The sequence below is a fragment of the Gilliamella sp. Pra-s60 genome (assembly GCF_009795755.1).
GTDB lineage: Bacteria > Pseudomonadota > Gammaproteobacteria > Enterobacterales > Orbaceae > Gilliamella.
This window is the reverse complement of sequence record NZ_WTFA01000018.1, coordinates 1-40,910: the sequence shown is the minus strand read 5'-3', so window position 1 is coordinate 40,910 and position 40,910 is coordinate 1. Positions and strand designations below refer to the sequence as shown.

40 protein-coding genes, 4 tRNA genes and 2 pseudogenes are annotated in these 40,910 nt (G+C 34.6%); 16 read left to right on the top strand and 30 right to left on the bottom strand.

Annotation, left to right across the window (positions count from 1 at the left end; all coding sequences use genetic code 11):
* The first annotated feature begins 179 nt into the window (after window positions 1-179).
* Window positions 180-1,187, top strand: coding sequence for a hypothetical protein (locus tag GQ596_RS10005; RefSeq protein WP_160401556.1), 1,008 nt, complete (start codon window positions 180-182; stop codon window positions 1,185-1,187).
* Between the two features lie 777 nt (window positions 1,188-1,964).
* Here the strand turns inward: GQ596_RS10005 and GQ596_RS10000 are convergent.
* Window positions 1,965-2,936, bottom strand: coding sequence for a YafY family protein (locus GQ596_RS10000; protein ID WP_160401554.1), 972 nt, complete (start codon window positions 2,934-2,936; stop codon window positions 1,965-1,967).
* Window positions 2,937-3,063: 127 nt separating this feature from the next.
* Between GQ596_RS10000 and GQ596_RS09995 the strand changes: the two genes are divergently transcribed.
* The 4 genes from GQ596_RS09995 to GQ596_RS09985 all read left to right on the top strand — a co-directional run bounded on the left by GQ596_RS09995 (window position 3,064) and on the right by GQ596_RS09985 (window position 6,315).
* Window positions 3,064-3,444 (top strand): VOC family protein, encoded by a 381-nt coding sequence (locus GQ596_RS09995; RefSeq protein WP_065580414.1) that lies wholly within the window; start codon window positions 3,064-3,066, stop codon window positions 3,442-3,444.
* 983 nt (window positions 3,445-4,427) lie between these two features.
* Window positions 4,428-5,615 carry an MFS transporter gene (locus GQ596_RS09990; RefSeq protein WP_160401552.1) on the top strand — a complete coding sequence of 396 codons (1,188 nt, stop codon included), beginning with the start codon at window positions 4,428-4,430 and terminating at the stop codon, window positions 5,613-5,615.
* Entirely contained in the window at window positions 5,572-5,754 is a 183-nt protein-coding gene (locus GQ596_RS11290; RefSeq protein WP_370516494.1) for a PHP domain-containing protein, read from the top strand. The genes GQ596_RS09990 and GQ596_RS11290 overlap by 44 nt, the downstream gene beginning before the upstream one ends.
* A gap of 12 nt (window positions 5,755-5,766) precedes the next feature.
* Complete coding sequence (locus GQ596_RS09985) at window positions 5,767-6,315, top strand: hydrolase (RefSeq protein WP_160401551.1); 549 nt, start codon at window positions 5,767-5,769, stop codon at window positions 6,313-6,315.
* A gap of 123 nt (window positions 6,316-6,438) precedes the next feature.
* Here GQ596_RS09985 and GQ596_RS09980 read toward each other — a convergent pair whose 3' ends face one another.
* From GQ596_RS09980 to GQ596_RS09940, 8 genes are all read right to left on the bottom strand, one after another.
* A complete protein-coding gene (locus GQ596_RS09980; protein ID WP_160401549.1) occupies window positions 6,439-7,320 on the bottom strand; it encodes a LysR family transcriptional regulator in 882 nt (293 codons plus the stop codon).
* A 639-nt stretch (window positions 7,321-7,959) separates the two neighbouring features.
* Window positions 7,960-8,118 carry a DDE-type integrase/transposase/recombinase gene (locus tag GQ596_RS11285; protein ID WP_370516496.1) on the bottom strand — a complete coding sequence of 53 codons (159 nt, stop codon included), beginning with the start codon at window positions 8,116-8,118 and terminating at the stop codon, window positions 7,960-7,962.
* A 6-nt stretch (window positions 8,119-8,124) separates the two neighbouring features.
* Window positions 8,125-8,526, bottom strand: a complete 402-nt coding sequence (locus tag GQ596_RS09965; RefSeq protein ID WP_255475408.1) for an IS3 family transposase — start codon at window positions 8,524-8,526, stop codon at window positions 8,125-8,127.
* Between the two features lie 5 nt (window positions 8,527-8,531).
* On the bottom strand, window positions 8,532-8,831 hold the full coding sequence (locus tag GQ596_RS09960; RefSeq protein ID WP_160401541.1) for a transposase: 300 nt from the start codon (window positions 8,829-8,831) through the stop codon (window positions 8,532-8,534).
* A gap of 266 nt (window positions 8,832-9,097) precedes the next feature.
* Window positions 9,098-9,173 (bottom strand) — tRNA-Gly (locus GQ596_RS09955).
* A gap of 72 nt (window positions 9,174-9,245) precedes the next feature.
* Window positions 9,246-9,503 (bottom strand): DUF1145 domain-containing protein, encoded by a 258-nt coding sequence (locus tag GQ596_RS09950; RefSeq protein ID WP_160401540.1) that lies wholly within the window; start codon window positions 9,501-9,503, stop codon window positions 9,246-9,248.
* Window positions 9,503-10,066, bottom strand: a complete 564-nt coding sequence (gene rsmD, locus GQ596_RS09945) for a 16S rRNA (guanine(966)-N(2))-methyltransferase RsmD (RefSeq protein WP_160401538.1) — start codon at window positions 10,064-10,066, stop codon at window positions 9,503-9,505. The genes GQ596_RS09950 and rsmD overlap by 1 nt, the downstream gene beginning before the upstream one ends.
* A gap of 13 nt (window positions 10,067-10,079) precedes the next feature.
* On the bottom strand, window positions 10,080-12,605 hold the full coding sequence (locus GQ596_RS09940) for a PBP1A family penicillin-binding protein (protein ID WP_160401566.1): 2,526 nt from the start codon (window positions 12,603-12,605) through the stop codon (window positions 10,080-10,082).
* A 269-nt stretch (window positions 12,606-12,874) separates the two neighbouring features.
* On the opposite strand from GQ596_RS09940, the gene GQ596_RS09935 reads away from it, so the two are divergent.
* Window positions 12,875-13,279: a protein YgfX gene (locus tag GQ596_RS09935; protein WP_160401536.1), complete on the top strand. Its 405-nt coding sequence runs from the start codon at window positions 12,875-12,877 to the stop codon at window positions 13,277-13,279.
* Window positions 13,280-13,325: 46 nt separating this feature from the next.
* On the opposite strand, the gene tusA is transcribed toward GQ596_RS09935, so the two are convergent.
* The 6 genes from tusA to GQ596_RS09905 form a co-directional block, all read right to left on the bottom strand.
* Window positions 13,326-13,562, bottom strand: a complete 237-nt coding sequence (gene tusA, locus GQ596_RS09930; RefSeq protein ID WP_160401535.1) for a sulfurtransferase TusA — start codon at window positions 13,560-13,562, stop codon at window positions 13,326-13,328.
* Window positions 13,563-13,580: 18 nt separating this feature from the next.
* Window positions 13,581-14,387 carry a Cof-type HAD-IIB family hydrolase gene (locus GQ596_RS09925; protein WP_160401564.1) on the bottom strand — a complete coding sequence of 269 codons (807 nt, stop codon included), beginning with the start codon at window positions 14,385-14,387 and terminating at the stop codon, window positions 13,581-13,583.
* Between the two features lie 115 nt (window positions 14,388-14,502).
* Window positions 14,503-15,828 carry a secretin N-terminal domain-containing protein gene (locus tag GQ596_RS09920; protein ID WP_202113789.1) on the bottom strand — a complete coding sequence of 442 codons (1,326 nt, stop codon included), beginning with the start codon at window positions 15,826-15,828 and terminating at the stop codon, window positions 14,503-14,505.
* Entirely contained in the window at window positions 15,821-16,189 is a 369-nt protein-coding gene (locus GQ596_RS09915; protein WP_160401533.1) for a hypothetical protein, read from the bottom strand. The genes GQ596_RS09920 and GQ596_RS09915 overlap by 8 nt, the downstream gene beginning before the upstream one ends.
* Window positions 16,189-16,662: a hypothetical protein gene (locus GQ596_RS09910; protein ID WP_160401531.1), complete on the bottom strand. Its 474-nt coding sequence runs from the start codon at window positions 16,660-16,662 to the stop codon at window positions 16,189-16,191. The genes GQ596_RS09915 and GQ596_RS09910 overlap by 1 nt, the downstream gene beginning before the upstream one ends.
* A complete protein-coding gene (locus tag GQ596_RS09905) occupies window positions 16,652-17,602 on the bottom strand; it encodes a PilN domain-containing protein (protein WP_160401529.1) in 951 nt (316 codons plus the stop codon). Before GQ596_RS09905 ends, GQ596_RS09910 begins: the two co-directional genes overlap by 11 nt.
* 203 nt (window positions 17,603-17,805) lie before the next feature.
* Between GQ596_RS09905 and GQ596_RS09900 the strand changes: the two genes are divergently transcribed.
* The 3 genes from GQ596_RS09900 to GQ596_RS09890 all read left to right on the top strand — a co-directional run bounded on the left by GQ596_RS09900 (window position 17,806) and on the right by GQ596_RS09890 (window position 18,078).
* Window positions 17,806-17,881 (top strand) — tRNA-Val (locus GQ596_RS09900).
* 36 nt (window positions 17,882-17,917) lie between these two features.
* Window positions 17,918-17,993: transfer RNA gene (locus tag GQ596_RS09895), tRNA-Val, on the top strand.
* Between the two features lie 9 nt (window positions 17,994-18,002).
* Window positions 18,003-18,078 (top strand) — tRNA-Lys (locus tag GQ596_RS09890).
* 210 nt (window positions 18,079-18,288) lie between these two features.
* On the opposite strand, the gene GQ596_RS09885 is transcribed toward GQ596_RS09890, so the two are convergent.
* Window positions 18,289-18,915: a LysE/ArgO family amino acid transporter gene (locus GQ596_RS09885; protein ID WP_160401527.1), complete on the bottom strand. Its 627-nt coding sequence runs from the start codon at window positions 18,913-18,915 to the stop codon at window positions 18,289-18,291.
* A 212-nt stretch (window positions 18,916-19,127) separates the two neighbouring features.
* Between GQ596_RS09885 and GQ596_RS09880 the strand changes: the two genes are divergently transcribed.
* On the top strand, window positions 19,128-19,934 hold the full coding sequence (locus tag GQ596_RS09880) for a sulfite exporter TauE/SafE family protein (protein ID WP_160401526.1): 807 nt from the start codon (window positions 19,128-19,130) through the stop codon (window positions 19,932-19,934).
* 84 nt (window positions 19,935-20,018) lie between these two features.
* On the opposite strand, the gene mltB is transcribed toward GQ596_RS09880, so the two are convergent.
* Window positions 20,019-21,092 (bottom strand): lytic murein transglycosylase B, encoded by a 1,074-nt coding sequence (gene mltB, locus GQ596_RS09875; RefSeq protein WP_160401524.1) that lies wholly within the window; start codon window positions 21,090-21,092, stop codon window positions 20,019-20,021.
* Window positions 21,093-21,148: 56 nt separating this feature from the next.
* On the bottom strand, window positions 21,149-22,138 hold the full coding sequence (locus GQ596_RS09870; protein WP_160401560.1) for a 2-hydroxyacid dehydrogenase: 990 nt from the start codon (window positions 22,136-22,138) through the stop codon (window positions 21,149-21,151).
* A 219-nt stretch (window positions 22,139-22,357) separates the two neighbouring features.
* On the opposite strand from GQ596_RS09870, the gene GQ596_RS09865 reads away from it, so the two are divergent.
* Window positions 22,358-23,620, top strand: coding sequence for an AmpG family muropeptide MFS transporter (locus tag GQ596_RS09865; protein ID WP_160401523.1), 1,263 nt, complete (start codon window positions 22,358-22,360; stop codon window positions 23,618-23,620).
* 8 nt (window positions 23,621-23,628) lie between these two features.
* Entirely contained in the window at window positions 23,629-24,291 is a 663-nt protein-coding gene (locus GQ596_RS09860) for an NAD(P)H-dependent oxidoreductase (RefSeq protein ID WP_160401522.1), read from the top strand.
* A gap of 84 nt (window positions 24,292-24,375) precedes the next feature.
* Here GQ596_RS09860 and GQ596_RS09855 read toward each other — a convergent pair whose 3' ends face one another.
* The gene (locus GQ596_RS09855; RefSeq protein WP_160401520.1) at window positions 24,376-24,561 is read right to left on the bottom strand and encodes a hypothetical protein; all 186 of its coding nucleotides are present in this window, start codon (window positions 24,559-24,561) and stop codon (window positions 24,376-24,378) included.
* A 358-nt stretch (window positions 24,562-24,919) separates the two neighbouring features.
* Between GQ596_RS09855 and trxB the strand changes: the two genes are divergently transcribed.
* The 4 genes from trxB (at window position 24,920) to GQ596_RS09835 (ending at window position 30,489) form a co-directional block, all read left to right on the top strand.
* The gene (gene trxB, locus GQ596_RS09850; RefSeq protein WP_160401518.1) at window positions 24,920-25,873 is read left to right on the top strand and encodes a thioredoxin-disulfide reductase; all 954 of its coding nucleotides are present in this window, start codon (window positions 24,920-24,922) and stop codon (window positions 25,871-25,873) included.
* A gap of 15 nt (window positions 25,874-25,888) precedes the next feature.
* Complete coding sequence (gene cydD / locus GQ596_RS09845) at window positions 25,889-27,604, top strand: cysteine/glutathione ABC transporter permease/ATP-binding protein CydD (protein WP_160401516.1); 1,716 nt, start codon at window positions 25,889-25,891, stop codon at window positions 27,602-27,604.
* Complete coding sequence (gene cydC / locus GQ596_RS09840; RefSeq protein WP_160401514.1) at window positions 27,598-29,232, top strand: cysteine/glutathione ABC transporter ATP-binding protein/permease CydC; 1,635 nt, start codon at window positions 27,598-27,600, stop codon at window positions 29,230-29,232. Before cydD ends, cydC begins: the two co-directional genes overlap by 7 nt.
* Before the next feature lie 690 nt (window positions 29,233-29,922).
* A complete protein-coding gene (locus GQ596_RS09835) occupies window positions 29,923-30,489 on the top strand; it encodes an NAD(P)H-dependent oxidoreductase (RefSeq protein ID WP_160401513.1) in 567 nt (188 codons plus the stop codon).
* A 928-nt stretch (window positions 30,490-31,417) separates the two neighbouring features.
* Here the strand turns inward: GQ596_RS09835 and GQ596_RS09830 are convergent.
* The 11 genes and pseudogenes from GQ596_RS09830 to GQ596_RS09790 form a co-directional block, all read right to left on the bottom strand.
* The gene (locus tag GQ596_RS09830) at window positions 31,418-31,897 is read right to left on the bottom strand and encodes a DUF2247 family protein (RefSeq protein WP_160401512.1); all 480 of its coding nucleotides are present in this window, start codon (window positions 31,895-31,897) and stop codon (window positions 31,418-31,420) included.
* Window positions 31,898-31,903: 6 nt separating this feature from the next.
* The gene (locus tag GQ596_RS09825; protein ID WP_160401510.1) at window positions 31,904-32,131 is read right to left on the bottom strand and encodes a hypothetical protein; all 228 of its coding nucleotides are present in this window, start codon (window positions 32,129-32,131) and stop codon (window positions 31,904-31,906) included.
* 552 nt (window positions 32,132-32,683) lie between these two features.
* Window positions 32,684-33,766, bottom strand: coding sequence for an IS481 family transposase (locus GQ596_RS09820; RefSeq protein WP_160401508.1), 1,083 nt, complete (start codon window positions 33,764-33,766; stop codon window positions 32,684-32,686).
* Between the two features lie 44 nt (window positions 33,767-33,810).
* Window positions 33,811-35,019 carry a VENN motif pre-toxin domain-containing protein gene (locus GQ596_RS11120; protein WP_160401507.1) on the bottom strand — a complete coding sequence of 403 codons (1,209 nt, stop codon included), beginning with the start codon at window positions 35,017-35,019 and terminating at the stop codon, window positions 33,811-33,813.
* A 1,102-nt stretch (window positions 35,020-36,121) separates the two neighbouring features.
* On the bottom strand, window positions 36,122-36,226 hold the full coding sequence (locus tag GQ596_RS11280; protein WP_370516495.1) for a polymorphic toxin type 50 domain-containing protein: 105 nt from the start codon (window positions 36,224-36,226) through the stop codon (window positions 36,122-36,124).
* A pseudogene (locus GQ596_RS09810) lies at window positions 36,207-37,310 on the bottom strand (VENN motif pre-toxin domain-containing protein); the annotation flags it as partial. The gene GQ596_RS11280 and the pseudogene GQ596_RS09810, both read right to left, overlap by 20 nt.
* A gap of 587 nt (window positions 37,311-37,897) precedes the next feature.
* On the bottom strand, window positions 37,898-38,578 hold the full coding sequence (locus tag GQ596_RS09805) for a hypothetical protein (protein ID WP_237398402.1): 681 nt from the start codon (window positions 38,576-38,578) through the stop codon (window positions 37,898-37,900).
* 6 nt (window positions 38,579-38,584) lie between these two features.
* Window positions 38,585-38,644 (bottom strand): annotated as a pseudogene (locus GQ596_RS11275) (hypothetical protein); the annotation flags it as partial.
* 20 nt (window positions 38,645-38,664) lie between these two features.
* Window positions 38,665-38,985, bottom strand: coding sequence for a hypothetical protein (locus GQ596_RS09800; RefSeq protein WP_160401503.1), 321 nt, complete (start codon window positions 38,983-38,985; stop codon window positions 38,665-38,667).
* Window positions 38,986-39,325: 340 nt separating this feature from the next.
* Window positions 39,326-39,673 (bottom strand): immunity 8 family protein, encoded by a 348-nt coding sequence (locus GQ596_RS09795; RefSeq protein WP_160401501.1) that lies wholly within the window; start codon window positions 39,671-39,673, stop codon window positions 39,326-39,328.
* A 2-nt stretch (window positions 39,674-39,675) separates the two neighbouring features.
* Window positions 39,676-40,910, bottom strand: a 1,235-nt coding sequence (locus GQ596_RS09790; protein WP_160401499.1) for a VENN motif pre-toxin domain-containing protein, incomplete at its 5' end; no start/stop codon positions are given.

Below are 40,910 nucleotides of genomic sequence, written 5' to 3'. Positions count from 1 at the left end.
CCTGCTTGAATAAGCCTTAAAATTATAGCTTGATGGCGAATAATCTGCCACTTTTTTTGTTAATTTATTGTAAAGATTTGTTATGAGGGAATAACGACCGATATTGGTTGGGAGGTTGTCGATTTGTTGTTAAATAGATGTTAGTATATTGTTATTTATTAATACAATGATAGGAATTAATGTTGATAGAATGGATATGCCGAAGTAGTCGTTTTACGTCAATGGATGGAAATCCGAAAAGTTTTGCTAGGATTATATTGCAACTCTTTATTTTCATTCTTGTTTTTGTTCCATTAACCCATTGCTTTGCGCAAGAAAGAGCCTACCGAAATAAAGGCGATTATCTCCTTTTTACGCCCAAAGTTGGGGATATCTATTTGTTTAATTTAGTAAATGTGGGAAGAAACAGTAACGATAATTACAACGATTTTATTTATGATCTATATCAAAAGAAGATCATTAAAATAGATGATTCTGATATTGATAACTTCAATACTGACGATATTGGTAGATATCAAGACCTTTATGTAGGAATGAAGTTGTTAAGCTATAATTCAAGCAATTATGTCTACTCTGTTGCACTTTCGAATGTGGCTTATACTTCATTAAGCCAAGCTAAATCGAATCTTATTTTGTCGTCTTCTTATAGTAATCAGCATAATTTTCTTGATGATCGGGAAATGGCCGACTTGCGTCAAAACGATATTATGACCGATGTCATTCGTCAATCTTTGGGTAAATCCTTTAAGAAGGATCTTTATTATTCTGTGTTTAAGCCGATGATACATGATGTGTATTTAATTGATTTAGCTAAATTTAATACCTTTAATGATAAATACAGTAATGAGTTTAGTCGGGATTATATTTATCAAAAAAAACTGGCTAATATAGATGGCGTAAGTACAGATGATTTTAATAAAGACGCGAAGAATAAGAGTAAGAAGATCTATGTTGGTATGAAGATGGTTTCTTACAGTTTAAGAAACGATGATTATCAGTTTGCTGTTTCAAACTCAGGTTATACATCGTTAAAAGAGGCTAAAATTAAGCTTCCGTCTTTTGATTATGATCGTTCTGATTTGTCAATAAGTGGCAAGGCGGTCAGGTATATGATTAATCATGGTATCTTTGTCGATAAAGTTCGCGAATCAGAATACCTGAGTAAAAGAAACAATGATAATGAGTAAGACGACAAATAAAACGGTGATCGATGACTTTAATATGAAAAGCCGTGTAAGGTGACTTTGATTTTGTTGTAGCTTGCTGTGCCCACGACGTGCCTTTGTGGGCACTAAAGCGTTGTTATGATTTGTTCTGCAAGCAAAAAAGAGTTCAGTTGCAATAGCTGAAATTTATACAGGTAATTTTTCTATTGATGATGATATCAAGCATTAATGGCGATGAATCAACAGTAAGTTGATTTGAGTTATTTTTTACTTTATCAAGTTCTTGTTCTGATAAAAAGCTTTTTAACAGGAATACCGGTTTCTGCTCATTTTAATATCGATACGATTTGGTGCTCTGTCATTTTTTCATATTCAAATTCTCTTTTACTTTTATCATAGAGAATTTTCTACTTTTTTGCTGTGCTACTTTAGGGGATTTACAACACGTTTTTGGGCTAAATTATTTTGGATGACTTAGGATTATTCGGCTCCATACTGAAAATTAAAACCGTTATATATCACTTGCAAACGCTAAGATTTGCGAACTTTAATGAAGTATACTGGATGTTATATTGGAGCGGGAAACGAGGTTCAAATCCATCTTTATAACTTGTTGTATATAAAAAAATTATCCAGATATCTATATTGCTTTCGCTAACCTTTTGGACTAATTTTTGGACTAGTGTTTTGTGGTACTTAATGGACTGTTATGGACTTCCACGGACTCAAATTACAATAACCACTTATTTACTAGACCTTGCCTTACCATTTTATGGTACGAGGCTATTTATTGACAAGTTATTTGATAGAATAATTTGACATAAATGAATTGGCAGATTTTTTATAAGATTTAACTAATTTTTCCGCTCGTTCAACCATTTCTTGACGTATATGCTCAGGCTCTAAACAAATACATTTATGACCTAAGCTCAGCAAAATTCCATAACTGTAGTCATCATCGATAAAGTTAAAATTTACAAGATATTGTTGTTCGTTTAATTTCTTAATATCTTTTTCGTCACAAAAATCTAAAATGCGAGTTAAAACAGATTCATCTATTAGTAATTTTATTTTAAAAATCTTTTTTTTCATATCCTTTTCGAATAAAGAAAATACTTCAGGAGTTGTCTGACTAATAAATTTAGTATTAGTTTCTCTAATGTTTGACATCTTTGACAATTTAAATAGACGAAAATCATTTCTATTTAGGCAAAAAGCTTGTAAATACCATTGTTTTTCCTTAAAAATAAGTTTATATGGCTCAACCAAACGCGATGCTTGTTTATTTTTAACACTCAAATAATCAAACGATAAAAGTAGTTGCTCATTCAGTGCCAGTCTTATAATGGAAATTTTATTATTAATATTTTGTTTGGAAAACCAAGGTGATATATCAACAATAAGTTGATTTAAGTTATTTGTAACTTCATCAAGTTCTTGTTCTGATAAAAAACTCTTAATTTTTTCAAGTGTTCTTAAATTTTCACTTTCTTTTAAAACCGGTGAGGATAATAAGTTGAGGCCTTTTAATAAAACAATGACATCTTCTTTAGTAAATAACCCTTTACTAACTTTATAATTTTTTAAAATACTTATTCCACCCGCACTCCCTTGATACGTAATAATAGGTATACCTGCACCCTCAATAACTTGTATATCTCGATAAATAGTACGCAATGATACATTTAATTTTTCTGCTAATTCTTTACCGCTTATTTTTTCTCTTTGAAGCAATACCATGATGATAGTAATTATACGATTAATTTTCATGCTTTATGTTTGCAAAATAATTTACATTAAATTTTAAATATGACATACAGATGTCATCAATGCAACATCATAATATAGATAACCAAAATTAAGTAAATTAATTTTTATCACCAAGAGGAAACAAAAAATGTTTAAACCTAATAGCGTTATTGTTTATGTCAAAGATGTCGATACTAGTACTGAATTTTACACAAAAATACTAGGGCGCCCACCTATTGAAACTTATCCTGGCTTCGCTGTATTTTTATTGAATGATAATTTTATTTTGGGGCTACAAGGGGCTGATGAAATAACTCCAAAGGCACCCAATCATTATGGTGGTTTTGAGTTGTCATTTAGTGATGTAACAAAAAATGATGTAGATGAGATTTATGCGACATGGAAGGAACTAAACGTCAAAATTGAACTTGAACCCCAAATGCTCGATTTTGGGTACACTTTCGTGGGTAATGATCCTGATGGACATCGTCTTCGAGTTTGTGCGACAGACACTTCAAAATTTGAATAGAAAATTATCATAAAAGCTGGTTATGGTCTTTTTAGCCCTGTAAAAATGGAAACAAGGCCGTGATTCTCACCATTTAGAAAAAGTCGAGTTGCTCACATACCCTATCTACGGCAAAGGCTTCTTTTAAAATAGCTACAATTTGATGTTCAGTCATTTTTTTATAATTAAATCCCCTTTACTTTTATCATAGAGAGTTTTCTACTTTTTTGCTGTGCTACTTTAGGGGATTTACAACACGTTTTTTGGACGGATTTTTGGACTAGTTCTTCGTGGCGCTTAATGGGGTTTTATGGACTGCCACGGACTGACTCAAAGTACAAAGAACCACTTTTTTACTAATCCTCGAACCCTCATTTTTTGGCACTAAACCATTTATTGACAAGTTATTTTCATTAGATTCTATTAATTTAATAAAATAGTCGTGTCAATTGAATCGAAAAACGTTGAAGTACTAGAAAGTTACAGTTAATTATTCTTTGATCTTTTCATATTTCGGTAAATATAAAATTTAAGTTTTAAATTAATTCTATCGAATTATCTGGCTTTTTAAACGACCACTTTCAACAAAACAGCCTTATTTACTTCATTTCTTTATTTTAAGTAACGTAGTCTTATCTATATCATTACTTATGGTATTGATTGTGATAAATAATTTCTATTATGCAATAAAGCATTGGAATTATACAGTTAGAAAGTTATTTGGTAGCATTATTTTACTCTAGATGGGTTAGCTCGTTTGTCTATTTTAAAAGAATATTATCGAGAAAAATTATGTGCATAGGTAATGAAAAAATTGAACCATTTACTTGAAAACATTGAAGCTTCCAATGTTAATTTAAGTCATGAGGGCTATGATCTTATAGAACAAAATATAGCTGCGTTTATTATTTATGGAGAACGTTATCCGAAGGAAGACATGAATACATATTGTCTTGATGAATAAACAATTTTAAAAATGACATTTATAATTATAGGTGAATTATATGGAAATAAAAAGTAATACTTTCCCAACATTTAATCTTCTTCTGTTATCTACAGCATTATTTATTTCAATAATGACAGAAGCACTACCAGCAGGATTTTTATTGCTAATAAGCAAAGATTTAGGTGTTACCGAGTCACAAGCTGGTCAATTAGTTACTCTTTATGCATTAGGGTCTTTGATATCCGCTATACCACTAACAATTGTAACGCAAGGTTGGAATAGGCGAAAATTGTTAATAACGATAATGCTAGGTTTTACAATCACCAATTTTATGACAGCTTATTTAGCATCTTTTATTTTAATATTAGTATCTAGATTTTTGGCCGGTGTTTTTGCTGGTCTTCTGTGGGCGATGGTGGCTGGCTATGCAATAAGAATGGTTAGTGATGAAAAAAAAGGAAGAGCAATAACTGTTGTTATGCTAGGAGTTCCTATAGCCTTATCAATTGGTATTCCATTGGGTACTTTTATTGGTAAACTGATTGGTTGGAGATTAACTTTTCAGTTAATTACAATAATATCTTTGGTCTTAGTATTTTTTATCTGGTTAAAACTACCTAACTTACCTGCGCTGAAAACTGAGAAAAAGAATCCAATTTTTTCTGTATTAGCTATTCCCTACGTAAAATCTGTCTTAATAATCAACTTTGTTTTTGCTTTTGGACATAATATTTTTTATACCTATATATCACCATATTTGCAACTTTCTGGTAATGAAAACAATGTAGATATTATTTTGTTAATTTTTGGTATTTCTTCAATTATAAGTATTACTATTGTTGGTATTTTTATTGATAAATATTTACGCCAATTAATTATTTCATCTTTATGTTTGTTTGCTATATCAGGAATATTGTTTTATGTGTTTGACAGTGCATATTCATTAATTCTCATCTCAATTATTCTTTGGGGATTAGCTTTTGGTGGTGGAGCGACTTTATTTCAAACAGCATCAGCAAAAATCACAGGAAATTCTGCTGATATAGCACAATCATTACTGGTTTCGCTTTGGAATCTAGCAATCGCGGGAGGTGGTTTCTTTGGTGGTGTATTACTAAATATCTCAAATGCTAGGGTGTTGCCTATTGTGATGTTCGTTTTATTAACATTAGCGCTTTTAATAGTTTTAGCTTCCGGTAAGAATGGCGTTGGATACTCAAAAGGAGATGATAGTGTTTCTAATTGATTTGCATGTACATACAATGTCAAGTGCTCATGCATATAGTTCCGTATATGAAAATATAATGATTGCTAAGCAAAAAAAACTTAAACTTATTGCTATAACCGATCATGGACCTAAACTTGATGACTCACCTCATAGATGACATTTTTTAAATATGAACTCAATACCTAACGAGGTAAATAATGTCATAGTTCTCAAAGGTATTGAGGCTAACATTTTAGATTTCAATGGGAACATCGATTATGATGGCGAGATGTTTCAGAATTTAGATTTTGTTATGGCTGGTTTCCATTATCCATTAATTGAAAGTACAGATATTTATAAAAATACCCAAGCAATGCTGAATGTAATTAAAAATCCAATTGTTAGTATTATTAGCCATCCTGACAATCCTAAATACCCTGTTGATTTTGATGAAGTTGCCAGAGCTGCTTATGAAAATAACGTTGCACTTGAATTTAATTCGGGGTCTGTATTGGCTCGGCCAGGTAGTGATATAAAATGTATTGATATGCTAAAATCTGTAGAAAAATTCGTAGGTTATATATCCTTGGGATCTGACGCTCATTTTTGTTCTAGGGTTGGGGATCTAGATTATTGTGAGTCAATAATTAGAAAAATGAATTTTAATAAGGAAATGGTTTTAAATAATAGTGTAAATAAAGTAGTCAATTTTTTTAAGTATAAAAAAATTAAAAATTAGTAGTATTTTCTATTCTTATTAAGAAATATTAGACTGAAAAAATAAATAATGAAGTGATAAGGCATTGGTTGTGTCCTAGTTAAATATTTAAGATTCAATTTAGTCTAGTTCAAAATGAAACAATTAGTCATTGTTTTCATTTTTTATCTCATTGATTAAAGTAAGAGCCTGTGTACTGGCTTTTACTTCATTCCAACACATTCCTATTTTCCACTTAGTTCCTCGCCCAGTAAGACGTTCATACTTAATTTGTGTTTTAATATTCTGGACTAAGCTATTGGCTAATATAGCTATATTGGAATGTAGTTCCGTCATAGATATAGTACTGTAAATATTATTTGTATAGTGTATATTCGAAGAATGTAGTGAATTTGTAGAAAGAAATTTTGAAATTTTTTGAAATAAATCAGAATGTAACTTATTGTTAGGTAAACAAAGAGTATTTTTATCTAAAATTGGAATTAAGTCAGCAAGCTGGTTGAGTTGGAAATTATTCTCTTTGTTCGAGATAATTAATAAATGGTCTGTCCCCATCTCTTCAAACATTAATTGTTTATTGCTTGGTTTTTCCATAAAAGCCACATCTAATTCACCTGATATTAATCCTTTTTCTAGCTCTCCTGAGTTTAAATCATATATTTTGATTCTAACCATTGGATGATGCTCAGTATATTTGTTTAGGAGTTTAGGTAATATGTTTATAAATGAGAATGTATGGCCAACATTCAAAATGCCTGTTCTGCCTGTCTTTATTTTTTTCGCGACACACAGAAATTTATCTAGTTCATTAGTTAAATTAATTGCATAATTATATATTATCTTTCCTTCATCGGTTAAATAACAACCTTGATTATCTCTAAGAAACAAGAGAAAACCTAATCTTTCTTCAAGAAGCTGAATTTGTTTCGTAAGTGTAGGTTGCGTGATATTTAATTTATCGGCTGCGTCTCGAAAACTAGTACTAGTAGCCAATACAATAAATGATTTGATTTTTTTTACATACATTAAGAAATCCTCTAATTTTACATTGTGTTATTTTATATCTCATTTCTTAGATTTTTCTGATCTAATGATTACGCCTGTTCTAACAAATGGAGGACAAAATAAATAATTAACTTTAATTAAAGATGGAAGTTTATATTTTTTTACTAATTCAGGATCAATTTTAAATAAAAGAATATTATATACATTATCGAGATCTGTTAATGCCGAAGATTTAAGGTGAATATTGCCATTAGTTTGATTAAATACGGCTTTAAATATGCTTTCTTTTGCTGAAAATATTAATGTTGTAGATTGACATTCTGAAAGTTCCTTTCGTTTAAGTATCCAGCTTTCTTGTGTAACAGTCAACAAAACTTGGAGACAATCTTAGGCCGTTTTTAGTAAATTGTATTCAAATTCTGCAGGTGAAATAAATTCCCGTTTATAATGTCTTCTTTTTTGATTATAAATAGATTAAATGTAATCAATAATATCAGCTATTGCTTGCTCTCTGGTTACATAATCTCGATAGTTGCTCCTTTCTGATTTTAATGATCTAAAAAATCGCTCAGTCACGGCATTGTCTAAGCAATTTCCTGCTCGGCTCATGCTAAAGGTAATTTGATAAGATGCTAATATCCGTTGGGACTGTTCACTGCGCTATTGAATTCTCTGATCGCAATGAAATAAAGTTGGGCTTTCTCCTTTACGCCGCTGTATTGCCATATTTAATGCTTTAACCGTAAGGTTACTATTAGGCTTGTCAGAAAAGGCCCATCCAATAATACGCCGAGAGCATAAATCCATGACAACAGCCAGATAGAGCTAGCCTTGCCTTGTTCGAATATAGGTAATATCACCAGTCCAATATCGATTAATTGTCGCAGGATTAAATTGTCGATTTAAATGGTTTGCTGCAAGTATCGACGATTTACCACCGCTAGGATAGACATGTTGTTTCGGTCTTTTTGCAACGAGACCTAATGTCTTCATTAAGCGTCTGACCTTATCTAAACCAAGCTTAAACCCTTTTTTAATCAGTTCAACGAGCATTCTTCTTTTTCCATATATGCCATCCATTTCGTTATGAATTGATTTCATGGCTATTTCAAGCCTAGTATTAATAAATTTAAATGCACGATGTTTAGTTCGATAATAAAAAGTACTGGGTGACACTAATAAACATCGGCAGATTTGAGATAGTTTATTTCCTGCCTTCTTCAACATTAACGCTATTTGTTGCCGTTTGTCATTTCCATTACGAAGAAGGCTGAAGCTTTTTTTAATAATTGATTATCACTTTGCAGCTGTTTAACTTGTTTCTCTAAAGCTTGTATTCGTTTTTGCTCAGGTGTCAGCGCACTACTTTTAGGCGTAATACCTTGTCGTTCTTTTCTATATTGCGTTACCCAACGCTGGATTGATGAAATACTAACATTCATTGTTTTTGCGGCATCTTCATGTGCATAACCATAATTCAGAACTAATTCTGCACACTCTCGTTTAAATTCACTACTTAGTTGTCTTGTCATCAGGTAATCTCCTTTGTTGAGGATTTATCATACCGCTAAGAATGTCTACAAGAAAAGTATACCGTTACATATCACAATCACACATTTTTTGGACTAATCCCAAAAAACTCATTCCGTTTTTGGACGGATTTTTGGACGGATTTTTGGACTAAATTATTTTGGATGACTCAGGATTATTCGGTTCCATACTGGAAAGTAAAACCGTTATATATCACTTGCAAACGCTAAAATTTGCGAACTTTAATGAAGTATACTGGATATTATATTGGAGCGGGAAACGAGGTTCGAACTCGCGACCCCGACCTTGGCAAGGTCGTGCTCTACCAACTGAGCTATTCCCGCTTATTGAGGTGCTTCAAAAGAAGTGGTGAGCATTATACAAAAATTTTTGTATCTAGCAACCACTTTTTATTATTATTTTTTATCTTTCCAACTAAGTGATTCAAAAACGCCAAATAAGAACAGGCGCAATACTTTGAACTTGTCTTGTTGTTTTTCCTGTTTGGTCATGGTTGAGTTTAACATCCATGCTTGTAAGCCATGAGTAACCGCAAAAGCGATTAAGCCGATAATAGCAACCACATTCGCCGGTTTTGGGTAAGGGTGGATTAAGTTAAATAATAAAAATAGCCACATTAATGAGTATAAAGTTTTGCCAATAAAGATGAACATTAATTATCTTCCCGTATAAAAAGGTAGCTGTGAACTTGGCCAGCGGTTTTTTCGCGATGTAAGCGCCAGTGAATGGGGATATAAGTTGTTAGGTCGTGCCCTATTTCTGTTTCAATATAGACATAAGCCGATGGTTTGAGCCAATTATTTTGCTCAAGTTGGCTAACTGTTTTGGCAACCAATGATTGGTGAAACGGCGGATCAATAAAGACCACATCAAACTGTTTTGAGGCTGGTTTGTTTAGCCACTTTAGAGTATCAGTATGATAAATATCAATAGCATCGCTAGCAATCAGTTGTTTGTTTTTGTTGAGTAGCATGGCAACTTGTTTGTCTTTTTCAAGCAGGGTAACGCTTTTTGCACCTCTTGATGCGGCTTCAAAGCCAAGTGATCCGCTACCTGAAAAACAATCCAAACAATAGCTACCTTGGATAACTGGCATTAACCAGTTATATAGGGTTTCTTTAATGCGATCAGTTGTTGGGCGTAGTCCTTGCTTGTCAAGCACCGCTAATTTTCGCCCACGCCACTTTCCGCCAATAATTCTTATTGAACCATTCATGTTAAGTCCTTTATCAGAATAGTTCTGATGTGTTGCCCTCTGAATCTGTTACTTTTGTACCCACTTCTTTTGTCGCATAACCTGTTGGTTCAGTACCTTTGATAAAATATTCTGACATGGTTTTAGAGCCAGAGCTAGGTAATAATCCTGTTTTTTGGTCAATAGTAACCGAAATCACATTGTCAGGTTTTACATCTTGTTTTACAGGAACATCTTTTAGAGCAACTTTCATATAATCAACCCATATAGGATTTGCTGTTACAGCGCCTGCTTCGGCTCGGAATGTTCGACCTAAATCACGACGGTGATCGTCAAATCCCATCCATACAGTGGTCACAATATTGCCACCAAAGCCCGAAAACCAAACATCTTTAGATGAGTTGGTTGTTCCTGTTTTACCACCAACGTCTTTACGACCGAGCGCTTTTACTCGCCATGCAGTACCTTGCCAATCTGAACCACCAAATACAATAGAGCGAAGGCCATCTTTCATAATAAATGCAATGCCACTATTTAGTGTATGTGGCGCATATTTTGGTGTGCCGTCTGTATTATTGTCATTCGGGTTGATATTAGGCAATACTAAATCATCATCAGCCTTAAGGTTAGCTTGTTCTGGCTCTTCGTTATCCGATTGGTTAGCTTCGTTTTCGACATTATCTAACGATACCACTGATTTGATATCCTCGTGGACAACATCGTCATTACAACTTGGACACGCAATCATTGGTTGATGTTGATAAATCATACCTGTGCCATTACTGTATTCTATCTTCTCAATCAAATATGGTGTAATTAAGTAACCACCATTAGCAATAACCGAATACGCTCTTGCTACTTGTAACGGGGTAAACGATGCCGAGCCTAATGCTAATGATTCATTATGCGAGATGTTTTCTTTAGGGAAGCCAAAACGCTCTAAATAATTTGCCGCATAATCTATACCAACAGCACGTAAGGCTCTTACCATCATGACGTTTTTAGACATTCCTAAACCAATTCTTAATCTTAATGGTCCAGCATAAGTTGGTGGTGAGTTTTTAGGACGCCAAGTAGCACTACCCGTTGAACGAACAATAGGTGCATCATTAAGAAGTGTCGCCATTGTTAGCCCTTGCTCTAAGGTTGAAGCATAAATAAATGGTTTAATGTTAGAACCTAATTGCCTTAGTGCTTGTGTGGCTCGATTAAATTTGCTTAAGTTAAAATCATAACCACCCACTATCGCTTTGATTGCACCATTATCTGAATCAAGTGACACCAGCGCAGAATTAACTTCAGGGATTTGTGCTAGCTCCCAGTCTTCAGCCGATTTTTTAACCCAAATAAGTTGTCCTGCTTTGAGCGTATCAGATACTTTTTTCGGAAATGCACCTTGTCTTGTATCGCTAATAAATGGGCGTGCCCATTTCATGTTTTGGTATGTAATGGTTATATTACTTTTATCAGATAGTATCGCTGTTGCTTCTTTATCTGATGATGTCATGACAACCGCAGGACACATGCCACTATAGCATATGTATTTGTTAAGCGTTTGTTGAATTTTATCTGTTTCCCATGCAGTTTCGTTAGGTTGCCATAGAACTTTTTCAGCACCACGATAGCCATGTCTGATGTCGTAATCAATAATATGTTTTTGTACTGTTTCTGTTGCTGCTATTTGATCGGTTTTTGAAATAGTTGTATAGACTTTATAGCCATCTGTGTAGGCGTTTTCACCAAATTTATCATACATAAATTGACGCGCCATTTCAGCAACATAAGGGGCAGAAAATTCAATTTGTGGCGAGTGATAACTTGCGTTAATTGGTTTTTTGATAGCTTCGTCGTATTGCGCTTGGGTGATATAAGATTGATCTAACATACGTCCTAATACCCAATTACGTCTAATTAATGCACGATCTGGATGAGAAATGGGATTATATGCCGATGGCGCATTAGGTAAGCCTGCCAATAAAGCCGCTTCATCAATTGTTAATTGATCGGGTGTTTTACCAAAGAAGGTGTAAGATGCTGCCGCAACGCCGTATGCTCTTGAACCAAAATTGATCATGTTAAGATATAGTGCCATGATCTCTTCTTTTGATAGTTCTTTTTCCATACGAATCGCAAGGATTATCTCTTTTGCTTTCCGTGCAATGCTTTTTTCAGGTGTTAGGAAGAAGTTTTTAGCAACTTGCTGAGTGATAGTACTACCACCTTGGGAGAACCCTTTTTGCTTTAAGCCAATATACATTGCTCGAACAATACCAATCGGGTCAATACCAAAATGTTCGTAAAAGCGTGAGTCTTCTGTTGCGATAACGGCATTAACGACTATTGGTGGGATCTCGTCATATTTTAACGGCGTTCTGCGTCGTTCACCAAAAATGGCAATTAATTCACCATCTTTGCTTAGCACTTGCATTGGTGTTTGTAAGCGAACATTTTTTAATGTAGCAACATCAGGAAGCTCTTTTGAATAATGAGCATAACCTGCAATACCAATAACTACAGCACAAAGAAATGCACCAATAAATAATTTTAGAAGTAATTTCAACACTCTAACTAATATCACAAATCTTTCCTATTTAGATTTTTTTAAGGCAAAAATAATGGCATCAGAATTTTCTGCGCCAATGTTCGTAACCTATCTTTAGGTAAGGATCTTCATTTTAGCATTTCAAAAAATGCAAATATTCGATCGCTCATTGATTAAATCACAAAAAATTGTGCGCATTATCTCCCATATTTAGTTTTATTTTAAGCTATTTTTATCAGAATTTTGAAATAATTCTATTTTTACTTAATCGAGGTTAAACAAGTATTATGTGGAGCACACAACTTAGCATATCAAAGCAACAATTATGCATTGCAACGCTGTTTTATACAGTGCTAATAACACTTTGTCTAGTTTTGTTTGCTAACACGGCTTTCAACTGTTGTACTTCTGTTATCATTCCATTATTAATAATAGAATGGTGGCGTTGCCTGCATTATTTGAAAATAATTAAAGGTGAATTTGCACTATTTCATTATATTAATCAAATATATTGGCACAAACAACGCTGGCATCTAATGCATAAACCTTTGATATTCCGTTATGTTGTTATTTTAAATTTAAAATCTCGACGAAACGGAAAAAACGGTACACTTTGGCTAATGGTTGATAACCTCCAACCGAATGACTGGCGAACATTACGTTTTTACTTAAAACAGATTGAATTCACTTGATGCAACGACATACTTTTCTAAAATTTTTTATTAAGATGACTGTTAATCAATGCGATTTTTTAATCCAATATTGATATGGTTCTGATTCTATCTGTAATGAGAGTAATTCGTGATCCATGTGGCGGCAAAAACTAGGAACATCGCGCGTCGTAGCAAAATCATCGGCAATAACATAAAGAACTTGCCCTATAGCAAGTTCTCGAATGGTTTTTCTAATTAGCATAATAGGTTCAGGACAACGCAATCCAAGTGTATTGAGTTCTTTGTCTATAGTTATGTTCATTTTTTAATGTATTGATAATTATAAAAATAGCTTACTTAGATAATGAGGAACAGCATCTTGAGCGTTCGATCCAATGACTTCTAATTCTGGTAATAGTTTCTTTAATTCTGCACTACCATTTTGCATTATACATCCTTTACCTGCCACTTTTAGCATTTCGTAGTCGTTCATGCCATCACCAAAAGCGATGCTGTCTTTTAAACTGTAACCGAGTTTCTCAACAACTTTTTTTAATGCACTGCCTTTTGAAACATTTTCTGACATGACTTCAAGACAATTTAATGTTGAAAAGGCAACACTAATTTTATTGCCAAATTTAGCCTCTAGTCGATTTTTTAACTGAACAAGATGTGGATAAAGTGCATCATCGGTTGTTGTAAAATAAATTTTAGCAATATCATTAGTATCAAAATCAAGTGGATTGAATAATTGATAAGTAAACTGTGTATCACGATAAAATTCTAACGAGAAAGTATCCTCTTTATTAATCAACCAATGATCACCACGATATAAATGAGTATAAATTAATGGATCATCCATACTCATTTGAGCAATTTCACTCGCAAGCAAGGGGGAAATACTTTGGCTAAAGATTAAATTACCTTGACTATCATGCACCCTTGCGCCATTTGAGGTTATCATAAAAGCATCTATTTCCATATTTTCGCGCATTTGTGCGACATCAATATGGTGTCTGCCAGTTGCAAACACAAAATGAATTCCTTTATTACGGAGTGCTTGAAGAACTTGTTTGGTATAAGGTGATAAGCTATGTTCAGGCGTTAATAAAGTCCCGTCTAAATCAGAAGCAACAACATGCATAATATTCTCGACTTTTATAATAAATGATAATAATAACTAAGATAATATACTTTGAACTGTAATGAGGTATCAAAGTAAAACAAAAATAGGTCAAAGTATAATACAACTCCGTTAACATTTACTCAACTAATTGTGGTGTAATAAAAATAACTAACTCACGTTTTTGCTGTTTTTTGCTGTTGTGTTTAAATAAATTGCCAATTACAGGCACGTCACCAACACCTGGAACTTTACGTTTGTTATTAGTATTAACCTGTTGAAAGATTCCCCCTAATACAAGGGTTTCCCCATTTTTTATTTGCACTTGTGTTTTGATTTCTTGTGTATCAATTGCAAGCGCTTCGCCACCATCACTACGTTTTATTGAACGCCCTGCTGTATTTTGTGTAATATATAAATCTAAAATCATGCGATCATCAGACAGTATTTTAGGGGTCACTTCTAACCCCAATACCGCTGGTTTAAACTCAATCGATGTCGCGCCATTGCTACCACTAGACACTTCGTAAGGAATTTCGGTACCTTGTTTTATCGATGCCATGTTTTGATTAGAAGTAAGTAAATTTGGACTAGCAATAATTTCTAGTTGATTTTCAGATTCAAGCGCTGATAATTCCAAATTCAACAAACTTCCCGATAGTTTTGCTAAATTAAACCCCACCGTTGTAGTAGGATGTGCTACACCAAGACTAACATCAAACTTATCCAATAATTGCGATGACTTACCAGCATACCCCCATTTAATACCAAGCTGTGACATGCTTTCATCACTCATAGTGACAATATGAGCTGAAATATGAACTTGAGGCATGGGTTTATCAAGTGTTTTTACCAATTTTTTGATTTGAGTAAATTGTTTAGCTAAATCAGTAATAATCAGTGAATTGGTACGTTTATCGAGTGCTACCTTTCCCCTTTCTGAAAGTAGCCCTTGCTGTTGAATTGTCTCGATTAACGTTGTTGGATCTGCATGATTAATCGGTATTGATAATGAGCTAAGCGGTTGGTTAAACTCTTGTTCTTTTTGCGCTAATTGTTGTTTTTGTAACAATATTTCAGGATCTGGTGATTTAGAAACAAACAAAATATTGTCATCAATTTCTGCGTGTAAATTTGCTGAATCTAATACGATCTTTAATGCTTTATTCCAATCAACGTTATTTAGTTTAATGGTTTGCTTTATGGGTAAATCTTCTATCATAACCAAATTCATCTGTTTACTATCAGCTAGTGCCTGTAAAATGATGGCAATGTCGGTTTGATAAAATGTCATTGAGACATTTTTTTGCTGTTTGGCATTTAATGATTGATCGATATTGGCATAACAGGCTTTTATTCCAATGATAAAAAAAATAAAAATAATTGTTATTGCCAAATTGCTTTTAGTTTGAGTAATAAGGCTAATATAGTGATTTAGCCGTTGGTTCTTAACATTGTTATTCATTGATAGGCATTGTCCATGATACAGTGTTATGGCAATAATCAGGTAGATTTGCTTGCCAAATAATTTTATCGTTAAGTAAAGATTGCACATGCCAAGGAAATAAGACATTTGGCACAGCATCATCGGTTATTGCTAGCCATTGATTATCGGATACTAGCCAAATCTGTTGATAATTTTGATCTATTTGTTTCATTATTCCCCTAAAATGCCAAATTTGAATTTGTTCAAGCAGTTGTTCGGTTTGTTCACTACAAGAAATCGAATAATATGGTTGAAAAGGATCCCGTTCTAAAGGCTTGTCTGCTTTTAGGTCAAAACAGACAAAAAACAATAAACCGATGCATAAAAATAAATAACGCATCACTCATTATCCTTTTTAAACAATAATGTAAAGGTGATCTGTAACTGCTGATCTTGTTTACTAATTTTTAGGTTTTGAAAATCAAGAAAATAAAAATCATTGGTCAATGATGAAATTAAATTCATAAAATTAAAAAACTGACCATTTAGCTCTATATCCCAGTTCACTGTTTGGTCTGCTTGATAGCGCTTAAAGGCACTTAACACTAGCTGATGTTGTTCGATCGCCTGTGCTAGCTCTTGTTCTGATATCAAACTATATAAACTATTTTTACTAGTTTGATAACGATTCACTTTGTTCTGTAATAGCTGCGTTTCAGTGATTTTTTGTTGATATGCGTTGGCATTTAATCTAGCTTGTTGCTCAATATCGTGGATAAAAAATAGATAAACAACTGCAAAAACTGCCAAACAACAAAATATAGACAGCAGATATTGTTGCCAAATTGGGCGATTAAAAAAATCATTGTTCATTAAGGCACATTTCCATTTCAAAAACTAAGTTCGTTTTATTAGATAAGACGCTATTTATTTGACTGTTGTTGATATTTTTCATTGTTAACAGATTCTGATTAAAATTAGTTAATTCAACATAGCTAAAACTTTGCCCATCAATCCTAATTTTTTGGTGTTCATAATAAAAAGAATTCAACCAAATAACCGAAGGCAATTGTTCTGAAAACAACAATAATGCATTTTGGATCTGCTTTTGACTTAATGATGGGTTAGGTAAGTAACTAGATAATTCAGCCGTGAGTTTTTGTACTACCTGCTGTTGTTCTAGTAGTTTTTGCTCATAATATTGCTGTTCATTTCGCGCTTGAATCCACCAATAACAAAGCAAACAGCTAATTATGCCGATAAAACTAACAATTGTGTACGCTAATTGCCGTTGGTGTTTTATTTGCTTTTCTTGTCGCCAAGGTAAAAAATTAATTTCAGCATGGTCAAATCGACAACCAACAAATGTTAATCGTAGTTCATATTTTTTAAAAATATTTACCCAATTTTCAATGTTATTGCGCTCAGTTATCATCACGGTAACGTATTTATTTTGTTTGGTTGGATAAACAAAATCAAAAAATACATTTTTAGTGGGTAATTGAAATAATTTATAAATGTTAGCTTCAATATATAAAATTAATTCACTTAATTTTAACTTTATGTCTGGTAAAGTAAGTTGTTGTGTTTGGATTAAATTGACGTCCAAATTAAGTTCAAATTCAGTCCGTCCCACAAATTTCTTTTGTAAATCACTTAAAAATAAATCGATATCAGCTTCATTTTGATAATGAAATGCAACTAAATCATCGCTCATATCTAATGTAGTGACTTGCTTGGCAGAGCTCACTGTCTTATATCGTAAAATAGTGGGCTGAACATAAATAATGACACGTTCTTTATTAAAAACCATGATGGATTAACTTTTTATTTGTGATAACCGAATCGCTTCATCATAGTAATTCTTTACTAAATAAAAATAGAGAAAAGTAATTTTTGCGAACTATCACCCAAAAAATGTTTAAAATTAAATCGAACAAAGCCGATTTTAGAGAAATTTAAAAAAAAAGGTTGACTGAAATAAGACGTGCCTTATAATGCACATCCACACGGTAAGGGTGATTAGCTCAGTTGGGAGAGCACCTCCCTTACAAGGAGGGGGTCACTGGTTCGAACCCGGTATCACCCACCAATCTTTACCGTGACGTTTTAGAAATAAAAACATTTGGGGTGATTAGCTCAGTTGGGAGAGCACCTCCCTTACAAGGAGGGGGTCACTGGTTCGAACCCGGTATCACCCACCATCTTCAGATGGGTCGTTAGCTCAGTCGGTAGAGCAGCGGACTTTTAATCCGTTGGTCGAGCGTTCGAATCGCTCACGACCCACCATTTGATTATACTATTCCAAAACAAATCAGATTAATCTAATTAAACAAAAAATCGAAGATAACACTACGCTAACGTTAGAAAAATTTCCCCAAAACAACAAATAGTTACAAAAATCATAACAACCTTTTTAAGGTTTTCCATTCATGGTTAAATTTGTCTTTAAGATAAAAAGAAAAAACAGTTCTTTTTATCTTATAAAGTACCATAATATTAATAACTATCAAAAACATACCAAGCTAATTGATAAGCGATATAAAACATCGTACACCCAATCAAAAAGTCCAATATGATCCAAACCTTTTTTTGTTTAAATAGCGGTGTTAGCAGTCTTGCACTATAACCTATTCCAAAAAACCAAATGAACGAAACACAAACAGCACCAATTAAAAAAGCCAATTTTTGTTCATTTGTTAATGTACTAGCAATACCACCCACAATAACAACGGTATCTAAATAAACATGAGGATTGAGTAAAGTAACAGCCAAGGTTGCTAGTATCACTTTGGATAAACGACTATTTTGCAAATTTTGAGATTCTATTTGCAAATAACTATTACCTTGAACGGCACTTTTAAAAGCTGAAAAACCATACCAACTCAAAAAAATCACCCCTAAAGTGGCAAGAATACGAGTTATTAGCAGATTAGTACTAATAAATGTCCCCACTCCCAAAATACCTACTGACATTAGTGCAAAATCACAGACAAAGCAGATTACTACTACAAAAAAGATATAATTTTTTAATATCCCTTGTTTAAGCACAAATAAATTTTGAGCCCCAATGGCAATAATTAGACTTGCTGAAATTAATGCACCTCGTAATATTTCTGATAGCATTTTGTGATAATTGTTATGCAAATGTAAAACAGGGGGAGAATATATATCATCTCCTTTGTAAATCGTCAATAAACTACTAATCGACACATTGATATATCTTAAATAACTCAGGTAAAATAAAGAGAATTTTGCAACGAATATATCCTAGCTTCAATTTTCACTTAACGACCAATAAACTGGTTATTTGTTTAGCGTCGCCTTAAGGATTGAATATGATTTTTGAGTTTCTAATCTTTCTCTGTATTGGTGCAGCCGCAGGGTTATTAGCGGGTATGTTTGGTGTTGGGGGTGGCGCATTAATTGTGCCTGCTTTAATCTTCACTTTGAGTTATTTCAATCTGGGCGAGGCATGGATTAACCATATTGCTATTGCGACATCATTAGCCACAATTATTGGCACTAGTTTATCATCTAGCTATATACACAATAAAAACCACAATATTCAGTGGCCAATCCTAAAAAAAATGGTTTTAGGTTGTATAATTGGTACGTTATGTGGTTCGTATATGACGCCTTATATTCCAGGAAATTGGTTAAAATGGATTTTTATTCTATTTCTTATCTATGTAAGTGTTAAATTTATTTTACAGATAGACAAAAAACAAGAAAATCAATTCAGTAAAGATATTTCTTTTAATAATTACATTTTTGTATTTGCTGGCACTGTAATTGGTATTTTCTCCGCTCTTGTCGGCGTTGGTGGCGGTGTATTAGTTATTCCTTTTTTGAAAAGGTGTGGTGTAGATATGCGTAAAGCAATTGGGACATCGGCCGCATTTACCTTACCAGTTGCGATTGGTGGAACCATTGGTTATATAATAGCTGGTTGGAATAACTCACAATTGCCACAATATTGTTTAGGTTTTGTTTATTTACCTGCAGCATTAGTTATTATGTTAGCAAGTATACCGATGGCTAAAGTAGGTGTGCAAATTGCGCAAAAATTATCAATAAAAAAATTAATCCGATTTTTTGGTCTGTTTTTATTATTGCTAGCCATAAAGTTAACCATTTCTTAGTATTATTGCCACAAAAAAGGTCGCAATTGCGACCTTAAACCTATAACACAAGCCAATATTCGATTAGTACTAAGCAAAAAATCGTTATCTTGCGTCTTTTACTGCCAGCCCTAATTGCCAAACGGCCATGGCATAATGTGTACTGTGATTATAACGGGTGATAGTATAAAAGTTTGGTAATCCATACCAAAATTGATAACTATCCCCCACATCAAGCCGTAATAAGCTAACTTGCGTATGTCCATCTAAAGAGCTTCGAGGCTTTAATCCCGATTTTGCAAGCTCTTCAATTGAGTATTTGGTACTAAAACCAGTATTAAGAGATGGAGCTTGACCATCAGCAATAACCGCTACTTTTTTACCTCGTTGCCAACCATGTGATTTAAAATAATTAGCTACACTACCGATAGCATCAACAGGATCCCATAAATCAATATGCCCATCATGATTAAAATCGACAGCGTGACGTCTAAATGCTGAAGGCATAAATTGACCATATCCCATTGCTCCGGCAAACGATCCGCTTAAATCAAAAGGATCAACGCCTTCATCTCGACACATTACCAAAAAGTCTTCTAGCTCATTAGAAAAGTACTGTGCACGCCTTGGGTAATAAAAAGCCAGCGTTGATAGAGCATCAATAATTTTGGTTTTACCCATTACTCTGCCCCAACCGGTTTCGACACCAATAATACCAACAATAATTTCGGGTGGAACACCGTATTCATTATAAGCACGCTGTAGTTCTTTTTGGTATTGATTCCAAAATTCAACACCTCGAGGAAGGTTACTTGCAGTAATAAATTTATTTTTATATCGAATCCAAGCGCCATTTGGTACTGTTGATGAACCTGCTTTTGGCGCTTGTTTATCCATTAAATTAATGGCCCAATCAAGCTTATTGGCTTGTGCAAGCACATTACGTAACTGTTGGCGGTTAAAACCATGTTTACTAACCATTCTATCGATAAACTTTTCTTGATCGACCGCTAATGGGGCACTTGTGTTTTTTTCCTGATTGTGATCTTTTTCAAGATAAACCCCACCTTTGACATTGGTATGTCCACGGTGTTCTTTCATTGGTGATGTTGGCGATCGCTTATTACTACAAGCTGTAAGTAATAAAATTAAACTAACAAAAACGATAATGCGTTGCATAAAAAAACCATATTTTAAGTAGTTGAAAAATCGACAACATCATAAAATATTTATTGTTATTTAACAATATTTGGACATGGTTTACCTTCAGATATTTGCTTAATATTATTTAACGTGGTATCAGAAATATTCAATAACGCTTCTTGTGTTAAAAAGGCTTGATGACCAGTAAAAATAACGTTATGACAAGAAGACAAACGGCGGAAAACATCATCTAAAATAACATCATTAGATTTATCTTCAAAAAAGAGATCACGTTCATTTTCATAAACATCCATCCCCAAAGCACCTATTTTTGATTGTTTTAATGCATCAATTGCGGCTGTTGCGTCAAGTAATGCTCCACGACTGGTATTGATAATCATCACACCATCTTTCATCTTTTGAAAAGATTCTTTATTCAATAAATGATAATTTTCAGGCGTCATTGGGCAATGTAGCGTAATCACATCTGATTTTGCATATAACTCATCTAACTCAACATATTGCGCCCCTAACTCAACTGCAATATCATTTGGATAAGGATCATAAGCAAGAATATGCATACCAAAACCTTTCAAGATGCGGATAACAGCTTGACCAATTTTGCCAGTACCAATAACCCCAGCAGTACGATTGTGCATATTAAAGCCAGTCAAGCCATCTAACGAAAAGTTTGCATCACGAGTTCGTTGATAAGCCTTATGAGTTCTTCTGTTTAGTGTCATCATTAATGCCACTGCATGTTCCGCAACAGCTTCGGGAGAATAAGCAGGAACACGGACAATAGTAATGCCTAGTTTTTCAGCCTCGCCTAAATCAACATTATCAAACCCAGCACAGCGAAGTGCTAAAATTTTAATACCAAAACTGGCTAATTTTTGAAGTACTTTTTTATCTATTTCATCGTTCACAAATGCACAGACCGCATCATAACCTTGGGCAGTAACCACTGTTTTATGACTTAATTTATGCTCATAATATTCAATATCAAAACCAAATTTTTTATTTGTGATGTCTAAATGTTCTTTGTCATAATGCTTACTACTAAAGACAGCAACTTTGATTGAACTTTTCATATTACTGAACCCCTTTTGATGATAATTAGTTAATTTTTAACTGAATATTGGCATTAAATTTTATACTGAAACATATTTATTCAATACCACTCTTGGTTTTTTGAAAAATGACTTTAGGTAACGGTTTATCTTGGCTTGTAGAATTATTTTTTGGTGTTGTGTGATATGATAACACTTTGCAAAAAAACTAACCATTAAAGTTAAATAATGAATAATTCGCAAAATTCACTTTTAAAAACCATTTTTACTACCAAGATGATGATCTGCATTTTTACGGGTTTTGCTTCTGGTCTTCCTTTTTATTTATTATTACAACTATTACCTGCATGGCTAGAAAGTGATGGTATTAATATCAAAGCGATTAGTGCTTTCTCATTAACACAGATCCCCTATATTTTAAAATTCATGTGGTCACCATTGATGGATAACATTTCACTCTTTAATTTAGGGCGACGACGTGGTTGGATGCTTGGTTCACAAATAATACTTTTATTTTCGATCGCAATATTGGGATTTTTTTCACCTTCATTAAATATTTGGTTAATAGCTACTATTTGCTTTATTATTGCGCTGTTTTCAGCCACACAAGATATTGCACTGGATGCTTTTAGACGAGAGTTATTACTTGATAAAGAATTAGGACTTGGTAATAGTATTCATACTAATGCCTATCGTATTGCAGGTTTAGTACCAGGGTCATTATCTCTGATATTATCCAATACCTTACCATGGAATAGTGTTTTTATTATCACAGCACTTTTTATGTTACCTGCCATCATCATGACACTATTAGTGAAAGAGCCGATTAACCAATCACCCCAAAATCATACTTTTGAAGATATCATCATTAAGCCATTTAGTGAGTTTATTACTCGAAATGGACTTAAAACAGCCATATTAATTTTAACATTCATATTTTTATATAAACTAGGCGATAGCATGGCAACCGCTTTAGCTACAAATTTTTATTTACAAATGGGTTACAGTCGCCCCGATATTGGTTGGATTGCAAAAAATGCCTCGTTATGGCCAAGTGTGTTTGGTGCATTAATGGGCGGTATTTTGATGATCAAAATAGGCATAAACAGAGCACTATGGTCTTTTGGCGTTGTTCAAGTTATATCAATTTTAGGATTTGTTTGGCTTTCGATAGAAGGACCATTTACTACAATAGGAACATTTCAAAAAACATTATTAGCCATAGTAATTGGAGTTGAATCACTTGGCGTAGGTCTTGGTTCTGCTGCCTTTGTCGCATTTATTGCAAAAACAACTAACCCACTTTATACAGCAACCCAATTTGCTTTATTTACTAGTATTGCTTCAATACCTAGAACGTTAATTAATGCATCTACAGGTATTATGGTTGAATATTTAGGATGGACAAACTTTTTTTGTTTATGTTTTATTCTTGCCATTCCTGGTATGTTATTATTATTAAAAGTTGCCCCGTGGAATAGCCAATCTTAGGAGAAAATATGGACAAGCTAACCCAAGCATTCGACTTTAGACATGCATGTAAAAAATTTGACGACACAAAAAAGATCAACAATGATGATATTGAATATATATTAGAGGCAGGGCGACAATCTCCTTCATCATTTGGTATGGAACCTTGGCATTTTGTAGTGGTTGATAGCCACAAAATAAAAGTTGAATTACGCAATGTTTGCTACAACCAAGAGCAAGTCACAAGCTGTTCGCATTTTGTAATTGTGCTTTACCGCAAAGCGAATAATTTTACGTTACAGAGCGATTATTTACGACAAACAATTGCACGCACCTTACCCGATCCCAATAATCAAACCGATATTGATATTGCTTGCCAAGGCTTTATCAATTTTTGCGAACAAGGCTTAGCAGACGGCTTAACCATCAACCACTGGTCAGAAATGCAAGACTATATCGCTAGTGCCAATATGATGACGGCAGCAGCATTTCGTGGTATTGACTCGTGTGCTATTGGTGGATTTGATCATGATAAAGTCATAAAAATTCTAGAAAAACACATTCCCCAATTTGGCGGTGACTCATTTGGTGTTGGACTTTGTTTGGCTTTTGGTTACCGAATCAACGAACCTACTGCACATATCCGTTGGTCGCTTTCAGACTTAACTACGCATCTATCAGATAACAGTTAAATCAATTTAACCACTTACTACCTTCGTCCTTTATTACCAAACAACGAATGAAGGCAGTAAGTATAAATATTACTTTATTGAATATTACTTAATGGATTGATAAAGTGCCTCAGCATCCATTGAGGCCGAATCCATAATAAATGAAATACCCGATAAAATATTACCAATTTGAGGGTCACTAACATTTTGTTGTACTGAATTTAAAATCTCTTGTGCCCAATTAATTTTTCTAAGCACGGCTTCTGCATTATCCTTTGAAGGATTATCCATATCGTCTTCCCCTTACTTTTGTCAGGATATAAAATAAACCAATAATCAAAAAAGATTATCAGATAATGGAAAAATAAAGTTAAAAATAAAAGTGCATATTTTAAACACAGAAAATAAAAAACAAAAATAAACATAATTTAAAAAAATAACAAAGATATATAAAGCAATTGAAAATAAAAAGATAACCTTGCTCAATACAACCAATACAACAAAGTAAATCGTTCTTATTGTTACAGCCTATCACTACAATAATGAATTATTTTGCACCTTGAAGATTGATAATGTTAGACTTATCAGTCATAAATTAAGTTAATTTTGTTTAAAATAATCAAAATTAAAAATAAGTAAGGATTTAAACATGAAAACCAAACACGCACGCCTATTAATACTTGGTTCTGGTCCAGCGGGCTATACTGCTGCTGTTTATGCAGCTCGAGCTAACCTTTCACCCGTATTAATTACAGGAATGCAACAAGGTGGGCAACTCACTACCACCACCGACCTTGAAAACTGGCCAGCAGGTGCACCTGATCTAACAGGACCTGAATTAATGGTCAAAATGCAAGAACATGCCGAAAGATTTAATACTGAAATTATTTTAGATCAAATTGATCGTGTCGATTTTAGCACTAAGCCTTATAAGCTTTTTGGTAGTGAGACTGAATATAGCTGTGATGCACTCATTATTGCAACAGGTGCTTCGGCACAATATCTTGGTCTACCATCTGAAGAGGCGTTTAAAAGTAAAGGCGTATCTGCGTGTGCAACCTGCGACGGATTTTTTTACCGCAACCAAAAAGTTGCTGTCGTAGGCGGTGGTAATACAGCTGTTGAAGAAACACTTTACTTAGCCAATATTGCGAGTGAAGTACACTTAATTCACCGTCGAGACAGCTTTAGAGCTGAAAAAATATTAATGGATCGCTTGGCTGAAAAAGTCAAAGAAGGCAAAGTGATTTTACATACTCATCGCATCGTTGACGAAGTATTAGGTGATGATATGGGTGTAACAGGTGTTAGGATCCGTAGCACACAAGCCCCTAACATAACCGAAGACATCTCAGTTTTAGGTGTATTTATTGCCATTGGTCACAAACCCAATACCACTATATTTGAAGGTCAACTTGAACTAAATGGTGGTTATATCAAAGTACAATCAGGTACTCAAGGCAATGCCACACAAACTAGTGTCGAAGGTATTTTTGCTGCAGGTGATGTTATGGATCATGTTTATCGACAAGCCATTACATCAGCAGGAACTGGTTGCATGGCTGCTTTAGATGCGGAACATTATTTAGACAACTTAAAATAAAAAGTAACAATCTACATGTCATTAGATAAAAAACGCCAAACATATCTACTAGGCTGGCTAAAACAGCAGGCAAAAAAACATAAAAGTGATTTGCGTGCGTCAACATTAACGGGGTTTATGTTAACAATCTTGGTTATAACCCAAGCTGGATTGCTTGCTATTATCTTACAAAAACTCATTATTGAGCAGCACCATTTTGTGGACATTCTACCCTTTTTGGGTGCACTAATGGCTGTGCTGCTAATACGGGCGTGTTTTGTTTATCTACGCGAAAAAATTAACTTTGCTATAGGTAAAAAAGTTCGCCAACAAATTCGGCACCAATTAATTAATCAACTTGAACTGCATGGCCCTGCCTATTTAAATCAAAGCACCACTGGTGCATGGAGCACCTTGCTGATTGAACAAGTCGATAAATTACATGATTTTTTTGCTCGTTACTTACCACAAATGCGATTGGCAAGCATGACGCCCATTTTAATCAGTATTGCAATATTGCCATTTAATTGGGCTGCTGCAGCCATTTTGCTTTGTACTGCGCCACTCATTCCTATTTTTATGATATTAGTAGGCATGGGTGCTGCTGATATTAACCGCCGTCATTTTAAAGCACTTGCTTATTTAAGTGGTCACTTCTTAGATCGCCTTAAAGGTTTAAGCACTATTCGCCTATTCAACCAAGGTGATAAACAAACCAACGAAATTGCCAAAGCGTCAGAAGATTTTCGCATTAAAACCATGCAAGTATTAAAAATGGCTTTTTTATCATCAGCGGTATTAGAATTCTTTACTTCAATTTCGATCGCTGTGGTTGCCGTTTATTTTGGTTTTTCATATTTAGGCGAATTTAATTTTGGTGCTTATAACGGAACAGTTACCTTATTTGCGGGATTTTTTGCGCTGATCTTAGCACCCGAGTACTTTCAACCGTTACGAGATCTAGGAACTTATTATCACGCCAAAGCCGAAGCCATTGCCGCTGCCGACAATATCGAAGCATTCTTAACCCAAAAATCACCACAACAACACACTAACGTAACATTATCCAATATCCCATTTGCTCAATCCTTACAAACCATTCAGGCCGATAACTTAGTTGTAATATCAAACGAAGGTCACCCCCTTGTTGGACCGTTATCATTTTCGTTACGTGCGCCTTTTAAATTAGCACTCATTGGAAAAAGTGGTGAAGGTAAAACCTCGTTAATCCATGTTTTACTAGGATTTTTACCTTATCAAGGATCACTCAAAATTAACGGTATTGAATTTAACCAACTCGATATCAAAACTTGGCAACAACAAATTAGCTGGATTGGTCAAAGTCCGTATTTAATTAACAGCTCAGTGCGAGACAACATTTTACTTGGTAAACCAAATGCATCAGAACAGGAAATTGAAACAGTGATTCACAAATCGCAGTTAACCGAAGTCATCGCCAAATTACCTGCTGGTTTAGAGACACAAGTTGGAGAAGATGCCATTAGATTATCAGTCGGACAAGCACAGCGTATAGCATTAGCTCGAGCTATGTTAAAACCCTGCCAACTATTGATCCTTGATGAACCAACAGCTAGTTTAGATAAACAAACCATACAAAACTTAGATCAGCAAAATATCGCCACAAATAGCATCACCATCACCCATCAAAATGATGATATGCAATATTTTGATCAAATATGGCAATTATCAGAAGGAAAACTGCATTATCATAACAAGGAGAGTACATGCTAACTACTCTGCGCCCCTATATTGCACTTTACAAACACTATTTTGGGCAAATTTTATTGGGATTATCGCTGTCTATTCTAACCCTATTTGCTAGCGTATTTTTGCTATCATTATCGGGATGGTTTTTAGCCTCCACGGCTGTTGTTGGTGTAGCGGGCTTATATACCTTTAACTATATGCTACCTGCAGCAGGCGTACGTGCAGCAGCAATAACGCGAACCGCTGCCCGTTATATGCAGCGCTTAGTTGATCACAACACAACGTTTAAACTGCTTTCTTATTTAAGAGCCTTGGCGTTTAAAAAAATACTACCACTCAGTGCCAATCAACTTGCCCAATATCAAAAGGCGGACTTACTTAATCGCTTTATTGTCGATATTGATGCTCTTGATCACCTGTATCTAAAACTGTTTTCGCCTATTGTTACCGCACTTGTTACTATTGGTATTTTATTTATTGGGTTAGCAAATATAAACTTACCGATTGCTTTAACCATCAGTATTATTCTTACTACTACCTTACTGGTGGTGCCTGTTATCTTTTATCAAGCAGGTAAGCAATTAGGAATAACACTGGCAAAGCAACAAAGTGAATATCGGCTGCTATTAGTTAACTACCTACAAGGACAAGCCGAACTTACTTTATTTAATGCACAATCACGCTATCGTGCAAAACTTAATGAACTTGAATCGAGTTGGCTTTACAACCAACAACGCCAATCAACACTAATGGCACTATCAAGTGCACTTGTCTTATTAATTGCAGGATTTTTAACCTTATTAGTACTATGGCTAATCACACAATACACCCTATCGCCTTTAGTGGCGTTATTTGTCTTTGTCAGTCTTGCCAGTGCTGAAATACTCATGCCCATTCCTGGCGCTTTTATCTTTTTAGGGCAAGTACTCACATCGGCTACTCGCACTACCGCTATTTTCAATCAAAAACCTGATGTACAATTTACAACGCAAGGACAACTAATTGATCTAAAATCGGCTAAATTACAGTTAAACAACATCAACTTTAGCTATCCAAATCAACCTTTTGCGGTATTAACTGATTTTTCCTTAACAGTCAAAGCTGGCGAACATATTGGCTTAATTGGCAAAACGGGGGGTGGCAAATCCACTTTATTAAGTTTAATCACACGCAGTTGGGAACCCAATTCGGGGGAAATTTTTATTAACGACAAACCAATAAACCAACTCGATGAACCCACACTTCGCCAAGCCATTGCGGTTGTTCCGCAAGTAATTACTATTTTTAGTGATAGCCTACGGCACAATTTATTAATCGGAAACCAACGAGCAACTGATGAACAACTCATAGCGGTATTACATCAAGTCGAACTCGATAAACTGCTCACCACTGAACAAGGGTTAAACTTACTCCTTGGACAAGGTGGTCGCTCCCTATCAGGTGGCGAAATCCGCCGTATTGGTCTTGCAAGAGCATTGCTACATAATTCGCCATTAATTTTAATGGATGAACCAACAGAAAGCCTTGATCAACAAACAGAACAGCAAATGATTCAATTAATTAAAAAGACCTGTAACGGTAAAACGTTGCTAATGGTGACACATCGATTGACAGATAATCCGTTGTTTGATCGGGTGATTTCGATGGGATAGTTTTTTTGTATAATAGATAAATAGGATCGAAAGTGTAGTTATGGGCGTTTCCATCTTTGTGAAAAAATGCCCACCATTACACCTTTAAACCAAAAAAATTAACAAACAGCCCAAAAGTTGTTACCACTTTATTTGTTATATAAAAACTTAAATAAAATCAATATCTTTCTTGACCGATTTTTTGTAAGTAAAGTTTGACTGATTTATTGGAGCTTTTTAGCCAAGCATAATAACCCGACATACTGACACTAAGTAACGAGCATATCCTGATAATGGGATAGAAGGTTAAATAATTTTTTATATAAGCGTATTTCAGCGACTTGGGTTGTTGATGTAGTACACATGTGCCTTTTTAGTGTGTCATTGGCCATTTTCAGTTCTTTAATTTTTTCTAAGGTTATAATCCGCTGTTGCTCAACCGTTGACTCTCGACGGCTGGTTTTATTGGGGCAAGTTGCCTAATCCACTTATCTAGAGTTGAGTTGATTTACCTCACCTAGGTGGTTAAGTTCACTTATGGAAAGTGTGCCAGAAATAACACATAATCGACTGATTGTTGTTTGAATTCGATGTTAAACTTTTTCACCATAATATTTGTCTCCTATGAGTTTTGTTTATATCATAGAGGCAACTTTTGTCCATTTTTTGGCTAGGATCAAATTTATTTTTAAAAAACAATGAGATTTTACAATGAAAACATTAATAATTTATTCTCATCCCTATGAAAAGAGCTATAATCATGCTATTTTGGAAAGAACTGTATCTCTTTTAAAAGAAAGCGGAAAAGACTTTGATATTATTGATTTATATAAAGACGGTTTTAATCCAATATACACTCCCGAAGAATTAAGGTTATACAGTACAGGACAAACAACAGATCCTTTAGTAGAAAAATATCAGAAAATGATAACGGATGCATCTGATATCGTTTTTATATTTCCTATTTGGTGGTATGATTTACCAGCGATCTTAAAAGGTTTTATTGATAAAGTATTTAAAAAGAACTTTTCTTACATTGATACTCCAACGGGAATAAAGGGTAAGATTAATCATATCAACTCAACTACAGTTTTAACCACTTCTGATGCCCCTACTTGGTTTATCCGTTTCTTTGCAGGAAACAGCATTAAATCTGTTTTTATTAATTCAACTTTGAAACAATTAGGAATTAAGAATGTGACTTGGAAAAATATGGGACAAATTAAAAATGCTTCTCAAGAGAAGAGACAGCTATTTTTGAAAAAAATCAAATTTTAATTTGTCTTCTTAAATCCGTGATTGATCCTCACCAAAAAGTGTACAGAAGTCACCGCTATGATATAAATACAAATCATAAGAGAAAAATATCACGGTTAAAAAATTTAGCGTCGAATTCAAATAACAATCAGTTGATTATGCGTTTCATTGATCTGAAAAACAATATACTAAAGGACACTCAAATTGTTGTTATTCAAAAAGATTTTCGTGATTTATATTATTTTGATTACACAAAATTTGATAATAGAGAATGTCCAATATATATTATGTTTCCATCTACTAAATGTAAATTTTATACTACTAATTTTTATATAAAAGAATGAAAGAATATTTGTGAGTTATAACTTCTAACATTCCACTAAACTGGCAAGGGATACTCCAGCACCAGACTTTCCTTGTGCAAGGTTAAAGCAAAAAATAAAGTCCTATCATGTTGCCACCAATTAAGCCGTTGATGATGCTAACCACCATATCAATGCCTTGGCGACGGTCACTGCCCATCGCCGACATCCTTTCGTTCATGGGCTTGTTGTAGGCGTCTTCGTAGATTTTTTGTTACTACTTGTCGGTTAAGACTGGCCTTTGTTTGTTGCTTTTAATTCGGTGTTATTGCCAACCTTGCTATCAAAATCATCTTTGTCATTACAAAAAACTTAAATAAAATCAATACCTTTCCTGACTGATTTTTTGTAAGTAAAAATAGTGAGTTAATGTGTTTTTTATGTTTTGAATAGAGGGATATATGACACCATGAGCAATACAGTAAACGGGATTTATTAATCATGGCGCATGAAAATAATAATGGCTAAATAGTAGTGCTAAGCCAAAATTAGTAATTAAAAAATTAATTATCGAATTTAGTGACAGAATTAACTGTCACTTTTTACTGGTAAATATACAAAATTTAGGATAGGGATAGAATCATTTTTTATTTCCAAATATTTTCTTGGTTATCTAAATATTGTTTCCAATTAAAATATAACCGCTTTTCATTTTCCTCTTGAGTATGCTTAGAAGGATCATAATCATTAGATACAGGCATGTATCTCACGAAAGACTCTATTTCTTCAGGATAATCAAAATTTTCATAAATTGCTTCTACTTCACCTAATGGATCTTTAATGTCATTACGAATATTATATAATTGTAGTAACAAAATATATAACCATTTTGCGTTACTATAATTCTCTAAAGACCCAGCAATTTTATTCAATAAATTATCTAACTTAAAAATATTAGAGGAATTAACCATTGATAGTTCAAATACATCTTGATTACTACTACCATTAATAATCATATCATTTGCATAATTGATGACATCTTTCCAGCCAATAATATGATTTCGATATCCCCATGAAATATCTTTCCAATTTAGATAAATTCTATTTTTATTTAAATTAAAATTCATGATTATTTAACCTTCTGTTTGTAATAAGGTTCGCTTAACACCATCACCGCCTGTTATTGTAAATACCTTACCTTTTTTAAGTTGTTCTTTGGTAATGAAGCTTGCTGCTCTATGCGATGGATCAGCTTTTAAGCCACTACCAGATCTATTATAAGCAATAATTTTATCAGCTATTCCAGATAAGGTTTTTAATTGGGCTACCTTTTGAACAACTTTTGAAGCAGCATTTCCCAACACAAATCCACTAGTAGATAGAAGCTAGCACTAGCTAATATTTTGGCGAAGTTAAGAATTTAGTCACAGAATTAACTACTATCTTTAAATAACAAATATACAAAATTTTGGATAGGGTAAAATCCCAGCATTAAAGATGGGATAATATTATTTTCCGAAAATCTTAATACCTGAGCGACGGCATACTGAATACCAACAAGCAATTCCCATGATAAGACCTAAGCATGGAAAAAACAAAATTTGTTGTATATTACCCAGATCAAAATCTGCCTCTCCATAAAGAATAAAACCACATAAAAAAAATAATATGTTTGTTATTAGATAAAATAACAAAAAGCCTATAGGCATTATAGAGCAGAAATATATAAGTATTAAATATTTTCTATTCATTTTTATCTCTATTATTTTTAATTATTTCAGTTGTTTTTTTATTTAAATATTCACTTGAACTAGATGAAATGCCACTTCCAGTCCAAGCAGGAATTGAGCTTTCTGTATAATGCCCTGTTATTCCTAAATGTAGTAGCTCAAACTTAATCTGACAGACACGTATTACTCATCGGCCTTCATTTTAACAAAATGCGTGTCCGATGAGTAAAATAAATTCTCCAATTGCTTTTCCTTAACCAACCCTTTTGCATCATTCCATGTTTGCCAGGGTGTCTTCCCATAACAATATTTTCCAGAGTGTGCTCTTTCTCGATTGTAAAAATCAAGCCATTGCTCAATATCGTTTTGTATTTCACTCAATTGTGTGTAAATCTTACGTCGAAATAAAATATCATAACATTCTGTTTTCATCGTCTTATGGAATCGCTCACAAATGCCATTAGTTTGTGGGCTGTAGGCTTTGGTCTTGGTGTGTTCAATATCTTCTAGATTAAGATAAAGTTCGTAAGCATGGCTTTCCTTATGGCCATTATATTCCGTACCTCGGTCTGTAAGAATGCGTAAAAGTGGTACTTGTTCGCTGTCAAAGAAAGGAAGCACTTTATCATTGAGCATATCAGCAGCAATCAGACTGTTTTTCTCGGTATAGACTTTAGCAAAAGCGAGTCTAGAATAGGTATCAATAAATGTTTGTTGGTATATTTTCCCTATGCCTTTAATGTGCCCTACATAATAGGTATCTTGTGCACATAAATAACCCGGATGATGTGTCTCAATTTCACCATGCGCTTCTCGTGATGCTTTGGCTTTTTCAAGGGCCTGTAATTGATTTTCCGTGAGCACACAGCCTTCTTGTGCCACTTTGGTTTCTAGGGCTATTAAGCGTTTTTTAAAACTTTCTAAATCGTGACGTAGCCAAATAGAGCGTACACCACTTCCTGACACCATTATACCTTCTTGACGAAGTTGATTGGCAACCCGATGTTGCCCATAAGCTGGATATTCATAGGCCATATTGACAACGGCTTGTTCTATATGTGGCTCTACCCGATTTTTTTCGATAGGCTTTTTACGACTGATTTCTTGAAGCGCAAGCTCACCCCCTTGCTCATACAGTTTTTTAAAGCGATAATAGCTATCTCGACTGTATCCCATGACTTTGCAAGCTTGTTGAACGTTACCGAGTTGCTTAGCTAATTCTAAAAGTCCTAATTTAGGTTTAATGATTTTGGCAGTTTGATTCATTTCTGACTCTCCTTTTTGTGTTATAAAATAACTTGAATGTCAGATTAAGTAAAGACTATTACACCTAAAAAACCTTTGTTTGTTTCATGAATATATTTATTTGCTGCTGGATTAAAGATTGGACGGAGTCCTTTTTCTGCATATTTCCCAACGCCATAACCAATTGTTGATGAGCCAGCACCAATTATGGCACCTGTTACAGGATCTTTACCATCTAATTGATTCGATAATGCACCCCCAGCAGCATTCCAACTGATTGTTCCCCAAAATCCTGTACCAAATCCAGCAGTAAAAGCACCCGTTCCTGTTGCTATTCCTACATCAGTCCAATTAATACTATCATCTTCATTAAAATAATATTGACCACCAATGCTAGCTGTGCCACTCAAAAGTCCTCCAATAATTGCCTCTTCTGGTAAGAGTACTATCGCAACTGGTGCTAATATAGTACCAATAACAATTGTACCCACTAATTCACATCCTTCCCTATCATTTTCACAATTAGATTGAGCGTGGAGCATTTTTTTAATTTCTTCGTCTGTTTTTCCTACAAATTGCCCAGAAATGGCATTATTTTCAACCGCATTCTTACTTGCAGCTATCGAGGTGCTGATGTCACTTACATCTCCACCACCCACTGCAGTTGATAGCCCCATCGCTAATTGAGTTAATGCGCTGATATTTTGTTTTTCAGCTTCAGTGAGGTCTTTGATGTCTCTTCCACCATAGAGGTTATCAATGATGACTTTTGCCGCTAGCTCGCCTCCTACGGCACTTGCTCCACCGACTATCCCTGAGTTACCTTGTAATTCCGCTACCACCGCACCCAGTATAGCATGCGATACTAATCTCGCTGCTTCATTATCTGTCACCCAAGTGCCGTCTTTATCCATATGCCCTGTGTGCAGTTTTATCTGTTCGGCTATCCACGGCGCACTGGCCCCCGCAAGGCCTCCTGTCATGTCACCGGTAATAATGCCTGTGATAATCGATGTCGCTGTGTCAATCCCTTTGCTGACATCTCCCCCCATGGTGCCTAGGTTTTTGGTCGCTTGGTTGGCTTGTAATTGGCTGTCTACCGCCTCGGAATACCAATAGTCTTTATTGTCTTCGTAATATTGATTAAAATCAATCTGGGCGCGCTCTTCCGCACTTAATTGATTATAGGCTTTTTCAGCTTCTTTTTTCGATAACGCTTCCTTGTTTTTATCTACCTCTTTTTGCGCCTGTAAGCGGTCATATTTGTTTACCACCCCTTTGGCTTGTTGAGCGATGTCTTTAACTAGCTCTACCGATTCTAATTTGTCTAGCTCTTTTTGTTTGTTAAATATCGGTTTGAGTGAGTTATTCGCATGCTCGGTATCTCGACTTAATTCGTTGATATCTTGTTTTTGGTCGTCTTTATTGCGGATGATGAGTTGTCCGTTTTCTACCGCTGAATGGGTTATACTGGACTCTTTTCCGCTGTTTTGATACGCCGTCGGGGCGCCCGCTCCGCCAGTGCCGCCACGGCTAGCACAAAAAAAACACCAAAAACTTAAATAAAATCAATACCTTTCCTGACAGATTTTTTGTAAGTAAAAATAGTGAGTTAATGTGTTTTTTATGTTTTGAATAGAGGGATATATGACACCATGAGCAATACAGCAAGTAGGATTGATTTACTCCAATGGCGTATAGAAATAATAATCACTAAAGTAATGCTAAGCCAAAATTAATAATTTGAAAAATGAATTATAGAAGTTAGTGACAGTATTAACTGCCACTTTTTAATAACGAATACAATAATATACGTTAGGATTGTCAGATTAAGTTAGAGTTACTGCAAATTAAACTAAAATCAAACACGGCGAAAAGTATCAGTTCCGTAGTCAACTAAGTATTTTCTACCGCCAGTTATAACCACAAGGCAATATCAAACCGAAACTCACTATTAAAAGTAACAACTTAATTTGTAATTCAAGAAATTGTTAAAAATAATATCCCTGTTTACTGTTACTACAGGAAACTAATTCGTTTATGCATATTCTTTACGAAGATAAAACCAGCCTAAATTTCCTTTTTTATCCAAAATATTTTCTTCTATAGGTGAAATTGTAAGAAGTAACTTAATACCACCATCATAAATTTGAGGAAAAATATCTGAAACAACTTCTGAATGAGCACATTCCATTTCTTCTTCCTCTTCATTAGTAAGTTTTTCATCAAAAAACATCTCAATTATCATAAATGTTTCATCATAATTAAGTGATATTCCTCGAATTTTTTTAGGAATTCGGCCAATTAAGCTATACATAGTACTTCTATTAATTTCATGTTTAACTTTAATAAGTTCTTCTCTTGTCATTTTTTTACTCATAATGAAGGTCTCGCGGGTACTATATGAACCCCTGTTTTTGAATAATGAATAGTGAATAGTGAAATTAGTTGTTGGAACAAAGGTTTCTCTTTTCGTATCATAAAAATGTCCAATAACTTTATTTGTCGAAATATTTTCCTTTGAACCTGGCATTCCTAAAGGTCTTCCTGTTGGAATTTCTCTTCCTGTTCCTGCATAATCATTAACCAGTTTTTGAACATCAATATTAGGATCAATAGTACTTCTTGGTATAGAAGAACTAGCGTTTGCAGTTTTATGTTCATTCGTTCCAACAATATGTTTATTTTGTTGATTCATATTAACAGTTAAGTTCGGATTTGCATCTGGTGCAAAATTATCACCTGGTTTTATGGGCGAGTTACTATTTTTCGCTCCCTTTCCAGCTTTAGGTGGAACAATATCATCAATCTTATTAACAACTTTTCCGGCGTTTCCTGCTAATTTTGATGGTACTAATACACTGGTTAAAATTGAAGCCACTTCTTCTAGTGATCGTTGATCTCCTTTTTGTGCTTTAGCAAAAACATCACGAACATGATCCCACGTGTCACCATTGATTAATGAAGTCATTGCATTTGATGCAGTTTTATTCGCTTTCTTTAAATCATCTAATGCCGTATCGCAATAAGATCCCCCAACTGTACAACTTCCTAATGCAAGTATAGCATCTAATGCCGTATCTGTTACACCTGCACCCAAATCAACAGTATCACCATATGATATCATTATCCCATTAAGAATTTGTGATACTGTATTTTCACCAATTTTTTCTCTAATTTCAGTTTTCCAGTATTCAACACTGTTTTTATGTTTTTCACGAAACCAATCACCAAGCAACGAATTATTCTCAACCGCATTCTTACTCGCAGCTATCGAGGTGCTGATGTCTCCTACATCGCCACCACTTACTGCGGTTGATAGTCCCATCGCTAATTGGGTTAACGCGCTGATGTTTTGTTTTTCAGCTTCAGGGAGGTCTTTGATGTCTTTTCCACCATAGAGGTTATCTAAGATGACTTTTGATGCCAGCTCGCCGCCTACGGCACCGGCTCCACCTGCTAGGCCTGAGTTGCCTTGTAATTCCGCTACTACGGCACCCAGTATCGCATGCGATACTAATCTTGCTGTTTCATTATCACTCTCCCAAGTGCCGTCTTTACCCATATGCCCTGTGTGCAGTTTTATCTGCTCGGCTATCCATGGAGCACTCGCCCCCGCAAGACCTCCTGTAATATCACCCGTTATGATGCCCGTGATAATCGATGTCGCCGTGTCAATCCCTTTGCTGACATCTCCACCCATGGTGCCTAGATTTTTGGTCGCTTGGTTGGCTTGTAATTGGCTGTCTACCGCATTATGATTGATTACAAAAACGATAAAATGGTAGAGGCGAGCACTATCTAATATTTTGGCGAAGTTAAGAATTTAGTCACAGAATTAACTACTATCTTTAAATAACAAATATACAAAATTTTGGATACGGTAAAATCCTAGCATTAAAGCTAGGATTTTATTATTTACCAAATATTTTAATTCCATAGCGGCGACACTCTAAATACCAAAATGCTATCCCTGTTGGAATACTAAGACAAGCTGCCTTACAAGCTATATATATATCATTAACGCCATATATAAATTCTACATTATACATAATAAACAGTATTATTGAGATGGTTAATTGAATTATAATTGCACTACAAAAAAACAGAAAAGGAACTACAGTTACACAATATAATAATGCCAAATATTTCTTATTTTTTCTCACTTTTTTTATCCTTAAAGCCTTCTTTAATAATGTTTTCTGTCATTGTACCAAGTATAGAATCAGCTATATTCCCCCCAATAGCAGGAATTGAGCTTTCTGTATAATGCCCTGTTATTCCTAAAAAACCTTTGTTTGTTTCATGAATATATTTATTTGCTGCTGGATTAAAGATTGGACGGAGTCCTTTTTCTGCATATTTCCCAACGCCATAACCAATTGTTGATGAGCCAGCACCAATTATGGCACCTGTTACAGGATCTTTACCATCTAATTGATTCGATAATGCACCCCTAGCAGCATTCCAACCAACTGTCCCCCAAAAACCTGTCCCTACACCACCAGTAACAGCACCAACTCCTGATGCAATTCCTACATCAGTCCAATTAATACTATCATCTTCATTAAAATAATATTGACCACCAATGCTAGCTGTGCCGCTTAAAAGTCCGCCAATAATTGCCTCTTCTGGTAAGAGTATTATCGCAACTGGTGCTAATATAGCACCAATAACAATTGTACCCACTAATTCACATCCTTTTCTATCATTTTCACAATTAGATTGAGCGTGAAGCATTTTTTTAATTTCTTCGTCTGTTTTTCCTACGAATTGCCCAGAAATGGCATTATTCTCAACCGTATTTTTCCCTACAGCAACCCCAGTATTCACATCTTGAATATCACCACCGGCAGCAGCTATCGCAAGGCCTGTCGCTAGCTGTGATAGGGCGCTGATTTGTTGTCTTTCTTCTTGACTTAGGTTTTGATGTCTTTGTCGGGGTAAAGTATGCCCGCAATAACCTCAGCACCCCGTTCACTTGCGGCAGCGCCCAAGCCACCCACTAGGGCGGAGTTGCCTTGTAGTTCGGCTACCACCGCACCCAGTATCGCATGGCTGACGGTGTTGGCAACGGTGTTTCCTTCGGTCTGTTGTTTGATAATAGTCGCACTTTTTGGCGCAAGTGCCCCTGCAGCTGCCCCTGTCATGTCACCACTGATTAAGCCGTTGATGATACTAACCGCCATGTCAATGCCTTGACGGGTGTCACTGCCCATCGCTGACATGCCTTGATTCATCGCCTTTTTGTAGGCGTCTTCGTAGATTTTTTGTTGCTGCCTACCTTGATGTTAAAACCACCTTTGCTATTGCAAAAAACACAAAAAAAACTTCAATAAAATCAATACCTTTCCTGACCGATTTTTTGTATTTTGAATTGAGGGATATATGCGCATGAAAACAATAATGGCTAAAAAGTGGTGTTAAGCCAAAATTAGTAATTAAAAAATTAATTATCGAATTTAGTGACAGTGTTAACTGCCACTTTTTAATAACGAATACACTAATATAGTGTTTGGATTGTATGGTTAAATTTGAGTTACCACATCAATTTTTAGATAGGAACTTTATCATTATTTACTAGGGTTTATAATCTTCATATTCCCAAGCAAAATACCTTGAAAGTTTTTGGGCTGTTTCCAACCAAGTATCACAAGTACACATCTCAATACATTTATTTATTGTGTCTTTTATTTCCTCAAAATCATATTTTCTAACTATTAACATATGACGAATCAACTCTGGTAACCATTGATGCTTACACAACCATTCGGGCGTACATACAAACAGTTCAAAATACTCACTACCAATTTCATTATCTGGACCTATAGATAAAGTTAATGTTATTCCAAAAAGGTTTTCTTCTTCAGGAAAATATATAGTTGGGTCATAATCTATAGAACCCACCGATTTTAATAATATTTTCATTTTTAGTCCTTGATATTTAAATGCCCATTACCTACTTTTATTCTCTTACCATCAACACCAAATTTATACGTTTCAAAATTAGCTTGAACACCCGTTTCAGCATAAGGGCTGTTAGGTTTACTGGATGGAGGCCGATATCCTCTCGTCCCATCAGCACTAATCCATCCACCATTAGACATTTGTTTAGCTCCATCACCAACCCATATCATTCCTAATTTATCTGCTTCAGCTGACGTACCAGTACCTACACCATAATTTAACTCTCCATTTCCCCCTTTTACTACAGCAGATAATCTTGGATCTTGTTTAGCTATATTGTTTAAATTCTCGTTTGTTAAATTATCTTTTAATTTTGATGAGTTAGCAACATTATGAGCCTGATTGGTATTATTCCAATTTTCAGTAAGCTGATTTTCATTTTTTACATGGTCACCAAATTTGCTACTTTCGTTTCCTTTCTGATTGGTAACCTGATTATCCAGTATTTTATCCTTAGTTTCTTTATAATTTCCACCGCCTTGTTCAACATTTCCTTTTCCATATTCTGATTCGAAATAATCTTTATCTAATGGTTTATTTGCATTCGTCCCCTTTCCAGATAATAACTTGCCACTCCCCAAAATTTTGTTTATTTTAGGAAGAGTTATAGTCCCTGTAATACCATTGACTATCATCATTGCGCCAATGGTTCTGCCTGCCATTTGTCTAGCTTCTTCGTCATTATAGCCAAAACTCTTATAACTTTGTACATAACCTTCATAAATAGCACGTAATTGATTTGCTTCTGGTGAGTTTGAGGTACCATCTAATAAATGTTTTATTTGTTGATAACCATTTTGTTCTTCTAATTTGTTATAATAATAATTTATGTATGTTCCTAACGCTTCATAAGCCTTTTTACGTTCGGAACGACATGCTTCACTATTTACATCAACACAAGCTTCTAATAATGCTTCTGAGGTGCTTTCATCTTTAATCCGAAGTTCCATTAACTGTTGTTTTTCTTCATCAGTTAATAAACCTTCTTCTTCTCTATATTCTAAACCAACCTTCTTTTGATGATCTTGAGAGTTTAAATAATTATTCTCCACCGCATTTTTACTCGCAGCTATCGAGGTGCTGATGTCTCCTGCATCGCCGCCACTTACTGCGGTTGATAGTCCCATCACTAATTGGGTTAATGCGCTGATGTTTTGTTTTTCAGCTTCAGTGAGGTCTTTGATGTCTTTTCCACCAT

What these genes read in the sequence shown, in the direction of transcription:
- GQ596_RS10005 (WP_160401556.1), top strand. Translation starts at nt 180, where the DNA reads ATGTTGATAGAATGGATATGCCGAAGTAGTCGTTTTACGTCAATGGAT.
- GQ596_RS10000 (WP_160401554.1), bottom strand. Translation starts at nt 2,936, where the DNA reads ATGAAAATTAATCGTATAATTACTATCATCATGGTATTGCTTCAAAGA.
- GQ596_RS09995 (WP_065580414.1), top strand. Translation starts at nt 3,064, where the DNA reads ATGTTTAAACCTAATAGCGTTATTGTTTATGTCAAAGATGTCGATACT.
- GQ596_RS09990 (WP_160401552.1), top strand. Translation starts at nt 4,428, where the DNA reads ATGGAAATAAAAAGTAATACTTTCCCAACATTTAATCTTCTTCTGTTA.
- GQ596_RS11290 (WP_370516494.1), top strand. Translation starts at nt 5,572, where the DNA reads ATGGCGTTGGATACTCAAAAGGAGATGATAGTGTTTCTAATTGATTTG.
- GQ596_RS09985 (WP_160401551.1), top strand. Translation starts at nt 5,767, where the DNA reads ATGAACTCAATACCTAACGAGGTAAATAATGTCATAGTTCTCAAAGGT.
- GQ596_RS09980 (WP_160401549.1), bottom strand. Translation starts at nt 7,320, where the DNA reads ATGTATGTAAAAAAAATCAAATCATTTATTGTATTGGCTACTAGTACT.
- GQ596_RS09965 (WP_255475408.1), bottom strand. Translation starts at nt 8,526, where the DNA reads ATGTTGAAGAAGGCAGGAAATAAACTATCTCAAATCTGCCGATGTTTA.
- GQ596_RS09960 (WP_160401541.1), bottom strand. Translation starts at nt 8,831, where the DNA reads ATGACAAGACAACTAAGTAGTGAATTTAAACGAGAGTGTGCAGAATTA.
- GQ596_RS09950 (WP_160401540.1), bottom strand. Translation starts at nt 9,503, where the DNA reads ATGTTCATCTTTATTGGCAAAACTTTATACTCATTAATGTGGCTATTT.
- rsmD (WP_160401538.1), bottom strand. Translation starts at nt 10,066, where the DNA reads ATGAATGGTTCAATAAGAATTATTGGCGGAAAGTGGCGTGGGCGAAAA.
- GQ596_RS09935 (WP_160401536.1), top strand. Translation starts at nt 12,875, where the DNA reads ATGTGGAGCACACAACTTAGCATATCAAAGCAACAATTATGCATTGCA.
- tusA (WP_160401535.1), bottom strand. Translation starts at nt 13,562, where the DNA reads ATGAACATAACTATAGACAAAGAACTCAATACACTTGGATTGCGTTGT.
- GQ596_RS09920 (WP_202113789.1), bottom strand. Translation starts at nt 15,828, where the DNA reads ATGAATAACAATGTTAAGAACCAACGGCTAAATCACTATATTAGCCTT.
- GQ596_RS09915 (WP_160401533.1), bottom strand. Translation starts at nt 16,189, where the DNA reads ATGCGTTATTTATTTTTATGCATCGGTTTATTGTTTTTTGTCTGTTTT.
- GQ596_RS09910 (WP_160401531.1), bottom strand. Translation starts at nt 16,662, where the DNA reads ATGAACAATGATTTTTTTAATCGCCCAATTTGGCAACAATATCTGCTG.
- GQ596_RS09905 (WP_160401529.1), bottom strand. Translation starts at nt 17,602, where the DNA reads ATGGTTTTTAATAAAGAACGTGTCATTATTTATGTTCAGCCCACTATT.
- GQ596_RS09885 (WP_160401527.1), bottom strand. Translation starts at nt 18,915, where the DNA reads ATGCTATCAGAAATATTACGAGGTGCATTAATTTCAGCAAGTCTAATT.
- GQ596_RS09880 (WP_160401526.1), top strand. Translation starts at nt 19,128, where the DNA reads ATGATTTTTGAGTTTCTAATCTTTCTCTGTATTGGTGCAGCCGCAGGG.
- mltB (WP_160401524.1), bottom strand. Translation starts at nt 21,092, where the DNA reads ATGCAACGCATTATCGTTTTTGTTAGTTTAATTTTATTACTTACAGCT.
- GQ596_RS09865 (WP_160401523.1), top strand. Translation starts at nt 22,358, where the DNA reads ATGAATAATTCGCAAAATTCACTTTTAAAAACCATTTTTACTACCAAG.
- GQ596_RS09860 (WP_160401522.1), top strand. Translation starts at nt 23,629, where the DNA reads ATGGACAAGCTAACCCAAGCATTCGACTTTAGACATGCATGTAAAAAA.
- GQ596_RS09855 (WP_160401520.1), bottom strand. Translation starts at nt 24,561, where the DNA reads ATGGATAATCCTTCAAAGGATAATGCAGAAGCCGTGCTTAGAAAAATT.
- trxB (WP_160401518.1), top strand. Translation starts at nt 24,920, where the DNA reads ATGAAAACCAAACACGCACGCCTATTAATACTTGGTTCTGGTCCAGCG.
- cydD (WP_160401516.1), top strand. Translation starts at nt 25,889, where the DNA reads ATGTCATTAGATAAAAAACGCCAAACATATCTACTAGGCTGGCTAAAA.
- cydC (WP_160401514.1), top strand. Translation starts at nt 27,598, where the DNA reads ATGCTAACTACTCTGCGCCCCTATATTGCACTTTACAAACACTATTTT.
- GQ596_RS09835 (WP_160401513.1), top strand. Translation starts at nt 29,923, where the DNA reads ATGAAAACATTAATAATTTATTCTCATCCCTATGAAAAGAGCTATAAT.
- GQ596_RS09830 (WP_160401512.1), bottom strand. Translation starts at nt 31,897, where the DNA reads ATGAATTTTAATTTAAATAAAAATAGAATTTATCTAAATTGGAAAGAT.
- GQ596_RS09820 (WP_160401508.1), bottom strand. Translation starts at nt 33,766, where the DNA reads ATGAATCAAACTGCCAAAATCATTAAACCTAAATTAGGACTTTTAGAA.
- GQ596_RS11280 (WP_370516495.1), bottom strand. Translation starts at nt 36,226, where the DNA reads ATGATACGAAAAGAGAAACCTTTGTTCCAACAACTAATTTCACTATTC.
- GQ596_RS09800 (WP_160401503.1), bottom strand. Translation starts at nt 38,985, where the DNA reads ATGAATCAAGGCATGTCAGCGATGGGCAGTGACACCCGTCAAGGCATT.
- GQ596_RS09795 (WP_160401501.1), bottom strand. Translation starts at nt 39,673, where the DNA reads ATGAAAATATTATTAAAATCGGTGGGTTCTATAGATTATGACCCAACT.